The sequence below is a fragment of the Lysinibacillus antri genome (assembly GCF_003977595.1).
GTDB classification, from domain to species: Bacteria; Bacillota; Bacilli; order Bacillales_A; family Planococcaceae; genus Ureibacillus; species Ureibacillus antri.
Genome location: NZ_RYYR01000018.1, coordinates 1 through 57,671 on the forward strand (window position 1 = coordinate 1; position 57,671 = coordinate 57,671).

At 35.0% G+C, this 57,671-nt stretch carries 43 protein-coding genes; 6 read left to right on the plus strand and 37 right to left on the minus strand.

Going from position 1 to position 57,671, the window contains the following annotated elements; genetic code table 11:
- From EK386_RS13105 to parE, 3 genes are all read right to left on the minus strand, one after another.
- Positions 1-591: DMT family transporter (locus tag EK386_RS13105; protein ID WP_148108963.1), on the minus strand; the 591-nt coding region annotated here is incomplete at its 3' end.
- A gap of 119 nt (positions 592-710) precedes the next feature.
- Complete coding sequence (gene parC, locus EK386_RS13110) at positions 711-3,155, minus strand: DNA topoisomerase IV subunit A (RefSeq protein ID WP_126659632.1); 2,445 nt, start codon at positions 3,153-3,155, stop codon at positions 711-713.
- A complete protein-coding gene (parE, locus tag EK386_RS13115; protein ID WP_126659633.1) occupies positions 3,152-5,128 on the minus strand; it encodes a DNA topoisomerase IV subunit B in 1,977 nt (658 codons plus the stop codon). Before parE ends, parC begins: the two co-directional genes overlap by 4 nt.
- A gap of 391 nt (positions 5,129-5,519) precedes the next feature.
- On the opposite strand from parE, the gene plsY reads away from it, so the two are divergent.
- The 3 genes from plsY (at position 5,520) to EK386_RS13130 (ending at position 7,529) form a co-directional block, all read left to right on the plus strand.
- Positions 5,520-6,122 carry a glycerol-3-phosphate 1-O-acyltransferase PlsY gene (gene plsY / locus EK386_RS13120; protein WP_126659634.1) on the plus strand — a complete coding sequence of 201 codons (603 nt, stop codon included), beginning with the start codon at positions 5,520-5,522 and terminating at the stop codon, positions 6,120-6,122.
- A gap of 24 nt (positions 6,123-6,146) precedes the next feature.
- Positions 6,147-6,440 carry a HesB/YadR/YfhF family protein gene (locus tag EK386_RS13125; protein ID WP_126659635.1) on the plus strand — a complete coding sequence of 98 codons (294 nt, stop codon included), beginning with the start codon at positions 6,147-6,149 and terminating at the stop codon, positions 6,438-6,440.
- A gap of 150 nt (positions 6,441-6,590) precedes the next feature.
- The gene (locus EK386_RS13130) at positions 6,591-7,529 is read left to right on the plus strand and encodes a hypothetical protein (RefSeq protein WP_126659636.1); all 939 of its coding nucleotides are present in this window, start codon (positions 6,591-6,593) and stop codon (positions 7,527-7,529) included.
- A gap of 70 nt (positions 7,530-7,599) precedes the next feature.
- Here EK386_RS13130 and EK386_RS13135 read toward each other — a convergent pair whose 3' ends face one another.
- The 6 genes from EK386_RS13135 to EK386_RS13160 form a co-directional block, all read right to left on the minus strand.
- Positions 7,600-9,189, minus strand: coding sequence for a TolB-like translocation protein (locus tag EK386_RS13135; RefSeq protein WP_126659637.1), 1,590 nt, complete (start codon positions 9,187-9,189; stop codon positions 7,600-7,602).
- Positions 9,189-9,680 carry an RNA polymerase sigma factor gene (locus tag EK386_RS13140; protein ID WP_126659638.1) on the minus strand — a complete coding sequence of 164 codons (492 nt, stop codon included), beginning with the start codon at positions 9,678-9,680 and terminating at the stop codon, positions 9,189-9,191. Before EK386_RS13140 ends, EK386_RS13135 begins: the two co-directional genes overlap by 1 nt.
- A gap of 339 nt (positions 9,681-10,019) precedes the next feature.
- Entirely contained in the window at positions 10,020-10,391 is a 372-nt protein-coding gene (locus tag EK386_RS13145) for a hypothetical protein (RefSeq protein WP_126659639.1), read from the minus strand.
- 258 nt (positions 10,392-10,649) lie between these two features.
- Positions 10,650-11,375, minus strand: a complete 726-nt coding sequence (locus tag EK386_RS13150; RefSeq protein ID WP_126659640.1) for a CPBP family intramembrane glutamic endopeptidase — start codon at positions 11,373-11,375, stop codon at positions 10,650-10,652.
- Positions 11,376-11,733: 358 nt separating this feature from the next.
- The gene (tlp, locus tag EK386_RS13155; RefSeq protein WP_126659641.1) at positions 11,734-11,970 is read right to left on the minus strand and encodes a small acid-soluble spore protein Tlp; all 237 of its coding nucleotides are present in this window, start codon (positions 11,968-11,970) and stop codon (positions 11,734-11,736) included.
- 96 nt (positions 11,971-12,066) lie between these two features.
- A complete protein-coding gene (locus EK386_RS13160) occupies positions 12,067-12,624 on the minus strand; it encodes a flavodoxin family protein (protein WP_126659642.1) in 558 nt (185 codons plus the stop codon).
- Positions 12,625-12,769: 145 nt separating this feature from the next.
- On the opposite strand from EK386_RS13160, the gene EK386_RS13165 reads away from it, so the two are divergent.
- Positions 12,770-13,663, plus strand: a complete 894-nt coding sequence (locus EK386_RS13165) for a 3-hydroxyacyl-CoA dehydrogenase (protein ID WP_126659643.1) — start codon at positions 12,770-12,772, stop codon at positions 13,661-13,663.
- Between the two features lie 44 nt (positions 13,664-13,707).
- On the opposite strand, the gene EK386_RS13170 is transcribed toward EK386_RS13165, so the two are convergent.
- A complete protein-coding gene (locus tag EK386_RS13170; RefSeq protein WP_126659644.1) occupies positions 13,708-14,358 on the minus strand; it encodes a glycoside hydrolase domain-containing protein in 651 nt (216 codons plus the stop codon).
- Positions 14,359-14,686: 328 nt separating this feature from the next.
- Here EK386_RS13170 and EK386_RS13175 point away from each other — a divergent pair, with 328 nt between their 5' ends.
- A complete protein-coding gene (locus EK386_RS13175) occupies positions 14,687-15,607 on the plus strand; it encodes an oxidoreductase (RefSeq protein ID WP_126659645.1) in 921 nt (306 codons plus the stop codon).
- Between the two features lie 365 nt (positions 15,608-15,972).
- Here EK386_RS13175 and EK386_RS13180 read toward each other — a convergent pair whose 3' ends face one another.
- The 14 genes from EK386_RS13180 to EK386_RS13245 all read right to left on the minus strand — a co-directional run bounded on the left by EK386_RS13180 (position 15,973) and on the right by EK386_RS13245 (position 40,146).
- Entirely contained in the window at positions 15,973-17,562 is a 1,590-nt protein-coding gene (locus EK386_RS13180) for an amidohydrolase (RefSeq protein WP_126659646.1), read from the minus strand.
- Between the two features lie 20 nt (positions 17,563-17,582).
- Positions 17,583-18,293, minus strand: coding sequence for an SIR2 family NAD-dependent protein deacylase (locus EK386_RS13185; RefSeq protein ID WP_126659647.1), 711 nt, complete (start codon positions 18,291-18,293; stop codon positions 17,583-17,585).
- Positions 18,294-18,298: 5 nt separating this feature from the next.
- Positions 18,299-19,336, minus strand: a complete 1,038-nt coding sequence (locus EK386_RS13190; protein ID WP_126659648.1) for a VanW family protein — start codon at positions 19,334-19,336, stop codon at positions 18,299-18,301.
- A 123-nt stretch (positions 19,337-19,459) separates the two neighbouring features.
- Positions 19,460-20,584, minus strand: coding sequence for a Ger(x)C family spore germination protein (locus EK386_RS13195; RefSeq protein WP_126659649.1), 1,125 nt, complete (start codon positions 20,582-20,584; stop codon positions 19,460-19,462).
- A complete protein-coding gene (locus tag EK386_RS13200; protein WP_126659650.1) occupies positions 20,571-21,692 on the minus strand; it encodes a GerAB/ArcD/ProY family transporter in 1,122 nt (373 codons plus the stop codon). Before EK386_RS13200 ends, EK386_RS13195 begins: the two co-directional genes overlap by 14 nt.
- Entirely contained in the window at positions 21,689-23,245 is a 1,557-nt protein-coding gene (locus tag EK386_RS13205; RefSeq protein ID WP_126659651.1) for a spore germination protein, read from the minus strand. Before EK386_RS13205 ends, EK386_RS13200 begins: the two co-directional genes overlap by 4 nt.
- A gap of 120 nt (positions 23,246-23,365) precedes the next feature.
- Positions 23,366-25,375 (minus strand): methyl-accepting chemotaxis protein, encoded by a 2,010-nt coding sequence (locus tag EK386_RS13210; RefSeq protein ID WP_126659652.1) that lies wholly within the window; start codon positions 25,373-25,375, stop codon positions 23,366-23,368.
- 342 nt (positions 25,376-25,717) lie between these two features.
- Positions 25,718-28,951, minus strand: coding sequence for a response regulator (locus EK386_RS13215; protein WP_126659653.1), 3,234 nt, complete (start codon positions 28,949-28,951; stop codon positions 25,718-25,720).
- A gap of 36 nt (positions 28,952-28,987) precedes the next feature.
- Positions 28,988-31,051, minus strand: a complete 2,064-nt coding sequence (locus tag EK386_RS13220) for an EAL domain-containing protein (protein ID WP_126659654.1) — start codon at positions 31,049-31,051, stop codon at positions 28,988-28,990.
- A gap of 669 nt (positions 31,052-31,720) precedes the next feature.
- A complete protein-coding gene (locus EK386_RS13225; protein WP_126659655.1) occupies positions 31,721-32,572 on the minus strand; it encodes a CheR family methyltransferase in 852 nt (283 codons plus the stop codon).
- Between the two features lie 19 nt (positions 32,573-32,591).
- Positions 32,592-35,816, minus strand: coding sequence for a response regulator (locus EK386_RS13230; protein WP_126659656.1), 3,225 nt, complete (start codon positions 35,814-35,816; stop codon positions 32,592-32,594).
- 38 nt (positions 35,817-35,854) lie between these two features.
- Positions 35,855-37,921: an EAL domain-containing protein gene (locus tag EK386_RS13235; RefSeq protein ID WP_158674425.1), complete on the minus strand. Its 2,067-nt coding sequence runs from the start codon at positions 37,919-37,921 to the stop codon at positions 35,855-35,857.
- Between the two features lie 273 nt (positions 37,922-38,194).
- Entirely contained in the window at positions 38,195-39,319 is a 1,125-nt protein-coding gene (locus EK386_RS13240) for a PAS domain-containing protein (RefSeq protein WP_158674426.1), read from the minus strand.
- A gap of 371 nt (positions 39,320-39,690) precedes the next feature.
- Positions 39,691-40,146: a DUF2269 family protein gene (locus EK386_RS13245; protein ID WP_126659659.1), complete on the minus strand. Its 456-nt coding sequence runs from the start codon at positions 40,144-40,146 to the stop codon at positions 39,691-39,693.
- Between the two features lie 184 nt (positions 40,147-40,330).
- On the opposite strand from EK386_RS13245, the gene EK386_RS13250 reads away from it, so the two are divergent.
- The gene (locus EK386_RS13250; protein WP_158674427.1) at positions 40,331-42,010 is read left to right on the plus strand and encodes a sigma-54 interaction domain-containing protein; all 1,680 of its coding nucleotides are present in this window, start codon (positions 40,331-40,333) and stop codon (positions 42,008-42,010) included.
- 50 nt (positions 42,011-42,060) lie between these two features.
- On the opposite strand, the gene EK386_RS13255 is transcribed toward EK386_RS13250, so the two are convergent.
- The 13 genes from EK386_RS13255 to uvsE all read right to left on the minus strand — a co-directional run bounded on the left by EK386_RS13255 (position 42,061) and on the right by uvsE (position 57,481).
- Positions 42,061-43,245 carry a M20 metallopeptidase family protein gene (locus EK386_RS13255; RefSeq protein ID WP_246027667.1) on the minus strand — a complete coding sequence of 395 codons (1,185 nt, stop codon included), beginning with the start codon at positions 43,243-43,245 and terminating at the stop codon, positions 42,061-42,063.
- 32 nt (positions 43,246-43,277) lie between these two features.
- Positions 43,278-44,789 (minus strand): histidine ammonia-lyase, encoded by a 1,512-nt coding sequence (hutH, locus tag EK386_RS13260; protein WP_439331236.1) that lies wholly within the window; start codon positions 44,787-44,789, stop codon positions 43,278-43,280.
- A 25-nt stretch (positions 44,790-44,814) separates the two neighbouring features.
- Positions 44,815-46,128: a Na+/H+ antiporter family protein gene (locus EK386_RS13265; protein ID WP_126659662.1), complete on the minus strand. Its 1,314-nt coding sequence runs from the start codon at positions 46,126-46,128 to the stop codon at positions 44,815-44,817.
- 52 nt (positions 46,129-46,180) lie between these two features.
- Positions 46,181-47,344 (minus strand): M20/M25/M40 family metallo-hydrolase, encoded by a 1,164-nt coding sequence (locus EK386_RS13270; RefSeq protein WP_126659663.1) that lies wholly within the window; start codon positions 47,342-47,344, stop codon positions 46,181-46,183.
- Positions 47,345-47,362: 18 nt separating this feature from the next.
- A complete protein-coding gene (gene hutI, locus EK386_RS13275) occupies positions 47,363-48,631 on the minus strand; it encodes an imidazolonepropionase (protein ID WP_126659664.1) in 1,269 nt (422 codons plus the stop codon).
- A 99-nt stretch (positions 48,632-48,730) separates the two neighbouring features.
- A complete protein-coding gene (locus tag EK386_RS13280; RefSeq protein WP_126659665.1) occupies positions 48,731-50,449 on the minus strand; it encodes an N-tau-methylurocanate hydratase in 1,719 nt (572 codons plus the stop codon).
- Positions 50,450-50,822: 373 nt separating this feature from the next.
- The gene (locus tag EK386_RS13285; protein ID WP_126659666.1) at positions 50,823-51,722 is read right to left on the minus strand and encodes an alpha/beta hydrolase; all 900 of its coding nucleotides are present in this window, start codon (positions 51,720-51,722) and stop codon (positions 50,823-50,825) included.
- A 4-nt stretch (positions 51,723-51,726) separates the two neighbouring features.
- The gene (locus EK386_RS13290) at positions 51,727-51,948 is read right to left on the minus strand and encodes a hypothetical protein (RefSeq protein WP_126659667.1); all 222 of its coding nucleotides are present in this window, start codon (positions 51,946-51,948) and stop codon (positions 51,727-51,729) included.
- Between the two features lie 122 nt (positions 51,949-52,070).
- Positions 52,071-53,186 carry a CapA family protein gene (locus EK386_RS13295; protein ID WP_126659668.1) on the minus strand — a complete coding sequence of 372 codons (1,116 nt, stop codon included), beginning with the start codon at positions 53,184-53,186 and terminating at the stop codon, positions 52,071-52,073.
- A 184-nt stretch (positions 53,187-53,370) separates the two neighbouring features.
- Positions 53,371-54,645 (minus strand): glutathionylspermidine synthase family protein, encoded by a 1,275-nt coding sequence (locus tag EK386_RS13300; RefSeq protein WP_126659669.1) that lies wholly within the window; start codon positions 54,643-54,645, stop codon positions 53,371-53,373.
- 62 nt (positions 54,646-54,707) lie between these two features.
- Positions 54,708-55,415 (minus strand): hypothetical protein, encoded by a 708-nt coding sequence (locus tag EK386_RS13305; RefSeq protein ID WP_126659670.1) that lies wholly within the window; start codon positions 55,413-55,415, stop codon positions 54,708-54,710.
- Positions 55,416-55,505: 90 nt separating this feature from the next.
- Positions 55,506-56,129: a tyrosine-type recombinase/integrase gene (locus EK386_RS13310; RefSeq protein ID WP_126659671.1), complete on the minus strand. Its 624-nt coding sequence runs from the start codon at positions 56,127-56,129 to the stop codon at positions 55,506-55,508.
- A 386-nt stretch (positions 56,130-56,515) separates the two neighbouring features.
- A complete protein-coding gene (gene uvsE / locus EK386_RS13315; protein WP_126659672.1) occupies positions 56,516-57,481 on the minus strand; it encodes a UV DNA damage repair endonuclease UvsE in 966 nt (321 codons plus the stop codon).
- Between the last annotated feature and the right edge of the window lie 190 nt (positions 57,482-57,671).

Consider the following 57,671-nt stretch of genomic DNA (forward strand, 5'->3'; position numbering starts at 1 on the left):
CCGTAATTCTAGTATTCGAAAATAAGTAAAAATAGTGTTGGCAAGTGGTCGCAAAATTAATGACCATTTATTACATTTTTTGATTGCCAAATGCATCCCCCATACAAATGCTTCTTTTGAAATCGATAATGATTGTAAATTACCATGAGTAACTAATAAAAATGTTCCCACTAAAGCAAATCCAATTGCAATGATTTCCTTTCTTGTCGGCAAACGTCTCGCCTTAAGCACAAAATAGCCTGTTACGAGAGCTGGGCCTAAGTATTGTAATATGGTTGCCGTTGCCGCATTTCCATGTTTGATTGCGGCTAAATATGTATATTGAACACCAATCATTCCCACAATACCGAAAATAATAATTCCTACTACATCTACCTTATTACGCCAAATGTCAAAAACACGGTTCCCCTCTCGTTTATAGGCGATTAAAGTAAGCAATAGTCCTGCACTTAGCAATCGAACAGTTGTTAGCCACTCTGTACTGATTTTTAAATGTTGAAATAAATATTGGGATACGGTACCTGATATTCCCCAAAACAATGCAGCTGTTAAAACAAGAACAATTCCTTTTGATCGATTTTTTTCAGCCATATAGACCTCCTCTTAAACCTATGAACACTATATTAGTATTATTGGAAATGAATTGCAATGGAACAATAGAAAAAGAGAGAAGTAAAAATCACATCATGTGAATTTTACATCTCTCTCATTTAGGATTCTGTTTGAGTTTTGGAAACGACTTTTACGAAAGTCAATTCGCCATCATTTGTCACATCAATTTTTAGAGAACCATTTGAATAACGGTCTGCTCGTGAAAGATTAGATACTTCAATTGTCTCTTGTACATGTTTTTCAGTTTCTAAATGTACTAGACTATCAGTGGAGACCACTTTAACTGCAAAAATTCGATGAGGATTAGATTTTAATTCTTTAAGAATGACAACGCCTCGTTTTGCACGGCTACTCTTTTCGACTTCTGAGATGCTCATGCGTTTTACAGCTCCTCGCTGCGTCACAACGATTACATCTTCATTCGTTTCGTTATTTAAAATATTCACCGATTTTAAATAGTCACCGTCTTTTAGGTTCATCCCTTTTACGCCACCTGTTTTGACACCAGTGACTGGGATTTCTTCAAGATCAAATCGGATACTATAGCTTAGGTGGCTCGTTAACAGTAGTTCATTTTCTTTATCTGAATGTACTAAGCTTGCAAAAATCATTTCATCAGTATCTTTTACATTCATCGTTTTAATTGGTTTAGAGTAACGGGTTACGACATAATCCGAAAGGGCTGAACGTTTAATTTGTCCTTCTTTCGTAGCTGTTAGAATAAAGACATTTTCTTGATCGAACTTCTCTACCCCAATGACTTCGATAATTTCCTCGTCTTTATCAATCGGGACAATACTTGAAATATGTTGCCCAAGATCTTTCCAACGTATATCTGGTAATTCGTGAACTGGCTGATAGATATAGTTCCCCTTATTCGTAAATAGTAAAATAAAATGTTGGGTATTTAAGTTTCGTTCAAATAACAAGTAATCGGACTCTTTCATTGCAAAATCTTGCCCATTGGATGCTGCATGGGAACGAGTACTTGTACGTTTTACATAGCCATCCTTTGTTACGGTTACGACAACTTCCTCACTCGGAACTAAAACATCGAGTGTTAATTTGATCTCTTCAATTTCAGCCTCAATGATCGAACGACGTGGCTCTGTAAATCTTTTTCGAATGTCGAGTAATTCCGACTTAATAACTTTAATTAATTGTTTTTCATTGGATAAAATATCGTTTAGCTTTGCCACAGATTTTTCAAGCTCATCTTGTTCGGCTTGTAGCTCTGTAATATCCGTGTTGGTTAAACGGTATAGTTGTAAGCTGACAATTGCTTCTGATTGAATTTCCGTAAAGCCAAATTTCGTTTCTAAATTATCTTTTGCATCTCGTTTATCTTTTGATGAACGGATTGTTGTAATGACTTCATCTAAAATGGAAATGGCTTTAATTAAACCTTCAACGATATGTAAGCGATCTTTCGCTTTTTGAAGATCGTATTTAGATCGTTTTGTGACAACATCCTTTTGATGGTCAATGTAGGAGTCTAACATTAACGGTAACGTCATCATTGTAGGACGACGATTATGGATGGCAATCATATTAAAATTGTAATTGATTTGTAGTTCAGTTGTTTTATATAAGTAGTTTAATATCCCTTGTGCCTGAACATCTTTCTTTAATTCAATTACAATTCGTAAACCAGTACGGTCTGATTCGTCTCGGATATCTGCAATTCCTTCAAGACGTTTGTCGACACGTTGCTCGTCAATTTTTTTAACTAAGTTCGCCTTGTTTACCTCGTACGGTAGTTCTGTTACGATAATTTGTTCTTTACCGCCCTTAATTTGTTCGATTTCTGCTTTGGCGCGAACAATAATTTTCCCTCTACCTGTTTCATACGCCTTTTTAATGCCATCTACACCTTGGATAATGCCACCAGTTGGAAAATCTGGCCCTTTAATGACGGTCATCAGTTCTTCTACTGTACAGTCCTTTTTATCTAGACGCATTAAAACTGCATCAAGGGCCTCGGTTAAATTGTGGGGAGGAATATCCGTTGCATACCCGGCAGAAATCCCTGTTGAACCGTTTACGAGTAAATTTGGAAAACGAGCTGGTAAAACAGTTGGCTCCATATCTTGATCGTCAAAGTTCGGAACAAACTCTACTGTTCGTTTTGTAATATCTTGTAACATTTCGGCAGCGATGGCAGAGAGTCGTGCCTCTGTATAACGCATTGCTGCAGGTGGATCACCATCTACAGAACCATTATTCCCATGCATTTCAATTAACATGTGGCGCATTTTCCAATCTTGACTTAAACGAACCATTGCTTCATATACGGAAGAGTCACCATGGGGATGGAAATTACCAATAACGTTCCCGACTGTTTTAGCAGATTTACGGAAAGGTTTTTCGCTTGTATTCCCCTCATTGAACATGGCATATAAAATTCGTCGTTGAACCGGTTTTAAACCATCCCGGGCATCAGGTAGCGCCCGGTCTTGAATGATATATTTACTATAACGACCAAATCGATCGCCCATTACTTCTTCTAATGGTAATTCTTGAAATGTTTCAGCAGACGTCATACTTCTAATTCCTCCTCATGTTGGATGAATTCGCTATCTAAAATATTCAAGTCATCCTCCATACCAAAATTGACGTTTGATTCAATCCATTTACGTCGTGGCTCTACTTTATCGCCCATTAACGTAGTCACACGACGTTCTGCACGTGCTGCATCGTCAATTGTGACACGGATTAATGTTCTTGTTTCAGGGTTCATGGTTGTATCCCATAATTGGTCTGCATTCATTTCCCCTAATCCTTTATAGCGTTGAAGAATATAGCCTTTTCCTACCTTTTTTATGGCAGATTGTAATTCTTTTTCTGTCCAAGCGTATTCAATCACTTCTTTTTTACCAGCACCTTTTGAAATTTTATATAGTGGTGGTAATGCGATAAATACTTTCCCTGCATCAATCAATGGACGCATATATTTATAGAAGAAAGTTAACAACAATACTTGAATATGGGCACCGTCTGTATCGGCATCGGTCATAATGATGACTTTGTCGTATGCGGCATCTTCTACATTAAAATCAGCCCCAACGCCAGCCCCAATCGTATGAATAATTGTAGCGATTTCTTCATTTTTCATAATGTCAGCTAGTTTCGCTTTTTCGGTATTAATTACTTTCCCGCGCAAAGGTAAAATTGCTTGGAATGTACGATCGCGCCCTTGTTTTGCCGAACCACCGGCAGAGTCACCCTCCACAAGGTATAGTTCGTTTCGCGCAGCATTTCGAGACTGTGCAGGTGTTAACTTACCGGAAAGCAATGTGCTAGCCCTTTTCTTTTTGCCGTTACGGGCATCTTCTCGCGCTTTACGTGCTGCTTCCCGCGCTTGTTGTGCACGAATGGCTTTACGTACTAGGGAAGCTGATAACTCTGCATTTTCTTCTAATACATAGAGCATTTGTTCAGAGACAACCGATTCAACAGCATACCGAGCTTCCGTTGTACCAAGCTTACTTTTTGTTTGTCCTTCAAATTGTAAAAGATGCTCTGGGATACGAACCGAGATAATTGCTGAGAGACCTTCACGAATATCCGTTCCCTCTAAGTTTTTATCCTTTTCTTTTAAAAGACCAACTTTTCTTGCATATTCATTAAACACACGCGTCATGGCTGATTTTGCACCAGTTTCATGAGTTCCGCCGTCGCGAGTTCGCACATTGTTAACGAAAGAAAGAAGCGTCTCTGTGTACCCATCGTTAAATTGGAAAGCATATTCAATCTCAATATCATCTTGAGTACCTTCAACATATTTCACAGGGTGTAACACATCTTTTTCTTCATTTAAATAAGATACAAAGGCTTCAATACCATTTTCGTAATGAAATACTTCAGTTTGACCTTCACCGCGTTCGTCGATTAATTCGATTTTTAATCCCTTTAATAAAAACGCAGATTCGCGTAGGCGTTCAGCTAGCGTATCATAGTTATATTTTGTAGTTGAAAAAATGTCTTTATCTGGAAGGAAGTGTACAAGAGTACCGGATTCTTTTGTTGTTCCTATTACTTCTAGCGTTGTAACCGGTTTACCACCATTTTCAAAACGTTGACGGAATACTTGTCCGTCACGATAGATGGTTACTTCTAAAAAATGTGAAAGTGCATTAACAACGGAAGACCCAACACCGTGTAAACCACCACTTGTTTTATAGCCACCTTGTCCAAATTTTCCACCTGCATGGAGAATCGTGAAAATAATTTCCGGTGTAGGTTTTCCCATTTTATGCATCCCTGTTGGCATACCGCGTCCGTGGTCTCGTACACTAATGGAATTGTCTTCATGAATTTTAACGATGATATGAGAACCAAATCCAGCAAGAGCTTCATCCACAGCATTGTCTACAATCTCATAAACTAAGTGGTGAAGGCCACGACTGTCAGTGGAGCCAATATACATACCAGGTCTTTTTCGAACTGCTTCTAGTCCTTCTAATACTTGAATGGCATCGTCATTATATGCGATCCCTGGCTGATTAATTGCCAAATCAAATCCCCTCCAAAATACAAACGTCCGTTCTACTCTATTTAATCGTACTTTCAATAGATTGTTCTGTCAATATTCGCATATCGAACAAGCTCATTTATTGTATCAAACAAAAGTCAAGGAATACAAACTATCTCTCAATTATTTATAATTTCCTCTATTCCCTCGTATTTACAAAACAGTAAATAATCGTGTTGTTCTTGTCTTTATTCACGATAATTTTTACTTTTTCCTTCAACTTCATGCATATTCTTATAAAATTATTTTGTAGGATAAATGTAATCATTTTTCAAGAGATGGAAAATATACTTTCGACCACGTTAAAAAAAGAGTAAAATGGTAGTACATTACATCTCTTTAGTAGTAATAATCTTTTTGAAAGGACCAATTTATGATTAATGCAATTATTATAATCTGTGCTTATTTAATCGGGTCAATTCCATCTGGGTTATGGATTGGCAAACTCTTCTATAAAACAGATATCCGCGAACATGGTAGCGGAAATTTAGGAGGGACAAACTCTTTTCGTGTTCTAGGTAAAAAAGCTGGAATTATTGTCACAACTTTAGACATATTAAAAGGAACAGTGGCAACAATACTTCCCATCATCCCGTATTTTAACGACGCATCCATTCACCCTTTAATTTTAGGTGCAATTGCTGTTGTTGGTCATATGTTCCCAATTTTTGCAGGTTTCCGCGGAGGTAAAGCCGTTGCAACTTCCGGTGGTGTTTTATTAGGCTATGCATGGCCGTTATTCATAGTTTTAATAGTAGGATTTTTTATTTCATTGAAAATCACAAAGATTGTAAGTTTATCCTCAATGGTTGTATCGGTAATCGGAGTCATTTATTGTATCATTTATGTGATCGTAACAGGTGATTATGCCTTATTGATTTTAGTCACACTGTTAGCTGCATTTATTTTCTACCGTCACCGTGCTAACATTAAACGGATTAAGGAAGGCACGGAACCAAAAGTAAAATGGCTATAACAGTGTTTGCGAAAGGATGTACGTATGAAACTCGTCATAACAAATGAAGCACTACATTGGTTTAAACATGAGATGGAAGCAAAAAATGGAGATCAAATTCGGTTTTACGCACGTTACGGTGGTTCTTCCCCATTTCATGAAGCCTTTTCTTTAGGGATGAATCGTGAGGAGCCGCACGATATTGGCGTCGAAACAGAAATAGATGGAATTCGTTTTTATATTGAAAGAGATGATTTGTGGTTTTTCAATGAACATGACCTCGTTGTAAAAGTGGATTCGACTTTAGATGAATTAAAATATGAATATGTTCAAGAATAAAAATTGGGGAGACCTTGTAGATTATAAGGTACTTCCCTTTTTATTTAAAAAATTCCCAAAGGATGTTACAAACTTAATTCTCAATCGTTTTTATATATGGAATGACAAAGGATCCGGTCAGCCATATTGAATCATAGGAGGATGTAGGAAATGTTTAAAAAATCATTAATTGGTACTGTCCTAGCATTAACGATTTCAACTGTAGGAAGTGCCGAACCATTGGAGAAAATGGAAGTGAAAAGTGAATATCAGGAAGGGATTAGTCAACAGTCCGTATATGAAGAACGAATAAAAATGTTAGAGTTAAGCATAATTCCGACAACACCAAGAGAAACGGTCGAAGTGTTTGCAAAAGCTGTAAAAGAGAGAAATGGTGCCGTCCAATATGCCCTTCTTTCTAAAGATGAACAAGAAAAAGTTTATACAACACTAGCTACTAATCATTGGGTAACAGGCGTATCAAGTCCTTGGGTTGAAACGTACAAAATTATTAGTGAAAAAGAACTGAAAAGTAAAAAACAAATGGAATATGTTGTTGAATTTAATCTCTTTACTTCAACAGGAAAAGCAGGAACTGATCTAGCTCGCCTCACTCTCGAAAAATCAGGGGAGCAATGGTTGATAAAGAAAATTGAACGGGCTACAAAAGAATCTGTAGGAATATGGAAAACCTATAATGAGGTAGATACGTCCCATATTGAACAGCAATTTCAAACGATGAAAACCTATACCAGTACACGAGGGGTAACACTTCAGTTGCCTGAAGAAATCATGAACAAAATAAACATTGAAGAAGGATCTTGTACAAATGAAGAAAGTAATCCACCTTGCACCTTCTTTTATTACAAGGACGAAAAACAAAAGAAAAATGTGATGCTTTTTGCACTACTCCACTTATCTGAACAACACTTAAAATCGAGTTACTATCAAGAGCATCCTTTTATGACACTTATTGGGAAAAATAAAAATGATACTATCTATTATGTAGCACCTAGTGAACATCCATATGGTGAAAATGAACAGTCAAAAGAAGGAAAAGAATGGAGTCAATTGATTAACCAATTAATCGAAAGAGTTAAAAGTATCTAGTTGTATAAAATAACAGAGGGACTACTCGGTGTTTGAGTAGTCCCTTCATTGTTTCTTGAGTTAAAATCGATTATTTAGGTGTTTTCGAGTCGTTTACCTTTATCGATTGCAATGTAGTAAACAGCGGATTTATGCTCTCGTATATCAATTCTTCTCCGCGCCAATATGTTGCGTAACTTTGATCTAGATAGAACTCATTTTGTAGATTCGTTAGGTCAAGGATATATACAGAAGGAATCAAATTTGACTCTGAAAAAATATTTAAAGCGATGTAGTTTTGATCCGTACTAACGAGCATACTTTCAAGAACAAGATTGCTGTCGTCTTGGATTTGTTCCATTCTTTTTAAAAACGTCAATTCATTGTTCCTCATATCATAGACCCAAATCGAAACGCCAAAAATGGACTCTTCTGCTGCCATTTCTTGTATGCCGAAATAAATGCGGTTATTGTCGTCGTCAAATGCAATAGAGCTAAAACGATATTCGGAAGTTTTGATCTCTTGTTTATTCAATTGATCTAATGTAAATAACGCTCTCGTTTCCCCATTTTGAATAAGTTGAATTGTCTTCATATCTACAGATGAAATAGTAGTTGACTGATCTTCCGTAACTTCCTTAATTTTATAACTACCGTCTACTTCATTTAATTTAAATGTATAAAGGTTGTTATTTAGATAGGGTAAGTGGCTATCTGTCCGAGTTATTTCTACCCGAACTTCATCTACATGTTTTCCCTCAGTTGTTGAAAGTATTTTATAGTTGCTAATTCTTGGGTTAGAAACGGTTAAAAAGTCAGGTGGTGAGACCATTAAACTTTTTGCGTAATCATCGTCTCTTACCATTAAGGCTTGCATAAATTGATGGACGGTTTGTTCTGAAGTGAGTTTTTCTGTACTAAGTTCGATTTGCATTAATCGTGTTTCCTCAATCTCGTCATCAAACATTCGTTCTTTAATGAGATAAATGGCATTCTCCTCTCCCCAAACAGGTGTTCTGTATTGGTATAAAGGCTTAGTAGAATCCCTTTGTAGTAGATTTGTTGTTAACTGTTTTTTCGTTTTTAAATTGGTATCAGCAATCCAAATTTGGTCCATTCCATTGTCTTCTTTTATATAGGCAATATAATCACCCGTTCGATTAATGGATGGAGAGTGACCTTTATCCACTATGGTCGTTTCGTTCTTTTTTAGATCCTTTATTAGGATGTTTCCTTTGTCTTCATAAATTGTAAAACGTCCTTCTATAGTTAAATCTTCTTTCTCTAAAAGATGCTTAAGATTTTCCGCTTCCTTAGTAGCAATTTTACTTAATCCTAATCCACTTGTATTCAGCGTGTATACTTCTTGATTTTTCATCGTGACATATAAACGACCTTCATGATTTGCAATAGTTTGTATATCTCCATTAGCAACATCTATAAAGGAAATAGCATTCGTTACAAGCAGTTCAATGGCATTAACTGTTTTTGGTGGTTGCGATACGAAGACGAACGACAGAAAAAGAATTGCAGCAAGCGTTATAGCATATAGGATGGTGCTATTTATCTTTTTCTTTTTTTTACTTTCAAACGATTTTCGCAATTGTTTTTTTAAATGGTCATCAACAGGGATCAAATCCTTTGCTTTATGGAGCAGACTTTCCACTTTTTCCTCATCCATTATGTTTCCCCCAAACATTTATTTATAAGTATTTTTAGCTTCTTCGTTATTCGAATAGTTTTGACTCGAATGGAATTATCGGGTTTGTTTAGTAAACTAGCGACTTCTTTAAACTTCAACTCAGCAAAAAATCGTAAATTAATAATCTCTTGCTCTTCTTTATGCAAAACATGTAAAGATTTTTGTAAACAACTCATCTCTTCCGAAAGTTCAAGAGAATCTTCAAAAGGAACTGGTGCTGTATAAAGTTCTAAATCTTCTACAGGTACCCCCTTCTTTTTTCTGTAATAATCCACTATTGAATTTCTTGCAATTGCAAAGAGCCATGCTTTCTGATTTTGTATTGTTTGATGATGGAATTTTTCATAGGATTTACGAAAAATGTCACTTACAATATCTTCTGTATCCCACTTATTCCCCGTTTTTACATACACGTATCGGTAAACATCATTAAAATAATGGTCATACATATCTAGGAAGCTATCTTCCATCTATCCCACTCCTGTATTTCATAATAAGACGTGTAAAACCTTCTAAATGTAACTCGTAAAATAGTTGATGCTGAATAAATAGTTTAGATTTTCGGTGGCGAGTCAATTGAATCTATTCCCATTCAAATATGTCGTAAGAAAATTGGAAAAGTGACACCCTTTGGAAAATTTTTAAAAATAATAAAGACCGCCTCAAAAAATTGAGACGGTCTATAGAGTTAAAATAAATGATAAACGGTTTATTTTCAAGAATTGTTTTCCAATTTCTTAAAAATAGACGCATTGGACACCTATACAATAAAAAACTGCCAAGGAATATGCTCCTTGACAGTCTAAAAGTTATTTAAAGTATTTAAAATTTACGACTTCACTAGATTGACCTAGTTCAGTTACCATCGCATTATATGCCTCAATGACTTGGGGATATAGTTCTTCTACTTGCGAAACATTTACTTCGCCTTCAAAATCATAACGAGCTGGTTCAAATTCATTACTGAAGCTTTGTAATTTTTGAAGGAAGTTTTGTACATGATTATTTTCTCTAATCGAAGCATCTATGTTTGTATATACTTGAACGGAATGTTTATTCGCAGTGAATCGTTCAAAAACCTTTGAGCGATCTTTCCCTTTTTTGTGCGCAATGCGTTTTAAATCTTTCGTGCATTCCAATACACTTTTTCCTTGTTGTACGATCAATTGTAATGGTTCCATCAATATTACGACCTTTCTAACGAGTAATGCCTTTTTAAATGATAAGTTTTAAAGGATTTATGTTCTCTTTTATTTTATCATTTTTATGAAAGAAATCATCAAGAAAAGCTCTCTATTGTGTAATTGCCAAGCTATATTTCCCTGTTTTCTAAAAAACTTTACTAAGGTTCAATTTGAGAAATAATTGACGACTTATGTCTAAATTTCACTATTTTCCAGAAAATAATTTCTTAAAAGATAATCGTATTTCCCTTACTATTAAGCGATTGGAATACCGAGTGAAGCTAATAATACGTAAACAACCATTTGAAAATCCATCACAAAATGGGCAATAATTAGCGGTGTAATATTTCTTGTTTTATGAAAGATCAATGCAACAACAAATGCTAAAGGTAAAAATGCTAATAACCTCCAAGTGATATAAGAACTTTCTAATACAATTGGTAAAGGACCGTGTTGAATTGAAAGAAACAATGCAGGTAATATCATGGCGAGGGCAATACCCCATTTTTTCTCAATCCTTGGAAAAGCATAGCCATAGTAGGTTGGTAGTTCAACTAAGGCATTACTAATTGGAAAAGTGATTAAAGCGATAATGGCAGCTCCTAAAGGGATTCCTTGCATCATGTTTGTAGGAGGCTGGAAATCGCCCAAAATTAAGAATGAGAAACCATATAAGCCTATCGCTGCAAATGGAAAACTAATGAACAAGTAAAATAAGCCCTTTAAAAAATCCTTTCCTAATTTCTCCTTGTTAAATTGCAAAATTGCATTGAACGATTTTCCTTCCTTTTTGAGCAAATGCTTTAAAACAATAAAACTTGCTACATTTGCAAGAATGGCTTGAAATGGCCACCATTTTTCTGCTTCCTTCATAGCTTCATTCACACCTAAAACTTGAAATAAAAAAATCATCACCAAACCAAATAGAAGAAAAAATCCAGTTCTCATACTTAAAGCGATCCAAATATTTTTGTTCCCCATAGTTTTCCCCTTTTTCATTATATACTAACGTTCGTTAGTTATTATATACTAACGAGTGTTAGTTATCAACAGCTGAATTACAATTTTATCCCGCATTAACGGGCAGTAAGACTCCCTCCTCAAGACTTAAGTAAAACAATAAGGATAGGTGGGAGATCAACTGCTGGCATGCGCCCGATTGGTTCGGACCAACAGGATGTTGGTCACTCAGGCGTTGCCACACGATGTGGCGTTCTTAGCCTGAGTTCTTCTACTTATCCGTGGGGGATGAAGAAAACCCCCACGGATTGAAGTTTCACTTTATGTAAAATAAAAAAGACCGTGATTGAATGACTCTAATCACAGTCTTTGCTTCGTCTTAAATTCCTGAGTTTTTTCGTGCATTCATTTCATCCTGAATTTCATCTTTCATGGCAGCAATGGAATGTTGGCGTCGTGCATTTTTTTCTTTCATTCTTTGTTGCTCTTCAGGACTCGCAAATTCCATACTAATTTCAGCTTCATGCATTTTATTTTCCGTATTTTCTATCATTTCCTGCAATCGTTCCACATTGTTTTGTCTGTTATCTGGGTTTGGTTGGTTTTGTTTAGACATAATAGCCTCCAAAAATATTTTATTAAGTACGTAGTTAGTTTGCTTTGATTTTTTGGTGCTATGCAAAATAAAAAAGAAGAATCGTTTTGATTCCCCTTAGTTTTTTTCAACTATATTTTTTAAATGTTGTTGTAGTTGTTGAGCGGATGATAAAGCGCGTTTGTCATGAATCATTTCCCCAGGTTTACTTGCCCGGCCAATTACATACCCTTCAAATGTCATGCCGAAAAAGTCGAAAATGTATTGAAATTGCTGAATGAGTGGCAGCCCTTTTATGTACGGTTTATCTCCACCAACCGCAATAACATAGGCTTTTTTTTGCCCTAACTCTGTACGGAAGTTTGGAAAGTTTTGATCTCTTAGCGTTTGCGACCAACGATCAATAAACAGCTTCATCGTTCCAGACATACTATACCAATAAATCGGTGTAGAAAAAATCAAAATATCGTGTTTCATGACCTGTGCAATCAGCTTATTGTAATCATCATCTACGTCTTGAAAACCATGTTCGGAATGCCGTTCATCTTTTATTGGTAAAATGTTGTATTCTCTTAAATAAATCTTTTCTACAGGAATGCCTTTAATTACTTGTTCAGTGAGCATCTCTGTATTTCCATTTTCTCGAGTACTCCCGAAAATAACCGCAATTGACATACGCACTCGCTCCTTTATTAAATAGTATTCAAAAACAATCAATAAAATAACCAAAACACCCGAAGCTGATGTGACTGTGATTAAATCCATAATAGCATGTAAATATTTATAAGGAACATAATTATGCTATCAAAGGAGATTGAATATGAATTTTCAAAATGTAACGGTTGCTGGTAGTGGTGTTTTAGGAAGTCAAATCGCATTTCAAACAGCATATAAGGGGTTCAAGGTTTCTGTTTATGATATTAATGAGGAAGCCATTGAGCAGGCTAAAAGTCGTATGATGTCGTTAAAGGAACGATATAAGGAAGATTTAAGAGCGAGTGCCGATGCGGTTGATTCTGCCTATAATCGCATGTCTTTTTATTCGGATTTAAAAGAGGCTGTACAAGACGCAGATTTAGTCATTGAAGCCGTTCCTGAATTAGCAGAAATCAAAATGAAGTTTTATAAGCAATTAAGTGAAGTTGCACCTGAAAAAACGATTTTTGCTACGAATTCATCGACAATGCTTCCAAGTCAATTTGCCGATAGTACTGGAAGATCAGAAAAGTTTTTAGCACTCCATTTTGCAAACGAAATTTGGTTGAATAACACAGCTGAAATTATGATGCATCCAAATACAGATTCAAAAGTATTTGAAGATGTCATTGAATTTGCCAAAGCAATTGGTATGGTTGCGTTACCTCTCCAAAAGGAACAGCCGGGCTATATTCTTAATTCATTGCTCGTTCCGTTCTTAGAGGCAGCACAAGGGTTATTAGTAAAGGGTATTGCCGATCCTGAAACGATTGATAAAACGTGGATAATTGCAACAGGCTCGCCAAAAGGACCATTTGCTATATTAGATGTTGTCGGAATCAATACAGCTTATAACATTGCGTATGCAAAAGGACAAGCTGGTAATGAAGGGTCGAAAAAAGTTGCGGAATATTTAAAACGAGAGTACATCGATCAAGGGAAACTCGGGACAGGAACGAAAGAAGGCTTTTATACGTATCCAAACCCAAAATATTTAGATCCGGATTTTTTGAGATAATCATTTGTGGGCGGTTCACTTTATGTAGTGACCGCCCACAAATGTTAGTAGAGCATGTTTAATACTCGACCGTCAATTAAGTTTGTATTAATTGGGATATCCCCTGCATCCCGTCCATATTGCCACGCCCACACATTCGCTTCACAGTTTGGGAATGTTGGAGTAAAGTCGGGTGCATCTTTTGCTTTCGTCACTCCATGTTCTGGTTCAGCACTCCATAGTATGGTCTGAACGCCTACTTTCTTATCTTGTGCTGCAGCCTCACAGTAAGCTTCATTAAATCCGCCTTCAGTAGGGTCGTGATAAAAGCCCGGTTTATAGTCTGTATTAAATAAATAATCGACATACCCCCGGATCCAATGACTATCGATTTCGAAAAAGCGTTCAACGTTAGCAAAAATCGGTGTCCCCTTTTTAATACCTAATCGTTTTGCCTGATATGTAGCATTCATAGCTACGACTTTGGCATGTGCTTCCCCAACTGCTCTAGAAAAATCATTATAAATCGGCATCACTTTTATTCCGTTACTATGAAGCAATTGGATTTCTTCTTTGGTTAATCCTTCTGAAGCGCCATCCACTCGTGTTAAATATCTTCCCCAATACTCTGGTTTTCCATAAGATTGTAAAACAGTATTATATAACTCTTTGGTTACACTTTGAGAAGAATCCACACCCCAATGATAACTAACCAATAAAGTACCTCTTTTCTATTAAAATTTTGAAAATAAAAGCTAATACGCTCCCCCAGCTCCGAAAAAACTGGAAACTTCCAAGATGCTAGCGCCTATAGCTAGACACTGTAAAAACATCAGAAAATGTGATGTTTCATACATAGACAAGTCTAATCACAATAATCTTCCCAACATATAATGCTTATGAGACGTGTGACCTAAATAATTTTGCTCGGCGTAATAATTGCAAATTTCGGGCTTTTGTAAAGATGAGTTATGGTTAGCGAAAACTGTGACAACCGCCGTGGCTTTCTCTATTTATATGAAACGCTAAAGGAGTGTGTGATAAATGAGTAAAGGATGGACAAAAAGCGATATTGGTGACTTATCAGGGAAAGTAGTGATTGTAACCGGGGCAAACAGTGGTTTAGGATATGAAACGTGCCTTGCTTTAGCTGAAAAAGATGCCACTGTTGTGCTAGCGGTAAGAAATTTGAATAAAGGATTAGATGCCATTGACAAAATTAAAGTCCATTATCCCAATGCGAACCTACATGCGATGTCATTAGATTTAAATGATTTAGCCAGTGTTAAACGATTTGTGGAATCTTTTAAATCTAAGTTTAACTCCTTATCCATATTAATTAACAATGCGGGCATTATGGCACCTCCTTTTCAACAAACAAAGGATGGGTTTGAATCACAAGTAGGTGTGAACTATCTTGGTCATTTTGCATTAACAGGCCACCTCTTAGACTACTTAAAGAAAACACCAAATTCTCGGGTTGTATCATTAGGAAGTTTAGCAGCCCATAAAATCAAACCGGAGTTTCATAACTTTAAAGGAACGAAAAAGTATAAAGCGCTAAAGTATTATGGGCAAAGTAAGCTCGCGTGCATGTTATTTGCAAAGGAGCTTCAATATCGATTCCGCCAACATCAAATCGATTCCAAAAGTGTCGCGTGTCACCCCGGGATTTCACAAACAAATTTATTTGCAAAAGGATCACGAAAATTGACGCGAAAACTCACACGTACTTCGTTAAAGTTGATTGGTCAAGAAGCTGAAACGGGGGCTTATCCAATTCTTTATGCAGCGACTGAAGCAAGAGTGCGTGGTGGCGAGTACATTGGTCCTGATGGTAGAGGTGGGAGTAAAGGAGATCCAATTGAACTAGATATTATTGATGAATTGTATAATGAGCATGTAGCATGTAATCTTTGGAAGCTTTCTGAAACATTGACAGGCGTGACGTATAATTTCAAATGAGGATAGGTCTGAAATGGGAATGCAAAACCCTACTTTTTCGGTAGGGTTTCGTTTCCGTAAGTGTGTTTTACCAAACGCCCGCGAATTCGGCTAAGTGCTCGCAAAATTTAGTATCCGCTCTCAACTCATCGCAAGCGCCCACAAAATCGGTTATCCGTCCACAACTCGTCGCAAGCGCCCACAAAATCGGTTATCCGCCCACAACTCGTCGCAAGCGCCCACAAAATCAGTTATCCGCCCACAACTCGTCGCAAGCGCCCATAAAATCGGTTATCCGCCCACAACTCATCGCAAGTGCCCATAAAATCGTCCATCCGCCCGCAAATCATCACAAGTGCCCACAACATCTACCTCCTCGCGCGAAATCAACTGTTATTCTCTCGTTCAAATACGATTTTTCCTGCAACGACTGTTTTTACTGCGTTTGCTTGTAACATGTCTTCAGAAGTTCCTTTAAAAAGGTCGCGGTCGAATATTGAAAAATCGGCATCGTACCCTTTCTTGATTAACCCTCTTTCATGCTCTTTGCCAATTGCTTGAGCACTTCCGACTGTATACATTCGAATGGCTTCAAAACGTGATAATTTTTCTTCCGGTAAATATCCTTCATGATGTTCACCTGGTTTCTTCCGCTCAACAGCAGCGTAGATCGAAGCAAGTGGATTAATCTCTTCAATTGGTGCATCTGTACCTGCAGCGCACATTAATCCACGATGGAGTAACGTTTTCCAAGCGTATGCATAATCTAGACGTTTTTCACCAAGTCGATTTATGACCCAAGGAAAATCGGAAGGGACAAATGCAGGTTGTAGGTCTAATACGATTGGTAATTTGGCCATCCGTTCGACTAAATCTTCCCGCAATACGCAACAGTGAATGAGACGATCTCTTTTTCCATGTGGGACGGGGTATTTTTCAATGACATTGAGAATTTGCTCAGCCCCCGCATCTCCAATCATGTGTACGGCAATTGCTTCATTATATTTGCGAGCCAATTTCACTAATCGTTCTAATTCTTCATCGGTATGAATTAATAGCCCATGATTTTTGGGGTTATCTGCATATGGAAGTGATAAAGCTGCCGTCGAACCTCCTAATGCGCCATCAGCAAATATTTTCATTGCCCCTGGTTCAATAAAAGGTTCATCAAATTGAATGTTTGCTTGCATCATCTCTTCAAAAACTGCATTGTGTCGGAGTAAATTTACACGAAAATGACGCTTTTCTCCAACAACTCGTTTATATGCTGTAAGTGGGTTTGTAAAATGACCAAAGTAACTCATATCTTCAGAATGGGCCCCCGTTAATCCTTTAGAAAGCATGTCATTAATCGAAAGCGTAAGCGCCTCTTCTAATGAATTAATATAACTTTCACCCTCACGTGGAATAGCATCTGTTACTAAATTGGAAGCAAGATCGTACAATAATCCGTTTAGATGACCTTCTTTATCCGTACCTATTTGGCCGCCAGTTGGAGAGATCGTTTCATCTGTAATCCCTCCTGCAAGTAGCGCGGATGTATTCCCTAACACAACATGATGACATACCCGTGTTAAAAGAATTGGTTCACTGCGAATTTCGTCGAGTTCCTTTAACGTTGGTATGCGTTGATCAGCAAAATGATTTTCGTTCCACCCTTCGCCAAATAACCATTGATCTTTTGGTGTATGAAGTGAAGCAACCTTTACTAGTTCGAGCATTTCCTCTGCTGATGTTGCTTGTGAAAGGTCCAGTCGAGTTAACTTTTGCCCTTGAAAAATGATGTGTAAATGGCTATCGACAAATCCTGGGTACATGGCAGCACCTTGTAAATCGAACTTTTCGTCACATCTATCCTTTAAATCGTCATAGCTTCCAAGTGCAATAATCTTTCCATTTTCCACGAGAACGGCTTCAACTGTTTCATTTTCTTTCTCCATTGTGTAAATCGGACCACCGTACCAAAGTTGCTTCATTTGAATAATCCCCTCATCTATCAAAGTAGTGTTTGCATGTGTTGTAACGTTTCTTTCGCTTTTCCTTCAATAATTAAATCAAAATAGGCTGCATTTGGGTTAGCATCCTTATTAATATAAACGGTTTTTCCCTTCGTCATCGTAGGTAATTGATTGACTGGATATACTTCAAGACTTGTGCCAATGACGATGACTAGATCAGCTTGTTGAATGTTTTTTAAAGTAATCGTCCAGCTCTCTTCAGGCAGGGCTTCACCAAAAAGGACAACATTCGGACGTAATACCCCTCCGCATTCCTGACAAGTCTCTTTCTGAATAAACGCTTCTTTCGTAGAGGATTCATTACATTGATGACATCGAAATGTTTGAATGGATCCATGGAGCTCTTGAACATGTTTGTTACCAGCTTTCGTATGAAATCCATCCACATTTTGGGTGGCAATGGAATGAATGAATCCTCTTTTTTCCCAATCAGCTAAAATATAGTGTCCATCATGAGGTTGACATTGTTCTAACCCAGTTAAACGCATCGAGTAAAACTCATGAAATAAATCATACTTATTTTCAAGGGCAGTGACTGTAGCTACTGTATGTGGGTCAATATTTTTCCACCACCCGGAAGATGAGCGAAAGTCTGGAATTCCACTTTCTGTAGACATTCCAGCTCCTGTTAAGACGACGGTTTTTTGTGACGTTTTAAGCCAATCCATGAAAGTTGCTAGCGAATTCATTTGTTTTACCCCTTCCAAAAAATTTCTACATGTATGTATTCAAGGTTGTATAGTAAAAATCCTATAAAAACGAAAAAAGAAAGAGTTTCCCCTTTCTTTTCATAAGATAATTCATTTTTTAAGATGTTTGCATATTCTCGAGATGTCGTAATCATTACCGTGATGGAGCCTTTACGGTAGATAGTTTTAATGAGAAATGGGATGCCTGTTGTATTTTGAAAACGATAATCTAAGCCCCCAAAGGATACTGTTGCATCCCTTCCTTCAGGTACATAGCCAACCGTTCTAGAATGATGATGCCTTTCGATCGTTTTGACGTCTAGAAAATCCACGGCATTAAATAACGTAGAGGAAGTTTGGCAAATACCACCACCGATGCCCTTCACTAATTTGCCCTTTACAATTTCTGGAGCAACTTGATAGCCTGTTGCCACCTCTCTTGGACCAACAACTAAGTTAAAGGAAAAAACATCACCAACGCCGACAATGATATTATGAATGGCAATAGCAGAGAGTTCGATATTTTTACTGCGACCAAAATTTGCGCCATTAAAAATCGTTGTAAAAGAGGATAACGTAACCTCATCTAAAAAAGGGACATCCTCCTGTTTATAATCGCTTTCCGTAAAAATGATGGGCAAATCCACTTTTCCACCTGTAAAGGATTGCTGCAATATATTTTCCACTAATTGCGGTTCATCAATCGTTATCATAGGTCGACCTTTAATAATATTCCCATTTTCGTCTATCCGATCTAAAAGAAGGGGCTTATTAAAACCGTGCTGGGTATTGAAGCCTTTTGCAAAATCGCGTGCCCAAATTTCCATTTCCTTCTTAAAGTCCTCCATATTTGTAACAAGCTGATAATCATTTGGAATGATGGTTTTTACGACTCTATTAGTTAGTGGGTTAATAATTTGAATGGTTTGATTTTCTAATAAGTCTTCTGTAAAGGGAGTAAATTCATAAGAAAAAGCTGAACTTTGCCAATGGAAAATAAATAGAACGGTGAGAAAAAGTAAAACAGTACATTTTTTAAGCAATTTATAACCCAACCTTGTTCTTCGCAATTTTGGATAACTTATATGTACTGTTCCCATTCTCTAGTTATTTATAATTGGTAATATTGTCAAAGGATATTTGAGAATTAATAAATACTTTCATTACTATTCAAAAACACCATTTCGCACAATCTCTATATTCACTTTAAAATTCACTTTCGCATTTGGATATAGTTCATTCCATTTTTCTTCAGTTAAGTTAGAGTTTCGTACACTGGCATAATAGTCATCCCCAAATCCAAAAATATCTGAATTCTTTTCCTGAGTATATTTAACGATTCGTTTCAGTTCTTTCTCTATTTCTTTTCCAATTGCCTTTTCAAGTTTTTTCGTAACGTCAGGTTTTCCAACATTTGCATTTGAATGCAATTCAACGATACGACATGCAAGATCGACTTCAACATCATACTCTGGGGTAGATTTGTCTACTAATTTAATTGTCCGTTTTGATTGAATGGAGTCAATAGCAACATGTAATTTTTCATCTGTATTTTTCTCTTGATCTAAGGTGTCCCCTGGTAATTTTAATTCCAGGGCCCCTGCTTTAAATTTATCCCGAAGCATGATAACATAAAAAGCTTCCTCAGAAGTCAGTTGACCTACCATTTTAGAACCGGCAAAAATTGCTAAAGCATTAATTTTTATTATATCTTTTTCTTTCTTTATAATCGGAATCGCTAAATCTCGAAGTGGCGAGTAATTGTTCCGGACGACTTCGTGTAAAGTAGAGGAAACTGTATGTTGCCGTTGAACATTATGATCAATAAGATTATAAACATGCTGACCAATATCGGTAATATTTTTATAATTTCCTTCGATTAAAGGTTTTGCGTCGCCATCAACAACGGCTAAATAAATACTACTACTAAGTTCAGAATTCATCATTAGGCCATGTAGAGGTTCCTCTAACCCTCTTTCTGCTAAATTCTTTCCAAATAATATGGTGTGTGTTTGACCGGCCAACATTTTTTTTGCGGTTTGCAGGTTAACTTTAATTCGAGTTCCTTGATTTGTAGCTTCTGTATTTGTTTGTGTTTCTAAGGTACTTTTGTTGTCTGGGGATACTTGGCGAATAATGACTGTGGCTGTCACGTTTTCATCATTCTCGTTTGCAACATCATAGCCGATTAATGTAGCTAAACTAATTCTTTCAAGTATTTTTGTCTCTGTACAACCAATCAGGAAACTGCAGAAAATAAGTATTAGTAGAAGCTGTTTAACTTTTTTCACTGTTACTCACCTGCATTTTTTTAATTTGTCTTTTTAGTAAAGCACAAAGAAATAAAATAAATGGGTAGATAAAAACGACAGCAAAGGCATATTTTCCAAACCAATCATTTAGTAAGTTAATGTCTGTTCTTTTATTGATAAAAATACCAGAGACAAACATGATGCTACTGAAAATCAATAAAAACTTATTTACTGAAATATTGACCATTCTCTGGACACCTCGATATGCTGCCCACATATATAAGCAAAGGTTTGGTAAGATAATAATCATCCAAAGACAGATTGTAATAATTTCGATTCGTTCAATAAATGGCAGCCGAATAAAACCAAATAATGTTAATGTTGCCCAGATTGTTTTCATCAATTGTTCGCCACTAAAAAAGGTTAAAGAAACAAACATAATGGATAGGTAAAGGAATAAAGTAAAGAGCATGCCTAGATGAACATATCGTTTATACTTAGTTTTATTCTTCAAAAAAGGGTACACAAAATTGATAATTTCAAACCCAACAATTGTAAAGGACATAGACATGACACCTTTAAGAATTCCTTTTAATTCATTATCCAAAATAGGTAGAAGGTAATTTAAATCCGAATATTTCAAGGGGATAATTAATATTGGTGGAATCCATAGAAGAAAGAAAAAACTAAAGAAACAAATACCAATAATTACCCTAAATCCCCCTTTAAATGTATAAATAATAATTGATAATATTGATAAGCAAAGAAACATCGAACTTAAATAGGGAAAAACCCATGTATTAATAACTTCAGTGTAATTTTTTACAATGACAAAAAAAGCACTTGAACAGTAAAAAATGTACAGTATATTTAAAAAATTCCCGAGGTATTTTCCGAAAATGTCTATGTGGATTCCATATAAATCATTTGAGTCATACATATCTAAAGTTTTCATCATAATATAAACAACGATATGTGCAAGCAAAAAACTTAAAATGACAGAAATCCAAGCATCCTGTTTGGCATCTTGGTAAATAACTCGTTGAAAACCATGTATACCGACACCGATTTGAGTAGCTGTAACAATAAAAAAAAGAAGGAAAGCATTAATCTTTTGATTATTACTTATATGAAGAGTTTCTTTCACTCTGTCACCTTCTTTTCAGATTTTTGATTATTTCCTTCATTTTCCCCTTGATTATTTCCTTGAGGATTTCGATTATTTATCCCTTGGCGAGAAAGGAATGTACTTGGTAATCGGATAATACTATCTGGCCAATCTTTCCACCTTGGTGGATAAAATGGTGCTAAATATGGAGCACCTAATGTTGTTTGGCGTAATAAGTGGGTAAAAATAAAACAAACGGCAAGCATGATTCCGAAATATCCCCAAAATCCAGCTAGTATTATAATTGGAAAACGAATAATTCGTATCGCATTCCCCATCATATAGTTCGGCGTTGTAAAGGAAGAAAGCGCTCCTAATGCTACGATAATAATTAGAATGTTACTTGTAATCCCAGCTTGTACTGCGGCTGTCCCAATAACAATCCCCCCAACAATCCCGATTGTTTGTCCTACTTTAGTCGGTAGTTTTGCCCCTGCTTCCCTCAGTAATTCAATAATAATCTCTAAAAGAAGTGCTTCGATGATTGGAGGAAACGGAACAATTGCCCTAGATTCATTTAATGGTACTAACAATGGTTGTGGAATTACTTCATAATGAAAGGTAAGTGTAGCTACGTAAATGGGTGTTAAATAAATCGAAATAAATATGGCAATAAATCTTAACAAACGGACAAAAGATGCAATTGACCACCGTAAATTTTGATCTTCCCTACTTTGGAAAAACTCAATAAAGGATTGTGGACCAAGAATAGCCATCGAACTGCCATTTACTAAAATCCCAACCTTACCACTTAATAAGCCATCACAAAATCTATCTGGTCGTTCGGTTAGGAGCATTTGCGGGAAGAGCGATAATGAGTTATCATCGATTAATCCTTCTAGTACTGCACTATCGATGATGTCTGCTATATCGAGGTCTGTTATCCTTTGTCTGACAGTATTTACTTGTTCTTCTGTGGCGATTCCGTGAATATACAACAGGGACAATGAAGTATTCGTTTGATGTCCTAATGTAAATTTTTCATTACATAAATCCGGATTTGTAATATATCGTCGAACCAATGAAATGTTTGTTGCAATACTTTCATTGAATCCCACCTGAGAACCAATAACCTGTGATTCGTTTTCTGGAGCGGATAAACCACGAGATTGAATGGAAGAAATTTTAGCAATTACCACTTCAGAAAAGCCTTCAATATGGATAATGCAAGCGCCAATTAACATTTCAAGTATCGTTTTATTTAATTCATCCATTACATCGACTTCCGGTAACTTTAGGTTTGTATGAATGTCTTGAGGTGTAGCGCCTTGTTTTGCGTTTTGTACTTCCTTTAAAACTTGTTCATTTAATAATGAAATATCCACTAAGTTATCTACATAAATCACCGTAGTTGTTGGTGAAACATAACGAATAATTAAATCAGAAGGTGAATGAAGTTTCTCCTTCAAAGATTGTAGGAATTCATATCTATTTGAAGAAATTGGTTCTTTCTTAGACTCTTTCTTTGCTTCTTTCTTTTGCTGATCGTTTTGTTGTTTTTTCTGTTTTTCTTTCTTTTTTTTGTTAAACATTACAGTCTCCCCATTTTTTATCATACAGATATAATTTACGGAAAAGGGAGAAAGTATACGGAAAATAAAAGAGCAATTCTCCTTTTAGTTAGTGGAGAATTGCTTTTTTGCAAATTTTAATTAAAGTTTAAATTGTTGTGCATGTATTCTAAGTTCTTCTGCCATGTTCGCTAAGTTTTCCGCAGATGCAGCGATTTCCTCCATGGAGCTCGTTTGTTGTTCCGATGCGGAGGCAATTTCTTGTGTGTTACCTACTGCTTCTAAGGAAACTTCGGAAATATGCACAATATCATCTACCATTTTTTCAGACGAATCTTTAATTAATCGACTTTCTGAAAGGATTTCTTGCATATGTTCCGACACTCTTTGAACAGCTAACGAGATATTTCCAAATTCAGTACCAGCTTGTTCAACAAAGGATTTCCCATCATTCACTGCAATATTTCCTTCATTCATCGCATTAATCGATAAAGAAATTTCATATTGAATCTCTTTAATCAGGTCGCTTATTTGACCAGAAGCAGTACTTGATTGTTCAGCTAATTTTCGTACCTCTTCTGCCACTACCGCAAATCCTTTTCCGTATTCCCCTGCCCTTGCCGCTTCAATTGCAGCATTTAGCGCAAGTAAATTCGTTTGATCGGCAATCGTTGTAATGACAGATATGATTTCATTAATCTCATTTGATTTTTTACCTAATTCGTTAATAGTAACAGAGGCACTGCTTGTTTTTTCTTCAATTGCTTTCATTTGATTTACAGTTCGATCAATCACTTCTGAACCTGTATGGGCTGCTTGCACTGCATCATCTGTTAGTTGGTTTGTTTTTTGAATGTTTTGAGCAATTGTTGAAATACCATCTGAAATATTTGTAACAACCTCTTTTGCATCTTCGGTAAAGTTCGTCTGAGCTTCCGTATTGGATGCAATCGTTTGGATCGATGCCGAGATTTGTTCTGTTGCTTGTACGGTTTCTTCGGAGCTAGCAGACAATTCCTCAGATGAAGCGTGAACTTGATCGGAAGCATGTTTAATTTCAGTGACTAAATTTTTAATATTTTCGACCATGGTATTAAAGTTATGTGCTAGTTGACCAATTTCATCTTGCGCTTTAACTTTCATTTTTTCAACGGTCAAATCACCATGGGCTACTTTTTCCATCCCTTCAACTACCGTTAAGATTGGTCTTGTTATCCCTCTAACGATCAGTATAGAAATGAAAATAATAATAATTGCTGTAAGACCAATTAATATGAAACTTGTATTTTGAATGGTTTTTGAATCTGCTAATACGACTTTAGATGGTGTATTAATACTTAATCCATAACCTACCGACTCAATCGGCGCGTAACTAATAATGAATTCTTGATTATCAAGGTGGAATGATGAAATCCCGGAATCCGTCATACTTTTTTGTAATAAAGTTGATAGTTCACCAAGATCTAATTCTTCTACATGTTTACCTATGACGTCTTCTTGTGGCGCTACTTGAATGATTCCTTGGTTATCGAGCAATGTAATCATATTTGTAGATTCAATAGTATTTTCGTCGTTTAAATATGTATTAACTAAGATTTCAAAATTTGCTGATCCCGCTAGTACCGCTACAACTTTCCCAGAATTATCTTTAATTGGGGTAGCAGCTACGACAATTCGATTACCTGTTGCTTTAGAGATGAGGACTTCAGAATAAACCGATTCCCCTTTTAATGCAGCAGGAACATAGCTACGATCACTATAATCTGAACCAATGCTTTCTGGTTTTGTATGGGCGATTACAGTTCCATTAGGGTCAATAACGAACATTGTTTCAAATACTTCAGACCGCTCTTCTAACATCGTTAAGTATGGAATCATATGTGCTGGATCCAGTGAAATTAAATTATTACTTGAAGCGGATATTTGCATTTCAGACATTTGTGCTTTAAACCATTGCTCAATCGACGTTACTTTATTCATAACAAGATTTTGCATTGCGGTTTCTTCTTTTTCAATTAATATTTTACTATTATTATACTGAACAAAGAGAGTTACTATAAGTAGCGGGATAATTGAGATTAATAGAAATGCGCCTATAAATTTCAATCGAATACTTGTTTGCCTTTTTTGTTCAGTTTGATTTGAACTCATCTAAATTGCTCCTTACATCATAATATTTCCTTTTCATTAAAATATGGATTACTGTCTATTACTCTACTAGGACTTTGCGAACATATTATATACCTAAAATATTTGGAATTAAAGGAAACTTTATGACCAAAATATACTTTGTAAAGAATTACCTATTTTTAATAACACTCAAACATAATTAATGGTTATTGTTAATTTACCAACAGGGTACTTAAAAGTATATGAACAGTTTCTACCAAAAGGAAAGAGCTCAAAAGTGGATGGTACCACCCATATAATGAGCTCTTTTTAAGCATTAAAAAGTTTACATTGATTGTGGCTAAACAGGGTGTTTATACTTTTCTAATATAACCATACTTTCATAATTGAAATTAACTGATCTGGTTCAACAGGTTTTGCAATGTAATCGGATGCCCCGATTGCTAAACATTTTTCGTGGTCTTCTTTCATTGCTTTTGCAGTGAGCGCGATAATGGGTAGTTGGGTATATTGAGGCATTAATCTGATTCTACTAATAGCTTCATAACCATCCATTTCAGGCATCATAATATCCATCAACACCAAATCAATATCTGAATGTTGTTCAAGCAAATGGATACTTTCAATTCCATTATAAGCAAATAATACGGTCAACCCGGCCATTTCCAATACACTTGATAGTGCAAAAACATTTCGCACATCATCATCAACAAGTAGTATTTTTTTTCCAACAAGATCTGAATTTGAATCTATTTTTTTATTGACAAAGAATGATTCTTCAACAGATCTATTGTTAGAATCTGATAAATAGAGCTCAAGTTCTGCAACTAATCGTGCGGGCGAGCGTTCATTTTTAATAATAATGGTATGGGCAAACTTATTTAGTTCAAGTTCTTCCTTAACGGATAAGTCTCGACCCGTGTAAACAAACACTTTTAAATCGCTATGAATTGGATTGTTTTTAATTTCGGTTAGTAGATGAAAGCCACTTGTATCTGTTAGTCCTAAATCCAGAATAAGACAATCAAATCGCTCAAGTTTTAAAAGATTTCTAGCTTCTATTCCAGTAGAAACAGCTTTTATTACAAAATCCATATTTCCGATTAATTCCATCAAACTATTTCGTTGGTTAAAATCATCATCGACAATTAAAATTCGTTTGATATGGCTATTCGTTGTTGAGATAGATTGAATATCTTGTGCCATCCTTAGTTTATTGTTTTCTTGCGTCTGTTCAACAAAAGTTACGGCAGCTTCAACTTGAGTTAGTTCCACAGGAGTTATTATTTCTTGCGGTTGTGCCTCGTAATTGCCTACATAAAAAGTAAAGGTACTTCCCTTGCCTTCTTCACTTTCAACAACAATTTTGCCACCTAAAAGCGTCGCAAGCTCTCTACTAATCGAAAGACCTAATCCTGTCCCTCCGTATTTTCTGCTTGTCGTTCCATCTGCTTGTTGGAATGCTTCAAAAATTAAATTTAGTTTATCTTTTGATATCCCAATTCCTGTGTCGATTACAGAAAATGCGAGTGTTAATTTACCTTGTTCGGTCGGATGTTGTTTTGGCTTAATTTCAAGTCGAACTTCCCCTTCATCAGTAAATTTGAAGGCATTAGATAATAAGTTTTTTAATACTTGCTGAATTCGAACTTCATCACTATACAATGTTGGGGGTGTTCCGTCTAATACATGAATATTCAATAGTAGATTTTGATTGTCTGCAATTACGTTAAAGTTACTTTGGACAAATTCCACTATATTTTGAATTTCGATGTTGCCAGGGATGATTTCTGTTTTTCCAGACTCAATTTTAGCTAAATCTAAAATATTATTGATTAAAATTAATAAATCGTTCCCCGATGAATAAATTGTTTTTGCATATTCCACTTGTTTTTCTGTTAAGTTACGATTTGAATTGTCTGCTAACAGCTTAGATAAAATAATTAAACTATTTAATGGTGTTCGTAATTCATGGGACATATTTGCGAGAAATTCTGATTTATATTTTGAACTTAATGCGAGTTGTTCAGCTTTTACTTCAAGTTCTGCCTTTGCTTTTTTAACGATTCGATTCGCTTCTTCATATTTTAAATTTTGTTCTTCTAGTCGTTTAGCTTTTTCTTCAAGCTCTGCATTCGTTTGTTCTAATTCTACTTGTTGTAACTGTAATTTTAATTCAGATTGACGAAGAGCCTGTGTTTGCTCCTCTAATTCCTCATTTGTTGCACGCAATTCTTCTTGCTGATTTTGTAGTTCTTCTGACTGGGCTTGAACTTCCTCCATCAAGGTTTGAGATTCTTCTAATAACATCGCTAACTGATTGCGGCTTAAAACACTTTCAAGGACGATGCCTAAATTATCGGAAAGTTCTTCTAAAAAACTAAGTTGATTTTCGTCAAAGGGATGAAAGGATGCCAGCTCAATCACTGCATTGACTTCCCCTTCAAAAGTAATGGGTAAAACAATTAAGTTCAATGGTTTTGACTCCCCAAGACCTGATAAAATGATATGAGTAGAGGGTACATTTGTAATATGTAGCATCTTTTTCTCTATAATGGCTTGGCCAATTAATCCCTCTCCCAGTTTGATGGATTGTTTAGCTAGCTTTTCATTGGAGGCGTAGGAAGAAACATGTTTGAATAACTGATTACTATTTGTATGCATGTCCTTTACATAAAACAAGGCATGACTCGACTTAACTAGAGGAACTAGCTTTGATAGTAATGTTTGTCCAAACATCGGAATCTCTAATTTGCCTGTTAAATGTGTCGTAATATCGTTAATATTTGATTTTTTCCACGTTAATTCTTTCTCTTTATTCATTTGAATGTCTAGAGTATCTGTCATTTGGTTAAATGATGTGGCGATTGCATCGAACTCATCATTTGAAATGACTTCCACTTTCGTACCTAAATTTGTGTGGCCGTTTGAAATAGATTTCATAACATCCGTCATAGCAGTCATACGTTTGAAAATGGAAAGAATGTTTTTCATACAGATAAAAGTTACTAGTATAATGCCAAATGCTAAAATAAAACCGGCTATAACAATTTCTTTTCTTACATTATCCACTAATGAAAACAATGAACTTTCTAATTGTGTATCAAAGCCATTTGTAATATTTCGTAAAACTATAGTAAATTCCTCATGGATCGATTTTGAATTTTCATCCATTAAATTTCTAGCTTCTTCTATTCTATTCTCAGAAATGAAGCTTGTTATTTGGTCCGTATAGTTCTCGAATTCACTATTTGTAGTTTTAAGAGTATCTACTAATGCTTTTTGTTCCGGAGATTGAATGTTTTGCTCTAACAACAGAATATTAGTATGAACATTTTCTCTTTCCGTTTGTAAAGCTCTCAGTTCAGCCTTCAGTGCAGCTTCGTCATCATAGATGATGAGATTTCTTAGTATAATGCCTTCATCCTTAATATCTGCTCGAATTTGTCCAGCTAAAGTTGAAGAATCAAATTTTAATTTAATCTCCTCTGAAGAGTTATTGATGTGCGAAATTTGTAACCAACCGCTACCAATCACGAAAAAGAAAAATAGTGGTAGTGTACTTAGCGCAATCAATAAGCGTGTCCGTATTTTCATTGTTATACCTCAGTTCAATAGGATAGTTGTTTTTCATTATTGAACATTTTTCTTGTTGATACATTGCTCATATACTAATGCAATTGCATGGACGCGGTCAGCTACACGTAATTTGGACAATATATTTGTGATATGATTTTTAACTGTATGTTCGCTAATAAAAAGTTTTTCAGAGATGACTTTATTACTTGAGCCTTCTACAATTAATGAAAATACATCTAGCTCACGGTTTGACAGAGCAAAGTCGATTTTAAATTGTTGAACAGCGTGTTGAATAATTTCTCGATTAATACCAATTTCCTCTTTCGGATTAAGTACAATTACATTATCTTTTACAGTCTTTGTAATATTTGTCGCCATATTATTGCTATTTTTACTGTTTGAATAGTGTAAAAAGTCGTTAGGAGGTAGTGGTTGACTATAGATATAGCCTTGTATCTCATCACATTGAAGTTCTATTAATTGCTGTAATTGTTCAGTTGTTTCTACTCCTTCTGCCACCACATTAATATTTAATTTTTTCCCTAAAAAAATCATGGACTCTACAATAGAATGACTATTTTTTTGAGGTAGAGTAATTTCTTGAATATAAGATTTATCAATTTTAACTGTATCAAAATGAAAATCTCTTAAATAATTAATTGAAGAATAACCAATACCGAAATCATCTAGACTTACATGGATATCCATGTCTTTTAGTTGTTTTAAAGTATGTTTCACAATGTCCTCATTTTTTAATAAGGCTGTTTCTGTTATTTCAATTTCGATTCGTTTAGGATCAATTTTCGAATCATGTAAGATCTTTTTAATTTGTTCAATAAAATTCTGTTGTAAAAAATGTTTTGCTGAGAAATTAATTGCGATTCGAGTAGGTGAAAAACCCAAGTGATCCCAACTATTTATTTGCTTGCAGACAGTTTGGAGTACCCATTTATCAATTTCAAAAATTAATTCGGATTCTTCTGCAATCGGTATGAATTCATTTGGAGAGATCGTCCCCCATTTTGGATGATTCCATCGAATGAACGCTTCTGCACTCACTACTTGTTCAGATGATAATTGTATTCTTGGTTGATAGACTAAAGTAAATTCTTCATTTTCAATGGCATTACGCAAATCATTTTGCATGAGAAATGTTCGATAAGATTGAAGATTCATACCAGAATGATAGACTGAAAATTTGTTTTTCCCTTGTTCCTTTGCGCGGTAGAGTGCTGCATCCGCATTTTTTAATAGAGTATTTGCATCTTCCCCGTCAAATGGAAATATGGCTAATCCGATACATGCTGTAAGGTGAAATTCATAGGAATGAATAGTAAATGGATTCTTAAAAGCATCTAATATATTTTCAGTTACTTCTAGGCATTGTTCCCGATTACTATTCGGAAGTAAGACAACAAATTCATCTCCACCCATTCGCGCAACAAAATCGCTATCACGAATTGTCATAGAAAGCCTTTTTGCTAGATGTTGTAGAAGTTTGTCTCCCATCGAATGTCCCAGAGAGTCGTTAATATATTTAAATCGATCTAGGTCAAGATACATTAACCCTAGCGATTCGTTCGTACTCTTAGCAATGTTCACAAATCGAATAAGCTCTTCATTAAACTTCCTTCTATTTGGAAGATCCGTTAGCCCATCGTGATAGGCCATATATTCTATGACTTTATTTTTCTCCTCTAATTTGTTGGATTGTATAATTAGTTTTTGGCGTAATAAATAGAGTTCAACAAAACGTTCTACCTTTGATTTTAAAATAATAGGATTGAAGGGTTTTAATATATAATCAATGGCACCTACAGAATAACCCATGAAAATATGCTCAGAATCCATATAATTTGCAGTAATAAATAATATAGGAATGTTTTTTGTTTTTTCACGAGCTCTAATAAATTTTGCTGTCGTAAACCCGTCCATTCCAGGCATTTGGACATCTAATAATATTGCCGCAAAGTCATATTGCAATAAAAATCTAAGTGCCTCTTCCCCAGAGAATGCCTTAATTAGGTTGTATTCTTCTTCATCTAGAATTGCTTCTAATGCTAATAAATTTTCGGGTCGATCATCTACTATTAATATATTAATTTTTTCATTGCACATTTTTATCACTATCCTCTATCGATATTGCTAATCTAAATAGATTATCAGGATACCATAAAAAGTATGTTAATGGTGAGTAGAAGGTCTTAATTGAGAGAAGCGTTTAGAGTGAGAGATATGAATAATTAGTAGTATATAACGGTGGTGAAATAGTAGTATAATCACAAAATTATTCTGATTGCAATATACTTATTCAATGACGCAATGAGAATGGTAAACAGTTTATATATTGATTCACGTATTAATATTGCCGTGTATTTAAATAAGTAAATTTATCTGCAGAAATAAATCGACATTTTGGTATGGAAGGATTGTTTTTTATTTGCCATGAGAAATGTTTTAGTAATATCGCTGTTTTATTTAAGATAGTCGTTTCAAATTGATACAAAACATCTGATCGAATCGGAAGTTGTATTGGTGAGAGGAATTTTAAACCTTCATTTCATATATTTCTAGTTTTCGTAAGAATTTGGTAGTCCTAATTTAAATAGGAGTTAGGATTTAGAGAATAGGGACTGTCCAGAAAGTATTGCACTTTCTGGACAGCTATGCTTCAAATGATATAATTCTGCTAAAAATCTGTGCTCCTGCGGTAGTAACAATAAATTGTCACCATCCTCGTCGCAAAGGGGGCGTTCGAAAATCACTTTTCGGACGCCCCCTTGCTTGTTATTTAATTTTTTTATAAATTTTTTGGGATTGGCTAATTACTTCATAATAATCATTCATGTTTGTATAATTAATAGATTCTTTATTACCTAGGCAAAGTACCCCAAACATTCCTAAACTATCATAAAATAATTGATGTACTTTATTTTGCAATTCTCGATTAAAATAAATTAAAACATTTCGACAGAGAATTACATGAAATTCATTAAATGAGCTATCCGTTACAAGATTGTGCTGAGCAAAAACAAGATTCTTTGATAGAGATGAATCAAATTTCACACCTGTATCCGTTACTTTATAGTAGTCTGAAAAAGCTCTTTCTCCACCCGCTTGTAAGTAGTTATTCGTATACTTTTTCATGTTTTCTAACGGGAATTGACCACTTTTTGCAACGCGTAATACATCGGTATTAATGTCTGTGGCATAAATTTTTGTTTTTTCGTACAACCCTTCTTCATGGAGAAGAATGGCCATTGAATATACTTCTTCCCCAGTAGAACAACCAGCGTGCCATATTCGGATTGAAGGATAAGTTTTTAATAATGGAATGACCTTTTCCTTAAATTCTAGGAAAAAACTCGGATCACGAAACATTTCGGTGACATTTATTGAAAAGTCAGCTAGCAACCTTTGCAAGCATGCCGAATCATATAATACTTTTTCAAGTAAACTCGTAATGGTTAGTAGTTTTTCCGCATGGACACGATGCCAAACTCTTCTTCTTATTGATGGATAGGCATAATTTCGATAATCATATCCATAGTGAAGGAAGATCCCCTCAAGTAACAGGTGTATTTCGATTTTTTCTAGTTCTTCATCAATATTTTTCTCAACTGGGATAAATTGATTCATCTTTGGCTACCTCTTTAACTTAATATAACCATACTTTAATAATGGATAGTAACTGTTCGGGCTCTACAGGTTTTGCAACATAATCAGATGCACCAATCGCAAGACATTTTTCACGATCCTCTTTCATAGCTTTTGCAGTAAGAGCGATAATCGGCAATTGTTGATAAGCAGTATTTGTGCGAATTCGAGTAATGGCCTCATATCCATCCATTTCAGGCATCATAATATCCATTAGGATGAGATCCACATCTGGATGCTCCTCTAGCATTTGCAAGCTTTCTACGCCGTTTTCTGCAAACACTACTTCTACACCTGCCATTTCAAGCACACTAGAAAGTGCAAATACATTCCGAACATCATCATCTACGAGCAGAATTTTTTTTCCCAGTAAATCTAGCATGGATGCTATTTGTTCTAATTGAGATGAAGTTTCATCATTCGTCGTATGAATCGATTCCGATAAATATAACTGAAGTTCTGCCACTAATCTTTCAGGAGAATGTTCATTTTTAATAATAATTGTATGAGCAAACTTATTTAGTTCAATTTCTTCTTTACTCGACAAATCTCGACCAGTATAAACAAAAACTTTTAACTTTTGATGGTCTGGATTATTTTTAATTTCAGCAAGTAGATCAAACCCACTTGTATCAGTAAGCCCTAAATCTAAAATCAAACAATCAAAATGATCCAATTTTAATAAGTCAATGGCTTCTTTTCCAGTTGACACAGCTTTAATAATGAAATCCATATTTCCAATGAGCTCCATAATGCTGTTTCGTTGATTTAAATCATCATCAACGATTAAAAGTCTTTTAATATGACTATTTTTTTCTTGATTCTTAGGATTTGGTAGTTCAGTTTGGATGTTTTCACGTTCTTTTGGTTCAAGTATTGTAACCGCAGCTTCATTATAAGTTAAGTCAACTTCTTTCGTGTGCTGGGCTTCATAATCCCCTACATAGAAAGTGAATTTACTTCCCTTGCCATCTTCACTTTCAACTACAATCTCTCCACCAAGAAGTGTAGCGAGCTCTCTACTAATTGATAACCCTAGACCTGTACCACCAAATTTCCGGCTAGTTGTTCCGTCCGCTTGTTGGAAAGCTTCAAAGATGAGGTCTAATTTGTCTTTTGATATGCCTATGCCGGTATCAATGACAGAAAATGCAAGTGTTTGCTGACCATTTTTTTCTGTACGTGTATGGTCTAAAGAAATTTCAAGCACCACTTGACCATAATCTGTAAATTTAAATGCATTTGATAATAAATTTTTTAATACTTGTTGGATTCGTACTTCATCATTAAAAATAATGGATGGCGTATTACTTTTCACATTTACTTGGAACACTAACCGTTTATTTTCTGCTATAGGCTTAAAGTTATTTTCAACAAAATCGACAATGTTTGAGATGTTTATTTCACTAGGAAGAATCTCCGTTTTACCAGATTCGATTTTTGCTAAATCTAATATATTGTTTATTAAAACGAGAAGGTCGTTGCCTGATGAATAGATGGTTTTGGCGTATCGAACTTGTTTTGCAGTTAAGTTTCTACTAGCGTTATCGGCTAGTAACTTTGACAAAATTATCAAACTATTTAACGGTGTTCGTAGTTCATGAGACATATTCGCTAAAAATTCTGACTTATACTTCGAGCTAAGGGCCAGTTGTTCAGCTTTTACTTCTAGTTCCGCTTTTGCTTTTTCTACAATGCGATTAGCCTCTTCATATTTTCGATTTTGCTCTTCTAAATGTTTTGCTTTTACTTCTAATTCAGCATTGGTTTGTTCTAATTCGACTTGCTGTAATTGAAGTTTTTGCTCCGATTGACGTAGCGCTTGGGTTTGTTCTTCTAATTCTTCGTTAGTTGCCCGTAACTCTTCTTGTTGATTTTGTAATTCTTCTGATTGGGCTTGTACTTCTTCCATAAGCGTTTGAGATTCTTCTAATAATTTTGCTAACTGGATTCGCCCTATGACACTTTCTACTACAATTCCTAATTTACTAGCAAGCTCCTCTAAAAAGTGTAATTGAACTTGACTAAAATCTTTAAAGGAAGAAATTTCAATGATGGCATTCACTTCATCTTCAAATACTATTGGTAGTATAAGTAGATTTAAAGGTTTCGCTTCACCTAATGCGGAAGAAATCAAATAATTCGATGGCACTTCTGTAACATGAAGCATTTGTTTTTCTTTAATAGCTTGTCCGATTAAACCTTCACTTGGTCGAATGAATTGTTTAATCGATTTCTCATGAAAAGCATATGAAGAAAGGTACTTAAATGATTGATTATTTGCATTTTCAATATCTTTTATATAGATAACGGCTTGATTTGAATTCACGAGTGGAACTAATTTTGATAATAATGTACTCCCTAAACATTCCAAATCATGCTTTCCTGTTAAGTTTGTGGAAATATCGGTAATATTTGAGTTAATCCAAGTTAAGTCTTTCTCTCTGTTCATTTGCGATTCTAGTGTTTCTGTCATTCGGTTAAAAGAATTGGCAATTTCGTCAAATTCATCATTTCCAATGACTTCTACTTTTGTGTAAAGATCCGATTTTCCATTGGCAATGTCACTCATTAGCTTAGACATCGAAGACATTCGATTGAAAATAGAGAAAATACTTTTGATAAAGATAACAATGATCACCAGTAAACAAACGCCTAAAATAATACCAGAAAGGATAATTTCTTGCTCAAGATTTTTTATTAATGTAATTAGTGAGTTTTCGAGTTGTTGATCAAAGCCGTTCGTTATATTTCTTAATACAAGGGTTATTTCCTCATGTAGTTTATCTGCATTTTTTTCCATTAAGTTTTGAGCAGCACCAATATTATCAAGGTTAACGTATGCGATGACCGAATCTAAATAAACTTCATAAGTTTCAATTGTATTTTTTAGAGCATTGACTAATTCTTCTTGATCAGGGGTTTTTGCATTTTCTTGTAAAAGAAGAACATTTGCCTGGATATTTTCCCGTTCATTTTGTAATTTCGACATTTCTTTATTAATCATGTCATCATTTTTAAAAATAATGAGGTTTCGTATGATAATGCCTTCATCTTTTAAATCGGCTCGGATTTGACCAGCTAAAACAGATGAATCAAAATCTGTTTTGATATGCTCTGTTGAATCATCAATATAAGAAGTTTGAGAAAATCCACTAACTATTAATAAGATTAAGAGAATAGGTAGTGAACTGAGTGTAAGCAACAACTTTGTACGAACTTTCATGTTAACACGCTCCGTTTGAATCTTATGTAGATTGGTAGTCACGCATTGGATTTATTAATACATGCTTCATAGACTAACGCAATTGCTTGCATTCTGTCTGATACTTGTAATTTTGATAGGATGTTGGTGATATGGTTTTTTACTGTATGTTCGCTAATGAATAATTTTTCAGAGATTTCTTTGTTACTTAAGCCATCAACGATTAACGAAAATACATCGACTTCACGAGTTGAAAGAGAATATTCTTTTTTTATTTCTGAAATGGCATCGGATAATAATTCTCGATTAATACCAATTTCATCTTTTGAATTTAAGTTGATAACATTTTCTGTTATATGCTTGGTTGATGAAGTGATCTCGGTTATTTCTCTTTTCTTCACATTTCGAATATATTGTTCAAATTCAACTAATGCTAGAGGGCGACTATAAATATAACCTTGCACTTCTTCACATTGAAAATCTTTTAATATGGATAATTGAGCTTCTGTTTCCACACCTTCAGCAACTACATGAATGTTTAGTTTCTTTAATAAGGAAATCATAGATTCTACTATGATATGGCTATTCTTTTGTGGATTTGTTAGCTCTTGAATATAGGACTTGTCAATTTTAACTGTATCTAATGGAAAATCTCTTAAGTAATTTATAGAAGAGTACCCTGTTCCATAATCATCAAGACTTATATGAAGGTTAAGCTCTTTTAATTGTTGAATCGCCTGCTTTACAATGTCTTCGTTTTTTAAAATGGCCGATTCGGTAATCTCAATCTCGATTTGATTTGGATTTACTTCAAATTGCTGTAATATTTTTTTAATTTGATTGACGACATTCCGTTTTAAAAAATGGTGTGCTGAATAATTGATGGCAATACGCATTTGTGGAAAACCGGCATTCCTCCATAGATTAATTTGCTTGCAGACATTTTCTAAAACCCACTCGTCAATTTCAAAAATTAAGTCTGATTCTTCTGCAATCGGAATAAACTCATCTGGTGAGATGGGTCCCCATGTTGGATGGTTCCATCGTAAAAGGGCTTCAGCGCTCATTACTTGTTCGGACGGTAATTGGATTTTCGGTTGATAAACGAGGCTGAATTGTCCAAGATTGATTGCATTGCGCAATTCCTGTTGCATAAGAAAAGTCCGATAAGTTTGAATATTCATGCCGGAGTGATAGACGAAAAAGTTATTTTTACCTTGTTCTTTTGCACGACGTAAAGCAGCATCTGCATTTTTCATTAGCACAGTTGAATCTTCACCATCAAATGGGAAAATGGCTAGACCAATACATGTGGTTAAATGGAACTCATAACTATCCATGAAAAATGGCTGTTTAAATGCATTGAGTATGTTAGCTGCAATTTCTAAACATACTTCACGGTCGCTATTTGGAAGTAGAATAATGAACTCATCTCCCCCAACCCGTGCTACAAAATCATCCATTCGCATTTCATTGGAAAGTCGTTTTGCCACAAGTTGAAGCAGCTTGTCTCCTATTAAATGTCCTAACGAGTCATTAATATTTTTAAACCGATCTAAATCCAAATACATCAGTCCAAGTGTTTCATTAGAATTTTTAGCTTTAATTACTTTTCTACTTAATTCATCATTAAACATTCTTTTATTGGGGAGATCTGTAAGGCCGTCATGATAGGCCATATATTCAATTACTTTATTTTTCTCTTCTAAATCATTTGATTGCATTTGTAATTTATGTCTTAATGTATAAATTTCAACAAATCTTTCTACTTTCGACTTTAAAATCATTGGATCAAAGGGTTTTAAAATATAATCAATCGCTCCTACCGAATACCCCATAAAAATATGCTTAGAATCTATGTGGTTGGCGGTTACAAATAATATTGGAATGTTTTTTGTTTTCTCGCGAGTTTTGATGATTTTGGCTGTACTAAAACCATCCATTCCGGGCATTTGGACGTCAAGTAAAATTAAAGCGAATTCATATTTTAGTAAATATCGAAGTGCTTCTTCTCCAGAATAGGCTTTGATTAAATTGTATTCTTCTCTTTCAATAATGGCTTCTAATGCTAGTAAATTTTCTGGGCGATCATCTACTAATAAAATATTTATTTTCTCATTGAACATATTCTTCACCATCCAAAATAGATAATCAAATAATCTATACAGATTAATAGAATACCATAAAATTATTTGAATAGTGAGTACTTTGTAATAATGATAAAAATTGGCAAACTCTATTCGCATGAGTAATTATGACTATCCTAGAAATGCATTCTTAGTGGGAAACGTCAAAAACCTATTCCGATTGCGTGTTATTTATTGACTTTGCAACTGGAATAGGCTGTTTTTATATTAAAAAATACTTTTTAAGTAGTAAATTTGTCCCTGCTACTTTTTTTATAATTCGTCATATTTCGTAAATTTCCTTCTGTCCAAAAAGGTAATCGTCATTTCTTGATTAAGATTGAATAAATCATCTATATTTCGAGAATCGTTTGATAGCCTATTCCAGTCAATGCCGTTTCGGATTTGTTCATAAATGCGGTTTGATTCATTTAGTGGTTCGTCTTCGCTATCAATAAACAATTCGTCTTCTTCTAGTAATTGAATAAACTGTAGGAATTCATCATTTTGAGCATCAGAATCACGATAGAATTTCGAGAAAGCTTGGGAATGTAAACGGTCTTCAAATTCATTATCCGTTGAGTCTATATCGACGTAGAATGTTTGCAATAGTTCTTTTTCTTTTGTGATTTCTTTAGCAATTCCATAAACACCAATTACTTTTCCATCCATTGTCATTGGGAAGTTTTTAACGCTTAAATGCACTTCTTGACCATTTTTATGAATCCCAACTGTTTCATATTGAATCGTTTCACCATTGATGACACGTTGGAAAATTTCTTTCACTTTTGGGATTTCGTTCTTTGAAAGAATTTGAGCAAAGCTTGTCCCAATTAAATCAAAAGGGACATAGCCCATTATTTCCTCTGATGCAGAATTTGAATCTAAATAATAACCGTCCGTATCTAGTGCAAATATAGCATCGTCATGATGTTCAATTAAAGTCGCGAATTGTTGTTTACTTTTCTCTAATAAGTTTTTTACTCGAGATAGTTCCTTCATCTGTTGAGTTTGCGCTGTAATATCACGGCTTACAGAAATAACATATACCTCTCCATCATTATGAATGGGTGTTAATGTGGATTCATAAACATACTGATGATCATGATCTGCATAAATTTTTTCTGTAAAAGTTACATCGCAATTTTTGTCTACGGATTTTTTAATGAAGTAGTGTAAAAGTTCTGCTCTTTCTTGTGGTAACACATCGTTAATGGATTTTCCAACTAGCTCCTCGTCAATCATGGATAATCCTGAAGTGTTAGCAAAAACGTACGTAAATTTATTATCTTCAAATTTCATAATATATATTAAATCTGTTAACGTGTTTAACACACCAGTCATAAGAGAAGACATTAAAGGATTATTTGTATTAAACAAATTGAAATTTAGAGTCATGTCTTTAACTTCCTTCCATAATTCGTAAATGGGTTCGATCATTGTTTTATATAGTTCACTTCGTTGTGGTATATGTTTTAACTGATGCAGTCTAGCGCATTTTAAGGAGCATTTACGTTGGCGTTTTTTGCCCATGAATGTAATGTAACCTTATAATAGAATGAATGGAGAAAAATACATATCCCCATACCTTCTTATTTTTAATAGGAACCTCTTCCTATTCTCTCTAAAGTTGTATTTTAATAGGAAAGGGAGAGTCCGAAAAGTGTTTTTCGAACTCTCCCTTTGCGACGAGGATAGTGACAATTTATTGTTACTACCGCAGGAGCACATATTTTTAGCGAAATTATATTATTAGAAGCATAGCTAGTTTAGAAAGGCTTAAATACCATAAGTACCACTAAAATAACGAGCAGTACTTGTGTAGTAACGGTTAGCGGAGCTATTTTTTTTAGTACTTGGATATACTCGCTAGGAAGTTCATCATCCTTTGCTGTAGCGAGTATAGAAACGAGTGTTTTCGTATGTTTCGGTATGAAATAAGCGACAATTGGTTGAGTTAAAATATAGAGTACGATAGAAACGATATACCATCCTGTTGTAAATAAATACGGATGGATGATTGCCATGATCAAACCTGTAACGAGTAGTGTGATACTCCCCATTTTTGCGAGTTTTTCTATTCTTGCATTAACAGCATGGGCATAGGTAGCCGTTCGCACATTGCGAGCGCCCTTCATTATATATGGAGAAGCAAAGGTAGCTCCTAGTCCGCATATTGCGCCAAGGATATGAAGAACTAACACTAACAAAAATAATATATCCATTCGAACACCTCTCTTAGTCTCCTTTTATATATACGTTAAAAACTGTAAACCCATAACAAAAAACAACTTTTTTTAATCAATACTGAACAAAGTAATTTTAATATTCTGCAAAATGCCATTGGGATATGATATTATTGCATTAATTAGAGAATCGGATTATTTTCCGTTTTTTGGGGGTGATAGAATGGATAAGGAATTAAAGCGATTTGTAAATTTATGTTGTAAAAATGTAATTGTTACAAATGAGCATTTTCATATTATTTTTTGGAAGCTTGATCATTCAATTACGCTTCCTATTGATATTTCAACTTCAATTTCTTCTATTCTACCAATAGATTTACATTTATGTTCAGTAATTCAAGAAGTAGAGGTAGACAATCAATTTTTTAAAATAACAATTGAAAGATTTGAGTTTGATAAAATATATCATTTAGTGTTTGTAGAAAACATGTTTGATGTAAAAAAGAATTTACAAAATCGTTTATATGTTTTAGAAGAGATTATTGAAAAGCTTGATGAAGGAGTACTTGTTAGTAATAAAGAAGGCGATGTGATTTATTACAATGCAGCGCAAGAAAACATGGAAGGAATACAAAAAAAAGATATTCTTCATAAGAAGCTATGGGAAGGTTACAAATACGAAAGACAAAACTCAGAACATGCACATATTTTCAAAACAGGAAAGCCAATTTATTCCAAATACCATGCCCATGCAAAAAGTGAAGAAGGACCCAAATATGTAGGTTATAGCTCCTACCCTATCAAGAAAGATGGACAAACAATTGCAGTTTTCTCCTTAAGTAGAACTGAAGCAAGTTTGAAAGAAAGACTACATGAAACAATTGAACTTAAAAGGCGAGCTATTACAAAAGATTCTAATGAAGAAAAATACAATAATGGAACAATTTATACGTTTCATGATTTAAAGGGCGAAAGTTCTGCATTAAAAAAAGTTATATCTGAAGCACAAAACGCATCTTTTTATAATACAGATACTTTAATTGTTGGAGAGACTGGTACAGGAAAAGAGTTATTTGCACAAAGTATGCATAATCATGGACCAAGGGCTAATAAACCATTTGTTGCAATAAATTGTGCAGCGATTCCAGAATCATTATTAGAAAGTACCTTATTTGGTTCTGTAAAAGGTGCGTTTACAGGAGCAATAGATCAGGAAGGATTATTTGAGTATGCAAAAGAAGGCACACTCTTTTTGGATGAAATAAACTCGTTACCAATGAATTTACAACCAAAGTTAATGCGTGTACTTCAAGAACGCGCAATTCGTAGAGTTGGAAGTAATGAATTAATTCCAATCTCATGTAGCGTTATTAGTGCGTCTAACGAAGATCCTGAATTATTAACAGAAGGAAATCGAATGAGACTGGATTTATTTTATCGTATTGCTCATTCAAGTATTTTCATTCCACCATTACGTGAACGAAAAGAAGACATATTATTTTTCATTAATCATTTTCTTATAAATTATCAAAATAAATATTTAAAATCAAATATTACTTTAGCCCCTTCTCTACTTTCCCTACTCATAGAGTATAGTTGGCCAGGTAATACCCGAGAGTTACAACACTTAATAGAAAACTTGGTTATCCAAGCTAAAAATGATGAAAAAATTACTGTCGATCTTTTACCACACTATTTACGAAAAAAAATTGTAACTAGTTCAACTAAAGTAATGACAAGTACAGCACGACCATTAAAATCATTAATGAAAACAAATCAAGCGCAATATATCGAGAGTATTTTACAACAATTTAATTGGAATATTTCATTAACTGCTAAGCATTTAAATATTTCGAGACAATCGTTGCAGTATCATATAAAAAAATTAGGAATCACAAAATAGAAATGAGAAAAACGTGTGCAAAAAGTTGTAAAATTTTTGCACACGTTTTTTTAGCACTTCATATTCCATCGTGAGATTGTATAAATAAATAACTTCAACCCATTTTCTAAAGCGTTTTCATTAATAGCAAATTTAGGATGATGATGAGGATAGTTAAGTGTCTCGTCTTCAAAGGCAGCGCCAACACCTACAAAAATGCCAGGTACTTTTGTTAGATATGCACTAAAATCTTCCCCAACCATGATTGGGGAGTTTCGTAAAATTGCATCATCCCCAAAATACTCAGAAACGACTTTTTCGATTTCTAACGAAAGTTCCGTATCGTTTATGATGGATGAGTATCCATAAGTGTACTCAAAAATATAGTTTGCCCCATATACCGCAGTAATATTTTTTGCATGTTGCTCAATTTCTCTTTCGATGGTTTTACGTACTATACTTGAAAAAGTACGTACTCCACCACCTAGGAATGCACGATCTGGGATAATGTTTTTTGCACTGCCTCCGTTAAACTCTGTAACTGCTAAAATAGCACGTTCGTCAACATCCACTTTTTGTGAAATTATATGATGTAAATTATTAATTAGTTGTGCACCAATTAACAGGGGATTAATTGATTTGTTTGGCTCAGCGGAATGACCACCTTTTCCGATAATCTCAATTTCAAACGTATCTGAATTTGCTGTGAAGGAACCTGTTGTTATACCAATTTTTCCTGTTGGAATTGATGATAATAAATGGATTCCAAAAATCTGATTTACTCCTTCTAATACACCTAAATCGACTAACTCTTTAGCCCCTCCTGGAAATACTTCCTCGGCATGTTGAAAAATAAATCTAATTTCCCCATATATGTGATCTTTTAGCTGCGAAACAATTTTTGCAACACCTAAAAGTATTGCAATATGGCCATCGTGTCCGCATGCATGCATAATATCTGGTGTTTTCGAAGCAAATGAAAATGTTGTTTCTTCTTGTATAGGTAATGCATCCATATCTGCTCTTAAAGCAATTGTTTTTCCAGGTTTTGAGCCAATAAGTTTTGCGACTATACTTGTCTTAGTCAGTCTAGTAACCTCTAAATTTCCAAATGAAATTAATTGATCATAGATAAAATCCGATGTATGGAATTCCTCGTAAGAAAGTTCGGGATGTTCATGAAAATACCTTCTCCACTTCACTACGATAGGAATTATTTTTTGTATAGCAGATGTTAAGTCCAATACTTCATTCAATAAAACACCCCATCCCTATTAATACTTAGATTTTATAAGTTTACAAGCGTATCTGTTCTTAATAAGAATCTTGCAACTGCTTCAATTTCCTCTGAAATAGAACGATCCTGTTGTAGTGGTGGACAAATTTCACGAACTTTTTCTAAGAATGACCTTGTAGTTGGAGATAGTTGGTCTTCTGCTTTCTCTAAATAAATTGCTTGTGATGCACAAATCATTTCAATTGCAATAACATTAGCAGCATTTTGAACAATTTGACGAACTTGTCTTGCTGCAGTTGTCCCCATACTTACATGATCCTCTTGGTTTGCAGATGTTGGAATAGAATCAACACTTGCTGGGTGTGCAAGCACTTTATTTTCAGATACTAATGAAGCTGCAACGTATTGAACAACCATTAAACCAGTATCTAGTCCAGGGTCATTTGCAAGGAATGGCGATAATCCACTTAACTGAGGATTTACTAATCGTTCAGTTCTTCGTTCTGAAATATTCGCCCATTCGGATACAGCGACTTTTAAGAAATCCATCGCTAAAGCTATTGGTTGTCCATGAAAATGGCCACCTGAAACGACCATTCCATTTTCTAATACAATTGGATTATCAGTTGCAGAGTTCATTTCAATATTTACACGGTCTTCAACATAGCGTATTGTTTGCCATGATGCCCCATGAACTTGTGGTATACATCGAATAGAATACGCATCTTGCATTCTTAATTGGCCTTGCTCAGTAACCCGCTTACTTCCTTCTAACCAACGGCGTATTCTTCCTCCTACAAATTCTAATTCAGGATGTGGACGAACTGCTAGTAAATCTGCGTTAAATGCAGTAATAATCCCTCTTAATGCTTCCATTGTTAAACATGCTGCCATATCAGCTGCGTATCCAAGTCTTTCCGCTTCATTTAAAGTTACTATTCCTATACTCGTCATTGCCTGTGTTCCGTTAATTAAAGCTAAGCCTTCTTTTGCTTGTAATACAACAGGTTGTAACCCTGCTCGTTCTAAAGCTTCAGCACCGGAGTATACTACACCTTCGTATTCAGCCTTCCCTTCACCGACTAGCACCATTGCTACGTGTGCTAAGGGTGCAAGATCTCCACTAGCACCTACTGAACCTTGTGAAGGAACAATTGGATGCACATTGCGGTTAATTAACTCAACTAATAAATGCAATGTCTCTTCACGAATCCCTGAAAAGCCTTTAGCTAAGGCATTTGTTCGTAGTAACATCATTGCACGAACAATATTTGTAGGTAAAGGTTCTCCTACACCTACCGCATCTGCACGAAGCAAGTTAAGTTGTAAAAGCTCATTGTCTTCTTTATTAATCTTTACATCGCTTAATTTTCCAAATCCTGTATTAACACCGTATATAATTTCACCTGCATCAAGTCGTTTTTCTATGCGAGCTCTACTTTCTCGAACACGTTCTAAACTTTCATTTGAAATTTTTATAGAAGTATTGCCCTGCGCTATTAACTCAATCTGCTGTCGCGTTAGTGATTTTCCGTCTAATTCAATTGTATTAACAGTTATCATTTTCATCACTCCAAAATTAAATTAATTAAAGTACTAAAGCTGCGATTACTCCAAATATAAATAGAGGTATATTATAGTGAATAAATGTTGGGACACATGTATCCCAAATATGATCGTGTTGTCCATCTGCATTTAACCCTGCTGTCGGTCCAAGTGTACTGTCAGACGCTGGTGATCCAGCATCTCCTAAAGCTCCTGCAGTTCCAATTAACGCTGCTGTTGCTAATGGACTGAAGCCAACTGCTAAACATAAAGGTACAAAAACAACTGCTAAGATTGGAACTGTACCGAAAGATGTACCAATCCCCATTGTTACAAGTAACCCAATGAGTAACAATAATATTGCTGTAATAAATTTGCTATCACCGGTAACTCCGTTTACTGCATTTACTAATTCATTAATAGCATCTGTTTCTTTAAGGATTGTGGCATAGCCCGAAGCGATAAGCATAACAAATGCAATGGCTCCCATTAATTTGACCCCATCTTGAACCACTTCTTCCCCATCTTTTAATGTAATAATTCGTCCTAGGAACATAGTAATAATCCCCGACATCGCACCAATAACCATCGAACCAAACCATAATTGCATCCCAAGAGCGATAAAAACTGAAAGGATTGTGATCCAGTCTCGCGGTTCAAATTTCTTCATCAATTCTTCATCTTCAGAAACTGCAGCTAATTCCGCTGTTGCTAATTGGTTGTAAGTGCGGGATTTTTTATATGTTAGAAATACGGCAATAAATAATCCAACAAACATACCAATTGCAGGAATTGCCATTGCAATAGGAATATTTGATGTAGCAATCTCCATACCATTTGATGTCATTTCAGTTGCAATAATGCCTTGGAAAATTAATCCGTACCCTACTGGAATCCACAAGTATGGCATTTTTAAGCCGAAAGTTAATGCAGAAGCTACTGCTCTTCTATCAATATTTAATTTATTGAAAAAGTATAGAAGAGGTGGGATTAAAATGGGTATAAACGCAATATGCACAGGGATTAATGTTCCTGATAAACAAGTTAAACCAGCTATTAATAATAATAGTAAAATTTTATTTGGTTTTTTGATTTTTAATAGTTTTTGTATTAATAGATTAGAGATGCCAGAATGTGCAATCATCGCTGCAAATACACCTAACAAAATATAGCTTAGTGCGGTTTCCGATTGTCCACCCATTCCACTAATAAATATGGATGCTGTTTCCTTTAATGGTAATCCAGCTACTAATCCAGCAACAAGAGCAGAAAGTATTAAAGCAAAAATAACATGTACTTTTAATAAACTTAAAATCGTTAAAACAATTACGGAGATTAAAACAGGATTGTCAAACATTGACCCACACTCCCTTTATATAAGGCTACCTATTTCTAAGTAGCCTTGATTATTATTGTTTATGATTTTCATACCATTGTTCAATTAATGAAGCTGTTAATCTACCTGTATTATTTAAGTTTTCAATACTGATATATTCATTGAAAGTATGAATGTTCTGGAAGCCGTTTCCTAGAGTAATACAAGTTAAACCATTTTCATTTAATATATTTGTATCAGCACCACCAAGTGTTTTTGTCACATAATGTGAAACATTTATATTTTTAGTAGCCTCTTTTACGTTTATTACCAATTTATTATCCTCCGAAACATTAAAACCTAAATATTTCTCTTCAATTTTCACATCCAATCGTGCATTATTTTTATTCGCAACTTCCTCCATGATTCCTTTCATATGATCTAATTGACGATTTAGCTTTTCCTGGGAAAAACTTCTAACTTCTCCCCCAAAAATGACGCTTCCTGGAATGATTGAAGTTAGTTCCCCGCCTTTAATTATGCCGATATTTGCTACTGTTTCATTGTCGATTTCACCAAGCTTCATCTTTAATAAGCCTTCTGCAGCGATTAGAAAAGCATTATTTCCAACTTCAGAATTTAATGCAATATGCGCTGAGTTTCCATGAACAGTGAACCAAATACGACTACTATAAGGTCCTTGTAAAATCACTTGACCTACATCTCCACTACTATCAAAAATGTAGCCTGCTTTACTTTTTGGTATTGTGTAATCTAAATACTTTGCTCCTACTAATCCAGCCTGTTCATTAACTGTTAAAATAAATTCGATTGGTCCATGTGGTATACCACTTTCTATAACTGCACGGAAACCCTCGATATATGATGCTAAGGCAGCTCGGTCATCAGCACCTAAAATTGTTGTTCCGTCTGAAGAAATAATGCCATTTTTAATAATTGGATTTAAGTTTTCGGTAGGTAGTACAGTGTCCATATGGGTTGAGAAAAATAATGGAGGAATTGAATTGTCGCTTCCTTCATGCCAGGCGATTAAGTTACCTACTTCCCCATTAAACTTTTTATATGCTTCATCAAATGTGACGGAAAAACCTAACTTTGGTAGTTCTTCTAGAAGATAATCCGCAACAAGCTGTTCTTTTCCACTAGGACCATTGACTTTGGCTAAATCTAAAAAAAGATTAAGTAATCTCTCCTCGTTTACTTTTGAAGCAGCTTTTGATATGAATTTAACAGTCATAATTTTTCCTTACCTCCATTAAACTTCAATATTTACTTTTACGAGAGAACCCTTACGTACGACAACTTCCCCACTTTTAACAACAGTATCAACAACATTTACACCTAATTCATAAGCAATGTGCATGTAATTTGGAACATCCCAAATTTGAAGATCTGCTAATTTCCCGACTTCAATTGTTCCACGATCATGTAAATTTAAAGCTTTTGCACCGCCAATAGTAGCAGCACCAATTGCCTCCTCCACGGACAATTGGTACAAACGACATGCTAAATTAATAACAAATGGCATTGACGGTGTATAACATGCTGGACATAAATCTGTTGCTAAGGCGATATCCATTCCACTATCTAGTATCTTTCTAGCTTGAAATGGTTGTTTATGATTAACTGCAAAATCTAATGCTGGCATTAAAACTCCTACTACTCCAGCATTTTTAAGATCTTTTAAAACATGTTCTGGGGTATAGTTCATATGGTCGATTGATACCATCTTCATTTCAGCAGCAAGTTTTGATCCCCCAATATTGGAGTACGCGTCTGCATGAATTTTTGGTAACATTCCTACTTTTAAGCCAGCTTCTAAAATTAGGCGAGATTCATTTGCAGTAAAATATCCATTATCACACCAAACGTCACAAAATTCAGCAAGATTCTGTTCACTAACAGCAGGTATCATTTCGTTAATAATGATGTCTAAATATTTTTCTTTTGTCATGCCATCAGGGATTCCATGAGCACCTAAAAAAGTATTATAGACATCAAGTGGAGTTTCCTCTTGAAGGCGTCTGCCAATCTTTAAAATCTTTATTTCACTATCAGTTGTCAGTCCGTAGCCACTCTTACTTTCAACAGTTGTCGTACCATGTTTTAACATGGATAGAATACGTTTTTTCGATTGTTCAAAAAGTTCTAGTTCGGATGTATCGCGAGTTAATTCAATTGTTCGGTTTGGACCAGTTCTAAGCTTAATTTTTTTTAAGTTTGCTTCCACATCACCGTGTAATTTCGCAACATACTCTTCTACTCTCGTTCCATAAAATACGAGATGTGTATGAGAATCAATAAATCCAGGAGCAACCACTTTTCCTGAAGCATCTATACTATTCGAATCGTCAATAATGTATTTTTGCGTTGCATGATATATTGAACATATATCAATGATTAATGAATTTTGAATAACAATTGTTTGCTCGGAAAATACTTTAAAGCCTTCTTGTCTTGTTTCCGTGCAAGTAACGATTTGATTAGCATTTAGAATTACAAGTTGAGGTTTTATTTTTTTCATTATGGATCTCCTTTACAACAAGAAATACGTAATTCTAGAAGAGCAGATATTTAGAATTGAAAAGACCTTAAGTTACTATCTTAAGGCCCTTTCATTAAATTAATTTACTGTTTCTTTTTCTAAGTCTTTTGGTCCGAATGTAGCTGTTGGCTCCCACCATAAAGGAATTTTAATATTTTCATTAGTAAGTTTCCCTTTTCCGTTTGCAACATCTCGAGCAATATCATACCCAGCTTGTGCATGGCGAACAACACCGATTCCAGAGTCAACTGTCATTGCAACTTCTAATCGCATATCAGATTCAGCAGTACCATCGGCAATCATTGTTACCCCAGTGTGTACAGCTTCCCCCATGGAATAGTTAGCTTGTAATGCAATCAAGTCACACATTCCTACTGCATTTAATAAACCATTCAGTGCTGGCCAGTCAGATATTAAATCGCTACCATCTTTCATGTTTTCAGATTCAAATGTTGGGTTTACGATTGAACCAGAATCTAAATTGTCACGGGAGAATGCTACAGGACCACTTAACTCACCACGACGAATCATATCATTTACTTCTAATGCGAACTTTTTACGTTGACCGAATCCCATGTAACAAATGCGGGCTGGTAAAGCTTCAATCGGAATATGTTCTTTCGCTAATTTAATCCAACGTGTTACAAGTAGGTCATCACTAAATTTCTCTAATATCATGTCATCAATTTTTCTTAAGTCTTCCGCTTCTCCTGACATACAGATCCATCTGAATGGTCCACGTCCTTCACAGAATAATGGACGTAAATATTCAGCTACGAATCCAGGTAAACGTTTTGCTTCGACTTCATCAAACCCTGCATCAATGCATTCTTTTCGTATACTTGTACCATACTCAAAAGCTTTTACACCTTTGTCCATAAATGCAATTAATGCTTTTAACTCTCTAATCATCGTCTGACGAGCTTTTTCTAAATAAGTTAGACGATCTTTGTCACGTAGTTCCTCAGCTTCTTCTACAGTTAAACCTGAAGGGAGGTATGAAATAGGATCATGTGCAGGAGTCATTGATGTTGCAATATCTGGTAAGAAATCAATTTCTAAAGATTTTTCAAAAATATCCGCTGCATTTCCAACAACTGCGATACCAATTGCTTCTTTTTTCGTAGCTTTTTCTTTTGCAAGGGCAATTGCTTCTTCTAATGAATCCACTACTACGTCAATGAATCCTTTTTCAATACGACGGTTAATGATATCAATATTTGAGTCACATAAAATGGCAACACCACCATGCATTGTCATTGCACGTGTTTGGTTTCCACCCATACCACCTGCTCCAGCAGTAAGTAGAATTTTACCAACTAATGAATCGTTATAATGTTTGCGAGCGATTGCAGAGAGTGTTTCAAAAGTTCCCTGGATTACACCTTGTGTTCCGATATATTCCCATGGAGCAGCTGTATAATTCGCATACATTGTCAAATTCTTTTCTTGTAAATCGTAAAATGTTGGCCAATCAGCTTTCATAATGTTTGTTGTAGCCATTACAACAGTTGGCGCATATTTATGCGTTTTAAAGACTGCAACAGGCATTCCAGACTGAACAACTAATGTCTCATCATCTTCAAGATTTTTTAAAGAATCTACAATTGCATGATATGATTCCCAGTTGCGAGCAGCTTTACCAATTCCTCCGTAGATAACTAATTCTTCAGGTTTTTCAGCATTTTCCATATTGTTTTCTAACATTCGAAGGATTACTTCTTGACGCCACCCCTTACAGCGTAATGTGTTTCCTCGTTGAGCTCTTACTGAATAAAGAATTTCTGGTTTTGACATATAAATTTCCCCCTTTTGTTGTTGTACACCTTAATATAAGCAAGAAACATGCCAACTTTTCGGAAATTGAAGATTAAATCTTAATAAACGCAGCAAAATCAATTGATAAAATATTTTAACTATTTTTATTATTGGAATTAAATTAATGAACTGGTGCATATAAAATTTGCATGAAAGCTATGAAATCTCTTTAAAAAAAGAAGAATAATAGATTTTCGGCATTTTTTGATATGCAGATAAATTTTGCAGATGAAAAATAGGTGCATAAAAAAACGCACTTGATATAAACAAAGCCACCGAAAAGCTAAATTTCCTTAAAGAAAAAAATATTTCAGTGATCTTCATATAAATCAATGCGTTTTTATTTTAAAATTTATTGTTCCCCGATTAAAAATTCCGATGTAATATCATAGCCACGCATATAATCAGGTGACCCTGGGAAGTACTGCATAAATCCATGAATATCTCCATCAAATCGAACGAGTCGGACATTTACACCTGCTTCTTTTAATTTTTCTGCATACGCTTCCCCTTCGTCACAAAGTGGATCATATTCTGCAGTGAAAATTAACGTATCAGGCATTTTTTCTAACATATCCGATGTAGCTTCAATTGGAGATATAAACGGGCTATTTTCTTGCTCTCCATGTTTCAAGTGGGTTTGACTTTGCGTAATATCAACACCATATTTCGCATTGTATAGATCACGGGATTGATACTCACTTCCTTTAATTTTTTCATCTAAGTCTGTCGCTGGGTAATGTAACACCTGTTTGGCCAAATTAAAATCACCAGTTTTGATGGATTTTAATGCCACACATGTTGCTAGATTTCCCCCAGCACTTGATCCACCAACAGATATGTTGTGTTGGTTGCCACCTAGTTGTTCGGCATTGTCAACCACCCATTTTGTCACAGTGTAACAATCTTGAAAAGCTGCAGGTGCAGGGTGTTCGGGCGCCTTTCGATAATCAACGGCAATTACTTTTACACCTGATAATGAACAAATAAGCCGACAAGAAACATCATGTGATTCGAGACTTCCGTTGATATAGGATCCACCATGGAAAAATACATGTAATGGATAGGGTGCTGATTCTTCAGGAGTATAAATGCGGATGGGAATTTGATGGGTTCCAGCATTTACGGTCATATCTTCAATGTTTAGTACTTTGGGACGCTTCTCGATTGGAGGATTGTCAACATCTATTCCTTTCCATCGTGCATCAGGATATTTTTGAAAATATTGTTCAATATAATGGTGTAAGGGCATATCATCACTCCTTCTTCTTTATTTTTCGATGATACTCTGAAATTTGAGTAACTCGGACGGTGCTTGTGTTTAATTCGTGATAGATTCCTCGACTATCCGTAAATGAAATATATTGGTCCCGTTCCCCTTGAATCAGTTGAATGGCTGCTTCTTGAGATTCCACATGTATAAATCTCCTTACATAATGTTGTTCATCAAAAAAGTAAGTTACTTTATACTCCTGCATGTATTGAAACCTCCAGAAAGCGAAAAATAGATTATCTTTATTGTTCACAAATGATTACATGACTATGTCTAAATAAAAAAGCCAAGTTTAGAGGAGTATTTCCTTTAAACTGGCTAAGATTGCTAAGATTCATTTTCGATAAAAGTAAGATCTGTTATAAATTGTGAAAGATGTTTTTTTATTTCATCATAAATCTTTTGCGCATTCGGTAGTTGTTGATCTGTCACTTGATATAACGGTAAAATTTCGTAGTTTTTCCAATTGCTAAATTTTACATACGTCGGTAACATCTTAGGGTGATGAATTTCGATCATCGTAGAAGGAGTTCCATTTACATCATAAGTGATGGTTTTTGTCACTTCTAATTCTACAAGCGCCCCAATTTGACGGTATAGTCGATCTTGCGCGGATAAAAAATTTCCTAATGAATGTATGACAAAGGTTTTATTGCCATTGATCCCCTCATACCACTTTGCAGGCTGAAGTACATGGGGGTGATGGGCAAATACAATATGTGCCCCAGCATCGGCTGCAATTTGAGCTACTTCTTCTTGATAGTCGTTATACATACGTTCATATTCATTTCCAATATGGAGGTTGACGACCACAATATCTGAAATTTCTTTCGCTCTTAGGATATCTGTTTTTAATGTTTCTTCATTTAAGTAGTTGACAAGATATTCTTTACCTACTGGTGGTTTTAACCCATTTGTGCCATATGTATAACCTAAAAATGAAAATGTAATGTGATTAACTGTTAACGTTTTAATTCGATTTGCTTCCTCAACTGTCGATGATGCACCAACATAAGTGATATCGAGTTTGTTCCAATAGCTTGTCGCATTTAGAATGGCCTTTTCCCCAAGGTCAAGTGTATGGTTATTGGCCATATTAACGACATCAATACCAGACTCTTTTAATGCATCACCTATTTCATAAGGACTATTGAATTGAGGATAGCTAGAAAGACCAAGCTCTTGGCCGCCAATGATACTTTCGCTATTCGCCATCGTAATATCGGATTGGCTCAAATAAGGCGCAACGTGAACAAACATTTTTGTGAAATCATATTGGTTATTACCGATACTCGCATCTTTATAAACCGACGAGTGGAGTAAAATATCTCCAATTGCTGAAATAGATGCTGTATAAGTTTCTGGTTCTTTCATTATGATTGGCGATTTTTGTTCTACTTTTGGTTGTTCCATTTCAGAATAATTTCGTGGTTTTTCATCCATCAAATTATTTGCGCAACCAGTTAAAATAAACAATGCAATAATTGGGATTAGCTTTTTAATAAAAATGTCCCCCTTCCAGTAAAAGTAAGTTACTTACTATTTTATGGTAAATATTTACTGTATGCAATTGTCAAAAGATTTCTTTTTAGTTTGCAAACAAAGGGGGTATTTTATTAGTAAAATTCTAGTTTGCATCAGATGCGGGAGAGCCGATTGCTAACCAATGGGAATCCCATTCTGTAATTTGGTTCCCTACTCTACATGCAATGCCGCAAGCTTGATCATCTGCTATAAACGAACCAATTAACCATTTCTTTTCATGTTGACCATCTTTTAATTGGATTGTAATGGATGGCATTTCAATATATTGCTGATAAATGTATAAATTGTCTGTGTAATGTTGATGTTGTGAAGTATTGATTTTTTCACCTTCACTATTGTAAATTTCGATCGTATTCCCTTCTCTTGAAAAGACAGGCTTTTTAACAAAGGGCTGTTCACTTTGAAGGAAGGAATCAGCTGACATATAGGTTGGTAGCATATACTTGTTAATGGCTTCTCTTTCTTCTTTCGTGAATAATAAGGGGTTATTTCGTTTTTCCCATATAAGCCATAATAAAATTTTGGATTGTAAAATGTATGCGGCTGGGGAGTTAATGATTGCTAATTCCTGATCTTTTACTAAATCTAATAAATGAAGCCCTATTTGATCACCATCTTCTGCAACATCGTCAATTAAAAATTCAATGGGATGAGCAGGTCTGAATAAGATATCAATTTTCTCCATTGAAGGTGTATAGAGCCCGCGTTTCATCTGCTCTCCATCTGTTGGATAAATTATCAATTGCGAAATAGGAACGTACTTTATTTCAAAAGGTAATATTCTTTTTAAATATTGCACTTGGCAATATTCCTCGAAATCCTCTGTTTCCTCTTTTCCGGTTATAACGACAACAGGTGTCTCTTTTAGCTCGAGATAGGTCATGGCAGAAAATAACGCACTAGAAAGACTTTTTATAACGACATTCTCTTGATTGGGATTACAAACATTAAAATGATTACATAGCACTTGATTCATCTCAAACGTTTCTTGAATAAGAAAGGGTGTATCTCCATTTAGTTCGATTAACTTAATATTCCCGTCTTCTGTACAAATAAAATCAAAACGTGCAAGTATGGATTGCTGGGGTAAGTAATCAAGATGGAGATATGGGATCATTTCTTCTCGTATCCCTAATGCCAGTAGCTGTTCCTTCCTTAACTTTTTGAACTGTTTTCCAACTTTCGAAAACACTTTCCATAAGATGTTGGTCGCATATTGAAGTTCCTCAATTTTTTCCTTTTCCATCATCATTACGTCATACAATGCATATTCGAGATCGGCGAAATCAGCAAAGAATTGATTGAATTGACTATAAAATGCTTTTCGATTTATGTTATATGTATGTTTACTCGTCATATGTAAGCCACCTTAATTCGAAAAAACCTTCTAAATGAAGGTTTTCCTAAATAGTTAATCTATTATGAGGAAGAAGAACCGCCTCGGGATGTGCCGCCAGAACTAAAGCCTGATTTACCGCTTGAATAGCTAGAAGACGAACTACTGTTAGTGCTAGAATTCGTGTATGAATTATTGCTGCTACTTGAAGTGCTATAAGATGAATTTGAATTGTTTGTTGAGTTTTTTGTAGTGCTAGTACTGCTCGTGCTATTCGTGTTCGTATTGGGTTTTACTGTTGGCGTTTTTTCCTTTACACTACTAGATCCTGAGTTTGAATAGCTACTGCTCGTCCCACCACCTGAATTAGAGTTAGTTAAATCGGTTACCTTCATTGGCTTTTTATTTATCCCATTTTTCGAATTATACGTTTTATAGATTGTCGAACCTGCCATCGCTGCTAATGAGGCAAACATTACCCCTTCAAAAAAATGTTCAGAATAATAGTCTGAGTTCTCATCGATACATTCATATGACCCATCATCTTGTTCGTCCCAGTCATCGCAAGCACCTGCAAATTCGGAATCATAAACAGATGCTAGATATTCGTCTTCAACTACTTCATCAATGGGCTGCTCAATTATTTGTTCGTTTAGTTCATCTACTACGTTAATTTCTTCTTCCACTACTTCATGTGAAACTGATGTGGTCGTATTACATGCTGTCAGTTGCATCGTCATGACAGAAGCTGTGGTAAGCGTGGCGTATTTTTTCACTTGTTTTTTCTTCATCCATACATTCCCCTTTTAATCATTCGTTTTAATAGATTTTACGAGTTATATAGAAAGAAAGTTTCAAAAATTGTCGATACATCGAAAATATCATTGGAACAATTTCAAGTTATCAAAAATATCATCAATTTCCTCTGACTCAATTCCGATGTAACGTAAAGTGGTTGCCTGAGACGAATGATTTAAAATCTTTTGGAGATAGGAAATAATACTTGGGTTTTCAGCGATATTATTTATGTAAATATGATACGCCCCTGTTTTCCGTAATGTATGGGTTCCGAAGTTGCCTTTAATGCCTAATTCCATACAAGTTTCCTTAATTGTTCGGTGTAATGTTTTGACTGTAATGGGACCAGTCCCTTTTCTTGATTTAAAAATATAATCCTCCATATTGAGTTGTTTTATGGATTGTTTATAAAGCTCCAATGCGCTCCTAGCATCTTCGTTAAAGCGCACTTCCCTTCTTTTGTCGGTTTTTTCTTCTGTCATCATAATCTTCTTTTTGATGTCCTGATCTTCGTCTAATACATCCGACCATTTTAGCGATAACAAATCCCCTGCTCGAAGTAAGACATTCACCCCTACAACAAAAACGGTAAAATTCCTTAAATTTTCGCCCTTTAAATAACTATAAATTTTTTTCAAATCTTTTGGCCGTTTGATTGGAGAAACGGGAGCTGCTTTTTTTACTCCATTCGCCTTTAAATTTGCCATGTTTTTTCAAACCTTTCTTTACGATCATATTGCAATTTTAAATAGTATTTAGCGCGGTTTAATCGCTAAAAATATACTTAAGTGAACTTTCTTTCTATTATACTATTACTTCGCATTCAAAAAAATAGCCTTGGTTTTAGTATGTTGAAAAATGTCAAAAAACGTTGATATAACAATGTTTACTGCGATTTTACGAATGCGAACTTTTATAATTAGTTCGCATTCAAAATGAGCAAATTGAAAAATAACCAGGTAAAAAGGAATAATTTGTATTTTTATTTAAGGCCGCACAGACGATTCGAGACGGACAACTACCCGAAAAAATAAATTTCGATTCGTCTGAGAGCTCATCTGAAAAATAGAAATTAATCCAAAACTTCACCTAATTATTTTAAGTAGAAGGAAGACCCATCGATTATTTCAATATCGGCTCTCCCCTTAATTTCTTGTATTAAATGGAAAAGGGCTTCATCTTTCTTTTTCGCTTCGATCATACAATGAATTTCCGGAACGGTTCCTTGAATTTCTTTTAAAAAATTAAAAAACATGTTCACATCCACATAATCGGAATGGTGACGAAATTCCGCCTCACTTTTTGGACTCGAAATGTGCATTTTGATTGGAAGAGGTGAATCTTTCCATGTGGCCATAATACGTTCCCAATTTTCTTCCCACTGTTCATTTGTATGATGAGCAAGATGATGGTGATAATCAAACACAAGTGGGATCCCTAATTTTTCACATAAATAAAGGGTGTCATCCAATGTAAAGGAAGTGTCATCATTTTCGAGCAGGATCATCTTTTGAATGGAACGCGGTACATCCATCCAGTTATCAACGAACTTCTCTAATGATTTTTCGGTATCATTGTAGTTGCCACCTACATGAAGTACGCATCGATGATAAGGATCGATTTTCATGCCCTTTAATAATAGATAGTGCATTTTCAAAGTTTTAATAGAATTTTTGAATACGTCCACTTTAGAAGTGTTGAGAACAACAAAATGATCTGGGTGAAAATCGATTCGCATGTTCTGTTTTTTTACGAACTCCCCTATTTCCAGCAGCTTCTCTTTTAATGGTTTCATATAATTCCAATCGGGCAATTCCTCATGGTTTGCTAAAGGAATGAGTCGAGAGGTTAAACGGTAAAAATGGATATCATGTGAAGCATTATGTTTCAGTAGTCGATGGGTGTTTTCTAAATTTGATAAGGCAATTCGTTCTAATTTGCGAATGGCCGCTTCCTGATCGCTAATTTTTTGGAATGCTGAAAACGTCATCGTTTGGGATGGCGATGCATTTTGCAGGTGCATACTCATCGCAACATAGCCTAGTCGTACAATTGTCATTGGTTCCACCTCAACATTAGTATGGTGAAATTTATATGGGAATAGTCCTAGATCAAAATGAAAAAGTCTAGAATCCAAATGAACTTCTGGATTCTAGGTTACATAATATTATTATGATGTAAATATGAAATTTTGTTCGTCTAATATTAGGGGGATTTTGACTAATATTAGGGCAGTTTTGACTAATATG

Coding starts and splice junctions, on each gene's coding strand:
- EK386_RS13235 (WP_158674425.1), bottom strand. CDS start 37,921: ATGTTCAATGAGAAAATAAATATTTTATTAGTAGATGATCGCCCAGAA.
- EK386_RS13285 (WP_126659666.1), bottom strand. CDS start 51,722: ATGCCCTTACACCATTATATTGAACAATATTTTCAAAAATATCCTGAT.
- EK386_RS13230 (WP_126659656.1), bottom strand. CDS start 35,816: ATGAAAGTTCGTACAAAGTTGTTGCTTACACTCAGTTCACTACCTATT.
- EK386_RS13220 (WP_126659654.1), bottom strand. CDS start 31,051: ATGTGCAATGAAAAAATTAATATATTAATAGTAGATGATCGACCCGAA.
- EK386_RS13140 (WP_126659638.1), bottom strand. CDS start 9,680: ATGGAAGATAGCTTCCTAGATATGTATGACCATTATTTTAATGATGTT.
- parC (WP_126659632.1), bottom strand. CDS start 3,155: ATGACGTCTGCTGAAACATTTCAAGAATTACCATTAGAAGAAGTAATG.
- EK386_RS13305 (WP_126659670.1), bottom strand. CDS start 55,415: ATGAAGAAAAAACAAGTGAAAAAATACGCCACGCTTACCACAGCTTCT.
- EK386_RS13160 (WP_126659642.1), bottom strand. CDS start 12,624: ATGTCAATTGCGGTTATTTTCGGGAGTACTCGAGAAAATGGAAATACA.
- EK386_RS13270 (WP_126659663.1), bottom strand. CDS start 47,344: ATGACTGTTAAATTCATATCAAAAGCTGCTTCAAAAGTAAACGAGGAG.
- EK386_RS13290 (WP_126659667.1), bottom strand. CDS start 51,948: ATGCAGGAGTATAAAGTAACTTACTTTTTTGATGAACAACATTATGTA.
- uvsE (WP_126659672.1), bottom strand. CDS start 57,481: ATGACAATTGTACGACTAGGCTATGTTGCGATGAGTATGCACCTGCAA.
- EK386_RS13150 (WP_126659640.1), bottom strand. CDS start 11,375: ATGGGGAACAAAAATATTTGGATCGCTTTAAGTATGAGAACTGGATTT.
- hutI (WP_126659664.1), bottom strand. CDS start 48,631: ATGAAAAAAATAAAACCTCAACTTGTAATTCTAAATGCTAATCAAATC.
- EK386_RS13240 (WP_158674426.1), bottom strand. CDS start 39,319: ATGACTCTAAATTTCAATTTGTTTAATACAAATAATCCTTTAATGTCT.
- EK386_RS13280 (WP_126659665.1), bottom strand. CDS start 50,449: ATGTCAAAACCAGAAATTCTTTATTCAGTAAGAGCTCAACGAGGAAAC.
- EK386_RS13300 (WP_126659669.1), bottom strand. CDS start 54,645: ATGACGAGTAAACATACATATAACATAAATCGAAAAGCATTTTATAGT.
- hutH (WP_439331236.1), bottom strand. CDS start 44,789: ATGATAACTGTTAATACAATTGAATTAGACGGAAAATCACTAACGCGA.
- EK386_RS13185 (WP_126659647.1), bottom strand. CDS start 18,293: ATGAATTCGCTAGCAACTTTCATGGATTGGCTTAAAACGTCACAAAAA.
- EK386_RS13310 (WP_126659671.1), bottom strand. CDS start 56,129: ATGGCAAATTTAAAGGCGAATGGAGTAAAAAAAGCAGCTCCCGTTTCT.
- EK386_RS13175 (WP_126659645.1), top strand. CDS start 14,687: ATGAGTAAAGGATGGACAAAAAGCGATATTGGTGACTTATCAGGGAAA.
- EK386_RS13180 (WP_126659646.1), bottom strand. CDS start 17,562: ATGAAGCAACTTTGGTACGGTGGTCCGATTTACACAATGGAGAAAGAA.
- EK386_RS13130 (WP_126659636.1), top strand. CDS start 6,591: ATGTTTAAAAAATCATTAATTGGTACTGTCCTAGCATTAACGATTTCA.
- EK386_RS13210 (WP_126659652.1), bottom strand. CDS start 25,375: ATGAGTTCAAATCAAACTGAACAAAAAAGGCAAACAAGTATTCGATTG.
- EK386_RS13265 (WP_126659662.1), bottom strand. CDS start 46,128: ATGTTTGACAATCCTGTTTTAATCTCCGTAATTGTTTTAACGATTTTA.
- tlp (WP_126659641.1), bottom strand. CDS start 11,970: ATGTCTAAACAAAACCAACCAAACCCAGATAACAGACAAAACAATGTG.
- EK386_RS13225 (WP_126659655.1), bottom strand. CDS start 32,572: ATGAATCAATTTATCCCAGTTGAGAAAAATATTGATGAAGAACTAGAA.
- EK386_RS13250 (WP_158674427.1), top strand. CDS start 40,331: ATGGATAAGGAATTAAAGCGATTTGTAAATTTATGTTGTAAAAATGTA.
- EK386_RS13165 (WP_126659643.1), top strand. CDS start 12,770: ATGAATTTTCAAAATGTAACGGTTGCTGGTAGTGGTGTTTTAGGAAGT.
- EK386_RS13245 (WP_126659659.1), bottom strand. CDS start 40,146: ATGGATATATTATTTTTGTTAGTGTTAGTTCTTCATATCCTTGGCGCA.
- plsY (WP_126659634.1), top strand. CDS start 5,520: ATGATTAATGCAATTATTATAATCTGTGCTTATTTAATCGGGTCAATT.
- EK386_RS13145 (WP_126659639.1), bottom strand. CDS start 10,391: ATGGAACCATTACAATTGATCGTACAACAAGGAAAAAGTGTATTGGAA.
- EK386_RS13135 (WP_126659637.1), bottom strand. CDS start 9,189: ATGGATGAGGAAAAAGTGGAAAGTCTGCTCCATAAAGCAAAGGATTTG.
- EK386_RS13205 (WP_126659651.1), bottom strand. CDS start 23,245: ATGTTTAACAAAAAAAAGAAAGAAAAACAGAAAAAACAACAAAACGAT.
- EK386_RS13295 (WP_126659668.1), bottom strand. CDS start 53,186: ATGGATGAAAAACCACGAAATTATTCTGAAATGGAACAACCAAAAGTA.
- EK386_RS13215 (WP_126659653.1), bottom strand. CDS start 28,951: ATGAAAATACGGACACGCTTATTGATTGCGCTAAGTACACTACCACTA.
- EK386_RS13125 (WP_126659635.1), top strand. CDS start 6,147: ATGAAACTCGTCATAACAAATGAAGCACTACATTGGTTTAAACATGAG.